We start from the raw sequence: 55482 nt of genomic DNA, 5'->3' as shown, positions 1-55482 counted from the left end.
CGGCAGCGCCGGGAGGTACATGTCCATGGACAGCGGGGTGAGCGCGCTGAGCCCGCCGAGGATGAAGGTGACGAGCAGTCCCGTCCGGCGGGCGGCCGTGAGGGGAGGTGCGGTGAGAGGGGAGGGAGTCGTGGGTGACGAGTCCTTCGAGGGCGCTGTCGCGTGGCCTCGTTCCGGCATACGGAACTCCAGTCTTCTTATCGTGTCTTCACACCCCCTGATGGTCCATGTTCTCAGCAATCGGAACGTCCCGGGGCCGATCTTCCGTGTGACGTAGCCTGCGGCCCCATGAACGCACGTGTGAAGAAGACCGCCGTAGTGACCGGAGCCGGTTCGGGAATCGGCCGTTCGGTGGCCCTGACCCTGGCCGCCGCCGGATGGTCGGTGGCGGTCGCGGGCCGCAGGCCCGAGCCGCTGGAGGAGACCGCGGGGGCCGCACGGGCGGCCGACGCCGAAGCCGACGTGCTCTGCGTCCGGGCCGACGTGAGCGATCCGGACGACGTGGCCGCGCTGTTCGAGACCGTACGGAAGCGCTACGGGCGGGTCGACCTGCTCTTCAACAACGCGGGCACCTTCGGCCCGGCCGGCGTCCCGCTGGAGGACATCACCTACGAGGCCTGGCGCTCGGTGGTCGACGTCAACCTCACCGGCTCCTTCCTCTGCGCGCAGGCGGCCTTCCGGGTGATGAAGGCCCAGGACCCGCAAGGCGGCCGCATCATCAACAACGGCTCCATCTCCGCGCACGTGCCCCGGCCCAACTCGATCGCCTACACCGCGACCAAGCACGCCATGACCGGCCTGACGAAGTCCCTGTCGCTGGACGGACGCCCCTACTCGATCGCCTGCGGGCAGATCGACATCGGCAACGCGGCCACCGAGATGACCGAGCGGATGCAGAGCGGGATCATGCAGGCCAACGGACAGCTCGCGGTGGAACCCGTCATGGACGCGGCCGACGTGGCGCGCACCGTGCTGCACATGGCGGAGCTCCCGCTGGGGGCCAACGTGCAGTTCGCGACGGTGATGGCGACCGCGATGCCGTACATCGGGCGCGGCTGATCCGGGAATGCCCGCCGGGAGGCCGGGGTTGTGGCGATCATGACTATCGAAGTGCTGCGCTACACCGCCTTCTCCGCCGATCCGGAGGGCGGGAACCCGGCCGGGGTCGTGCTCGACGCGAGCGGTCTGGACGAGGCGGCCATGCTGGAGATCGCCGCCGAGGCGGGCTACAGCGAGACGGCCTTCCTCACCGCCCCGCCCGAGGGTCTCGGCGGGCAGCCGGGCAGGGCCTTCTCCGTGCGCTACTTCAGCCCGAAGGTGGAGGTCCCGTTCTGCGGGCACGCCACCGTGGCCACCGCCGTCGCGCTCGGCGAGCGGGTCGGCCCCGGCGAGCTGCTGTTCGCGACCCGGGCGGGCACCGTGCCGGTGTCGGTGACCCGGGAGGACGGCGGGCTGCGCGCCACCCTGACCAGCGTCGAACCGCACACCGAGGAGCTGGACCCGGCCGACCTCGCCGAGGCCCTGGCCGCGCTGGACTGGCCGGCCGCCGACCTGGATCCGCGGTTCCCGCCGCGGATCGCCTACGCCGGTGCCCGCCACCTGGTGCTCGGCGCCGCCACCCGGGCCCGGCTCGCGGACCTGAACTACGACTTCGCCCGGCTGGAGGCGCTGATGCGGCGCCTCGACCTGGTCACCGCGCAGCTCGTGTACCGGGCGGGCCCGGCGGAATTCCACGTGCGCAACCCCTTCCCGGTCGGCGGCGTCGTGGAGGACCCGGCGACCGGCGCGGCCGCGGCCGCCTTCGGCGCGTACGCCCGCGAGGCCGGCCTGGTCCCCGCCGACGCCGTCCTCACCCTCCACCAGGGCGAGGACATGGGCCGCCCCGGCGTCCTGACGGTGGAGCTCCGGTCCGGTGACCCCCGGGTCCGGGTGGGCGGCGCGGGGGCGCTGATCCCGTAGTGCGGACCGAGGGGACCATCGAGGAGTACGACGTCCTGCCCGCCGGGCTCGCCGAGCAGGTGGCGGCCCTGGAGGCGCAGGCGTGGCCCGGGTCTTCCCCCGGGCACGACCCGGCGCTCGCCCCGCGCGCGGTGCTGCTCCTGGACGCCGACGGGCGGGTCGCCGCCTGCCTGGCGCTCCTCCACAAGCAGGTCCGGCTCGCGGACGGGCGTACGTACGACGCGGCCGGGCTGAGCGGCGTGGTCACCCGGGCCGACCTCCGGGGCCGCGGGTACGGGGGCCGGCTGGTGGCGGCGGTCCGCGCGGGGCTCGCCGCCGATCCGGGGGTGGACCTGGCGCTGTTCAGCTGCGACCGGGAACTGGTCCCGTTCTACGAGGCGGCCGGCTTCGAGGTGCTGCCCGGCACGGTCCTGGTCGGCGGCACCCCCGCGGAACCGCTCGCCACGGACGCCCCGGGCCTCGACAAGACGGTGCTCGGGGCGTTCCCCGCCGGCGCCGCACACGACGAAGGCCGCGCGGACGAGGTCCGCGCGGCCTTCACCGGCATCCGTGTCCCCCTCTACCCGGGGACGGTCGACAGGCTCTGGTGAGAGCGGGTCAGGAGCTGCTCGGTTCCGACTCCGACTCCGACTCCGGCTTCGGCGCCGGCGCCGGCTTGGTGCGCCGGATCAGCGACGGGGCCAGGAACAGGGCGAGCACCGGGACCAGGTACAGGGCCCACACGACGACCTGCAGCACGGTCGGGTCCGGCTGGAAGTTGAGGGTGCCCTTCAGCAGGGTCCCGTACCAGCTGTCCGGCGGGATCGTCCCGCTGATGTCGAAGGCCTTGGCGTTCAGCCCCGGAACGAAGTCGGCCTCCTGGAGGTCGTGGACCCCGTACGCGAGCACGCCCGCGGCGACCACGACCAGCATGCCGCCGGTCCACGTGAAGAACTTCGACAGGTTGATCTTCAGCGCGCCCCGGTAGAACAGCCAGCCCAGGACGATCGAGGACCCGATGCCGAGCAGGACGCCGGTCAGCGGACCCGCGCCGTCCCCGGCCGCGTGCACCGAACGCCACACGAACAGCGAGGTTTCCAGGCCCTCCCGGCCGACGGCCAGGAACGCCGTCGCCACCAGGGCGCCGGTACCCATCGCGAGCGCCGCGTCGAGCTTGCCCTGGAGCTCGGCCTTCAGGTGCCGCGCGGTGCGCTTCATCCAGAAGACCATCCAGGTGACCAGGCCGACCGCGACGATCGACAGGGTGCCGCCGATGGCCTCCTGCGCCTTGAAGGTCAGTTCCTGCGTGCCGAATTCGAGGCCCGCGCCGAAGGCCAGGGACAGGGCGGCGGCCAGGCCGACGCCCAGCCACAGCGGCGCCAGCTTGTCCTTGTTCCCGGTCTTCACCAGGTACGCGATGAGGATGCAGACGACGAGGCTGGCTTCCAGCCCCTCGCGCAGTCCGATCAGATAGTTGCTGAACACTTCGGTTCTCCCCGTCCCCTACGCGAACAGCGTCCGGCCCCACCAGTCGTCCTTGTCGCGGACGCCCGGCGGGACGGCGAAGACGGCCGAACCCACGTGCTGGATGTATTCGTTGAGGACGTCGGACTTCGCCAGCTTGCGCTGGATCGGTACGAAGCCGGTGCGCACGTCGCGCTGGTAGGCGAGGAAGAACAGGCCCGCGTCGAGGCGGCCCAGTCCGTCCGTGCCGTCGGTGAAGGAGTAGCCGCGGCGCAGGATCGTCGCACCGTTGTTGGTGTCCGGGTGCGCGAGGCGGACGTGCGCCTCCGGCTTCATCGCCTTCAGGAACGGCTCGTCGCGCTCCTTGGACTTGCCGACCGGGGCACCCTCGCCCTTGTCGCGGCCGAAGATGTCCTCCTGCTCGCCCAGGGGCGTGCGGTCCCACGTCTCGATGTTCATCCGGATCCGGCGCGCCACGAGGTACGAGCCACCGGTCAGCCAGTCGCTTCCGTCGCCGGCGCCGACCCACACGTGCTTGTCCAGGGCCGCCTTGTCGGTGCCCGAGATGTTCCGGGTGCCGTCCTTGAAGCCCATCATGTTGCGCGGGGTCTGCTCGTCGGGCGTGGTCGACGACGTCTTGCCGAAGCCCAGCTGGGACCAGCGCACCGCCGTCTTGCCGAAGCCGATGCGGGCGAGCTGGCGGATGGCGTGCACGGCGACCTGCGGGTCGTCGGCGCAGGCCTGCACGCACAGGTCGCCGCCCGAGCGGGCCGGGTCGAGGTTGTCGCCGGGGAAGAGCTCCAGGTCGATCAGGGCGCCGGGGCGCTTGCCCTCCAGCCCGAAGCGGCCCTTGGCGAACAGACCCGGCCCGAAACCGATGGTCAGGGTGAGGCGGGAGGCCTTCAGTCCCAGCGCCTCACCCGTGTCGTCCGGCGGGGCCTCCGGGAGGCCGCCGTAGCCGCCTTCCCCGACGGGCTGACCGGCCGTCATCAGGCGGGCCGCCTCGGTCCAGTCCTTGAGGAGCTGGACCAGCTCGCCGCGGTCCTTCGTCTTCACGTCGAAGGCCGCGAAGTGCAGACGGTCCTGGACGGCACTGGCGATGCCGGCCTGGTGCTCCCCGTGGAACGGCACGGCCGCGCCGGCCGAAGCCGCCGAGACCATGTCGGGGTCCGAGTTCAGGGCGATGGCCGTACCGCCGGCCGCCGCCGCGCCGAGCGCGAGGCCCGCGCCGCCCCAGCCCAGGACGGCCCGGCGCGAGGGCGCACCCGTGCCCGGGGCCGTCTGCTCCGTGGCGCCGCCGTGCGGACCGTCCGCTGCGGACTCCTGCTCGGACACCGACTCGCTCATGTGAGGATCTCCCGCCTGCTCTGCTGTTCCGGAGTTACTTCGCGACCGCGGCGGCCAGCTTCGAGAGCGGCTCGGCCAGCGCGTTGACGCCGTCGGAGAGCTCCTTGCGCTCGGGCTCGCCGACCTTGTCGTACGAGGTGAACTCGTACGCGGCCTTGTTCGGGCGGTACTTCTCCAGCAGGTTGTTCAGGGCCGCGAACTGCTTGTCCAGCTCGGCGGTGAGCGCGGGGTCGGTCTTCGAGGTGACCGGCTTGAGCAGCTCGTACGCCTTCTCCGCGCCCTCGACGTTGGCCTTGAAGTCGACCAGGTCGGTGTGGCTGTAGCGCTCTTCCTCACCCGTCACCTTGCCGGTGGCGACCTCGTCGAGGAGCTCCTTGGCGCCGTTCGCCATCGAGGTGGGGGTGATCTCCGCCTGGCCGACCTTCTTCTGCCACACGGCCAGGTCGGCCATCAGGGTCTCGGCGAGCTTCTTGTCGGCGTCGTCGATCTTGTTGCCTTCGAAGAGGGACTTCTCCAGCTTGTGCCAGCCGGTCCACTCCTGGTTGGGCTCCAGGCCGTCCTCGCGGACGTCGACCTTCGGGTCGATGTCACCGAAGGACTCGGCGACCGGCTCGGTGCGCTCCCAGCCGATGCGCGAGGGGGCGTACGCCTTCTTCGCGGCCTCGACGTCGCCGGCCTTGACCGCGTCCGCGAAGGCCTGCGCCTTGGGGATGGTCTCGTCGGCCTGCTCCTGCACGTACTTGCGGTACGCGGCGACCGCGGCGTCGGCCTCGGGGCTGCGCTTCTCGGCGGTGCCCGAGCCGGTGGCCTTGACCGGCTGGCGGATGCCGTCGCCCTTCATGCCGGGCTTGCAGGCGATCTCGTAGTCGCCCGCCTTGAGCTCGGCGGTGATGGTGGCCTTGGTGCCGGGGCCGATGTTCTCGCGCTCGGTGACGATGCGGTCGTCGGGGAACAGGACGTAGAGCTCGGTGACCTTGGAGCCCTTGTTCTCGACCTCGATGGTGACCTTGCCCGCCGGGAACTCCTTCGCGGAGACCTCGCAGGCCGAGTCGGAGGCCGCCACCTTGATGACGCCGTCGCCGGACGCGTCGCTCTTCTCGGAGCAGCCGGTGACCGCGGTCAGGGCGGCCACGACGGCTGCCGCGGTGACGACGGTGAGGCGGGCGGGGCGCATAGGGGGCTCCTGGCAGTCTGGCGTTCGGCAGACGACCGCCCCGATCGGGTGGGGGCGGCCGGTGAGGCGGACCTAACTTAACCGAGGCTTACCTGACCCATACCCGTACGTCCAGTGATTCAGCCCACACATTCGAGGGCCGGACACGGGGCCGTCACGGGTGCCCCACGCCGGCCCCATGCCGAGGTCAAGCGGAGGTCAAGCCCAGGTGGCCGTTCCGTACGCCGGAACGCTCCGCTCCGGGCTTCCCCGGCTCGCCGTCCCTCACGGGGACCACCAGCGGTGCCCCGGTGCGCGGGTGCGGGAGGACCTCCACCGGCTGGCGGTAGACCCGGCTCAGCAGCTCGTCCTCGAACGCCTCCGCGGGCGGGCCGTCCGCCGCGATCCGGCCGTCGTGCAGGACGGCGACCCGGTCCGCGTAGGCCGCCGCCAGGCCCAGGTCGTGCAGGACCACCACGACCCCGTCCCCGGACGCCGCCCGCTCCCGGCAGATCCGCAGCACCAGCTCCTGGTGGCGCAGGTCCAGTGCCGCGGTCGGCTCGTCGAGCAGCAGCAACGGGGCCCGCTGGGCCAGTACGCGGGCCAGCGCGACCCGGGCCCGCTCGCCGCCCGAGAGCGCCGAGAACGGGCGGGCGGCGAAGCCCGTCACCTCGGTGGCGGCCATGGCGGCGGCCACCGCCTCCTCGTCGGAGCCGGCCTGCTCGGTGCCCGCCCAGGGGGCGCGGCCCATCCGTACGACGTCCTCCACCGGAAAAGGGAAGGCCAGTGCGGCCGACTGGGGGAGCACCGCCCGGCGCAGGGCCAGCTCGGGGGCCGGCCAGCCGCCCACCGGGCGCCCGTCGATCCGCACCTCCCCGGAGTCCGCCGGCAGGTCCGCGGACAGGGCCGCCAGCAGGGTGGACTTGCCCGCGCCGTTCGGCCCGACCAGGGCCAGCACCTCCCCGGCGCACACGGTCAGGTCGATGCCGGCGAGCACCTCGCGCCCGCCGAGCCGTACGCGCAGGTCCGTGACCTTGGCGAGCGGCGCGCCGGGGGCCGGCCGGGCGGGGACGGTGCGCTTGGTCCTGCGGAATGCGGCGAACAGGACGCTCATGCCCAGCCTCCTTGCTTGCGGCGGGTGCGGCGCAGCAGCCAGAAGAAGAACGGGCTGCCGAGCAGGGCGGTCAGGACGCCGAGCGGCAGCTCGGCGGGCTGGGCGAGGGTCCGCGCGGCCAGGTCCCCGGCGACCAGCACCACGGCTCCGGCGAGCGCGCTGCCGGGCACCAGGAACCGGTGGCCCGGACCGTTGGCCATGCGCAGCAGGTGCGGCACGAGCAGCCCGACGAAGCTGATGATCCCGGCCACGGCGACGGCAGCCGCCGTGAGCAGCGCGACGAGCAGGATCAGCGCGAGCCGCAGCCGCTCCACGTCGACGCCGAGGTGGCGGGCGGGGCGCTCGCCGAGGGACAGCAGGTCCAGCTTGCGGGAGTAGAAGGGGGCGATGGCCAGGCCTGCCAGTGCGCAGGGCAGGACGGCGAGGACCTTGGGCCAGGTGGCCTGGGCGAGGGAGCCGAGCTGCCAGAAGGTGATCTGGTTCACCTGGCCGCTGTCCGCGAAGAAGATGAACAGGCCGATCAGGGCGCCCGCGAAGGCGTTGACGGCGATGCCGGTCAGGATGAGGGTGACGACCTCCGTCTTCCCGCCGTTGCGCGAGAGCAGGTAGACGGCGCCGACGGTGATCAGCCCCGCGACGAAGGCGCAGGCGGTGATGGTCCAGTTGCCGAGGAAGGTCAGGCCCAGCCCGATCGCGGCGACCGCGCCGACGGCGGCGCCCGCCGAGATCCCGATGACCCCGGGCTCGGCGAGGGGATTGCCGAACACCCCCTGCATCAGCGCCCCGGCGCAGCCGAGGCTCGACCCGACGAGCAGGGCGAGCACCACGCGGGGCAGCCGTACGTTCCACAGCACGCTCTCCCCGACCCGGTCGAGGGCGGCGCCCCCGAGCCCGAGGCGGTGCTGCACCGACCCGGTCACCTCCCCGAGCGGGATCTCGTAGGCCCCCACCCCGGCGGAGACCAGCGCGAGCAGCACGAGGACGGCGGCCAGGACGCCGGTGAGCCAGGCGGAACCCCACCGCCGCCGGGGCGGTGCGCCGGCGGCGGTGGGGGCGTCCCGGGACGCCACCCGCTCGGGAGCGGGAAGGGGGCCCGCTCCGGGCGGCGTCCCGGGGGTTTCGTAGGAGAGGGGCACGTCAGGAGGCCTTGCCGTAGAGCTGGGTGATGAGGGAGGTCAGGACCTGGTCGGTGCGCGGACCGTAGTTGAGCAGGACCCCGTCGTCGACGGCGATCACCCGCCGGTCCATGCCGGCCGGGGTCTGGGCCACGCCCGGGATCTTGACCAGCCCGTCCACGCCGCCGACGGACTCCAGGCCCTTGGACATGACGAGGATCGCGTCGGGCGCGGCCGCGGCCAGCGCCTCGCTGGTGATCGGGGTGAAGTCCTTGCCGAGCCCCGACTCCGGACCCGTGTCCAGCGCGCCGGCCGCCTCCAGCAGCGAACCGGCGCCGGAGTCGGAGCCGCCCATCAGGTACACGGAGGCCGTGCCGCGCAGGTAGAGGAAGGCCACGCGCGGCTTCTTGCCCGCGGCGGGCAGGGCCTTGCGGGCGGCGGCGATGCGGTCGGCGGTGCGCCGGTTCAGTTGCGCGCCGGCCTCCTTGACGCCCAGTGCGGCGGCCACCGCGTCGGTGCGCTTGGCCACGTCCTGAAGGGACTTGGCCGGGGCCACCACCAGGAGGGGGACGCCCGCGTCGCGGATCTGCCGGAGAGCCTCGGCGGGGCCGGAGGTGGTCTCGGCCAGCACCAGGGTCGGACGCAGCGACAGCACGCTCTCGGCGGAGACCTCGTGGCCCCGCGTCACCACCGGGAGCTCCGCCGCCTGTTCGAAGGTGGCGGTGATGTCCTTGGCGACGACCTTGGGGCCCAGTCCGAGGGTGTACACGATCTCGCTGAGGCCGCCGGTCAGCGGGATCACCCGGTTCGCCGAGGTGACGGTGACCCGGACGCCGTCCGCGGAGGCCACGGTCGCCGGCAGCGCGGGCACGGGCGCCTGGGCGAGCGGTTCCACCCGGTCCGGGAGGGCCGGGGCGCCGGCTCCGGTGGCGGGGGAGGGGGCGGCCGTACCTCCGCAGGCGCTCACGCCGAGGGCCAGGACCGCGGAGGTCAGGGCGACGGCGAAGCGGGACATGCGGGTTGACGCGGCGGGCGTAGGCACGAAGGCACCGTCCTGATCGTCCGACTGGGGTGGGGGACCCGGTTCGCTGGGGGGTGGGGACCCGGTTCGAGGTTCCGGGTGCCAGGGGGTTTCACACCCGGCCGAACGTAGCTTAGGTTAGCCTAACCTCGCTCGCTAGACCCTGGAGGGGACATTCATGTCCGCTGGACCCACCCGTGCGTCCGCCGTCGCCCTGCTGGCGACCCTGGCGGCTCTGGGAGCCGCCCTGCTCCCGGCGACCGCCGCCCAGGCGGCGGGCCGCACCGTGGAGGGCGGCCGACTCGACTGGGGCATCAAGTCCTCCTTCCAGAGCTACGTCACCGGGCCGGTGGCAAAAGGCGGGTTCAAGCTCAAGGGCGGAGCCGCCACCGCCGGCGGCAGCCTGTTCCGCTTCCACTCCGCGAACGGCTCCTACGACCCGGACAGCGGCTCCCTGGAGGCCTCCTTCAGCGGCGGCGTCACCTTCCAGGGCCACCAGAAGCCGGACGGCGCCTACGAACTGGACATGAGCATCAGCCGCCCCACCGTCAAGATCAGCGGCGGCAGCGGCACCCTCTACGTGGACGTCTCCAGCAAGGCCAAGGACGGCGGAGCGGTCACCACCGCCTCCCAAGTGCCCTTCGCCAAGCTGGGCCTGGGCGGGGTGAACATGAAGGGCGGCGGCAGTCCGGTCGCCCTCGCCGACATCCCGGCCACCCTCACCGACCAGGGAGCCAAGGCCTTCGCCGGCTACTACGCGGCGGGCGCGCAGCTCGACCCGGTCTCGCTCTCCGTGGACGTCAAGGCCGCGGCGGCCGAGCAGCCCGCCTCGCAGGCGCCGGGCACCCCGGCCGCGCAGACCCCGCAGGCCGCCGGGCAGTTCACCGACGCCGCCGTGGACTGGGGGGTGCGGCGCACCTTCCGCGAGTACGTCTCCGGCTCCATCGGCCAGGGCAAGTGGGAGCTGGCCGACGGAGCCCAGGACGGCGGAGCGCTGTTCCGCTTCCCGCGGGGCAGGGGCGCCTACGACGGCGCGAAGGGCACCCTCGACGCCGCCTTCGCCGGGTCCGTGCACTTCACCGGGGCCCACCTCGACCTGAAGCTCGCGAAGCTCACGGCCAGGGTGGAGAACGGCAAGGGCGTGCTCTCCGCCGACGTCACCACCGGCACGGACACCAAGACCGCCGTCCCGCTCGTCGAGTTCGACGCCAAGGGCCTCAAGGCCGAGGGCGGCCTTGCCACCCTCACCGAAGCCCCGGCCACCCTCACCGAGGGCGGCGCCCAGGCCTTCAACTCCATGTACAAGCCGGGCACCGAGATGGACCCCGTCTCCCTCGCGGTCGCCCTCGACGGAGCCGCGAAGCTCCCGGCCCTCCCGAACCTCGGCTCGACGGCCACCCCCGCCGCCCCGCCGGCTCCGGCCGCGACCCCGGCCACCGCCGCGAAGGCGGACGAGTCCTCGAACACCGGCCTGTACGCCGCCCTCGGGGTTGCCGTCCTCGTCCTCGCGGGCGGAGCGGTCTTCCTGGTCCTGCGCAACCGGACGAGGAAGCCGACGACAACCCCCGAGCGGGTCGCCGAGCCCCCGGCTTCGGCTCCGACGCCGGGTGCCGAGCCCCTGACCCCGGCTCCGACGCCGGGCGCCGAGCCCCCGGCCTCGGCCCCGGCCCTGGGCGCTGAGACTCCGGCCCCGGCTCCGGTTTCGGGCGCCGAGCCCCCGGCCTCGGCTCCGGGCGCCGAAGCCCCGGCTGCCCCGGACCCCGGCTCCTCCGGCTCCCCGGGTCCCTCCGGGGCCGACGGGGCCGCCGGGGCCGCACCCCGCGGCTGACCGCGGGCCGCCCGAAGCCGTACCGCCCCGGCGGACCGTCCGCCGGGCCCCGCACCACCCCGCTGTGCGGGCCGGGCGCACCCGGAGCGCCCGGCCCGCAAGCCCCGTACCGCACTCACCCGCAAGCCCCGCAGGGACCCGTAGGGCCCCGTACCGCCAGGGCTCGGCTTCGCCGTGCCTTCGCACGCCCCGCATGCACCGCACCGCACCCCGTCGCCTCCTCCACCCCCGTTCCAGGAGACCCCGCCATGTCATCGATCCGCCGTCCCATCGCCCTCGCAGCCGCCGTGGCCACCGCCGCCGCGGTGGCCGCCACCGTGTTCGTCCTGCCCGCCACCGCGGCCGGCACCGCTCCGGCCGCCTCCGCGGCGCAGGGCGCCCCCGCGGCGATCCCCGTCGTCGGCGGCACCCTCGACTGGGGCGTCCTGGAGAGCTACCGCACCTACGTCACGACCATCGCCCAGGGCGAGATCACCGTCGCGAACGGCGCGAAGAAGACCGCCAAGGGCTTCACCTTCGGCTCGGCCACCGGCCAGTACGACCCGGCCACCCACCTCGTGACCGCCGCCTTCAAGGGCAGCGTCACCTTCAAGTCGGCCGCGCACCGCTTCGAGGTGAAGCTCGCGAACCTGCGCATCGACACCGGCAAGAAGCTGCTGATCATCGACGTCACCCGGGACGGTGTGCTCGCGAAGGGCGTCCCCTTCGCGAAGGTCGCCTTCGGAGGGCAGTCGATGGCCAACCTGGGCACCACGCTGACCGCCGACGCCGCGAAGCTCCTCGGCTCGGACGGCTACAAGGGCAAGGCGGGCGACCCGCTGACGGCCGTACTGAAGTTCCCGCCGCCGCCCACCCAGAGCCCGTCCCCCTCCGCGAGCCCGACCAAGTCCCCGACCAAGCCGCCGACCAAGCCGCCGACGTCCTCCCCGTCGAAGCCGGCCTCCCCCTCGCCCTCCGCCTCGACCGGCAGGCCGGCGCCCGGCGGCCCGCAGAAGATCCTCGGCGGCAAGCTGGCCTGGGGCGTCAAGGAGTCCTTCCGCAAGTACGTCCAGAGCGCGGGCGGCACCGTCACCCCGGCGGCCGGCGCGGTCGCGAACGGCGACAGCTTCGCCTTCGGCGGCGGCAAGGGCACCCTCGACACCAAGACGCGGAAGCTGAACGCCACCTTCGCGGGCAACCTCCGCTTCCAGTACCCGGCCCACGGCATCGACGTGACCTTCGGCAACGTCCGCATCAACGCCGAGGGCGGCAAGGGAACCCTGGTCCTGGACGTGAAGACGGCCGCCGGGGTCAAGACGAACATCCCCTTCGCCACGCTCGACCTCTCGAAGGCCGACTACAAGACCAAGAACGGCGTCCTCACCCTGAACGCCGTGCGCACCGCGCTCACGGCCGAGGGCTCCGCGGCGTTCGCCAACGACACCACCGGCTCCATGTACCCGGTGGGGACCCGCGGCGACGACGTCAACCTGACCGTCTCCGTGGACAAGGACGCCGTCCTGCCCCCGGCCGGCACCGGTACCGCGGGCGCCACCGGTACCGCGGGCGCCGCCGGTGCCGCCGGAGGCGGCGGCACCGTCGGGGGCGTCGGCCTCGCCGCGACCGGCGCCGAGATCCCGGCCGGCGCACTGCTCGGTTCCTCCGCCGGCGTCATCGCGGCGGGCGCGGGCGCGGTGTTCGTCGCGCGCAGGCGCCGCACGGCCCGGAACTGACCCGTGCTTCAATGCCCGCGTGAACGATCTCGACGTCCTGAGGGTCTTCTGCGCGGGTGACGGCAGCCACGGCAACGTGCTGGGCGTCGTACGCGACGGCCGGTCCTGCCCCGACGACGCGTCGCGGCAGGCGCTGGCCGCCGAACTCGGCTACAGCGAGACGGTGTTCGTCGACGATCCCGAGCGCGGGATCGTCGACATCCGTACCCCCGGCACCCGGATGCCCTTCGCCGGGCACCCGCTGGTCGGCGTCGCGTGGCTGCTCGACATCGAGGAGCTCCAGCCCCCGGCGGGCGCCGTATGGGCGCGCGACGACGGGGAGTTCACCTGGATCACCGCCCGCCCCGAGTGGGTCGAGGGCAAGCGCACCGAGCAGTACGCCGACGCGGCCGCGGTCGAGGCGCTGCCCGGTCCGCCGCCGGGCGAGGGCTGGCTGTACGCCTGGGCGTGGGAGGACGAGGCCGCGGGCCGGATCCGGGCCCGCGGTTTTCCGCGCCGCCCCGATGGCGTGATCGTGGAGGACGAGGCCACCGGCTCGGCGGCGGTAGTCCTGACGGCCGAGCTGAACAGGGCCCTGAACATCACCCAGGGCAGGGGTTCGCAGATCCTCACGGCCCCGGCCCCGGACGGCACCGTGGAAATCGGCGGCCGCGTCCGCTTCGCCGAATCCAGGCTCGCCGGGGGCGCCTCCCAGCGGTAGCCGGGGGATTTCGAGGCGCGGGGTCCGGGGCGGAACCCCGGGACCTGGCGGGACGCAGTCCGCGCGCCACGGGCCGTCGTGTGCCCCGGGGGCGGAGCCCGAAAGGGGGGTGGGCCCAACGGGCCCACCCCCCTTCCCCGTTCAGCCCGCCGAAGGCGCTACGCGCTCAGCGGGAACTGCTCGCCCAGCTCGCGGAAGACCGCGCCGTTGAAGTCGAAGGCGCGCTTGCACTCGTCGATGATGCGCTGCTTCTCCAGGTCGTCCGCGGCGATCGCGTCCAGCAGCTCGCGGTAGGTCCGCTTGAACGCGGCCGGGTTGGAGATGTCCGCGAAGACGTAGAAGCGGACGCCGTCGCCCTTGCGCTCGAAGCCCCAGGTCCGCTCCGCCTTGTCGCGGATGATCTGGCCGCCGGAGAGGTCGCCCAGGTAGCGGGTGTAGTGGTGGGCCACGTACCCGCCCGGCCAGGAGGCGGCGCACTCGGCCACGCGGGCCGCGTAGGCCTCGGTGGCGGGCAGCGCGACCAGGGTCTCGCGCCAGCCGGGACCCCGCAGGTGGGCCAGGTCCCGCTCGATCTCGGCGAGGCGCATCAGCTCGGGCTGTATGAACGGCCCGGCGACGGCGTCGTCACGGAGGGCCTCCGCGGCGTCCTCGAGGGCCTTGTACACGAACCACAGCTGCTCGGTGTAGCGGGTGTAGGCGTCCACGCCGAGACGTCCGCCCAGCAGGTCGCTCATGAAGGTCGAGGTCTCCGCCTCGGTGTGCTGCTCGTGCGAGGCGACACGGATGACGGTCGAGAAGGCGTCCAAGACGGACCTCCGAGGAATCGGAAGAAAGGGAGAGCAGGTGTGGCGGCAGTGCCGCCACACCCGATCCTCCTTCTTAGGCTTACCTAAGTCAATGTGTTCCCGACGCCTTGTCGGTAAAAACCTCCACGAGGCGGTTCTCCCGGATCAGGGCAGCGTAAGGATCTCCGCTCCGGTGTCCGTGACCACCAGCGTGTGCTCGAACTGCGCGGTCCGCTTGCGGTCCTTCGTGACCACCGTCCAGCCGTCCTCCCACATGTCGTACTCGTGGGTGCCCAGCGTCAGCATCGGCTCGATGGTGAAAGTCATCCCGGGCTCGATGACGGTGGTGGCGTGCGGGCTGTCGTAGTGCGGGACGATCAGGCCGGAGTGGAAGGACGAGTTGATCCCGTGGCCCGTGAAGTCCCGGACGACGCCGTAGCCGAAGCGCTTCGCGTACGACTCGATGACCCGGCCGATGATGTTGATCTGCCGGCCCGGCCTGACGGCCTTGATGGCCCGGTTCAGGGCCTCGCGGGTGCGCTCCACGAGCAGCCGCGACTCCTCGTCCACGTCCCCGCACAGGTACGTGGCGTTGTTGTCGCCGTGCACCCCGCCGATGTAAGCGGTCACGTCGAGGTTGACGATGTCGCCGTCCCGCAGGACGGTCGAGTCGGGGATCCCGTGGCAGATCACCTCGTTGAGCGAGGAACACAGGGACTTCGGGAAACCGCGGTAGCCCAGCGTCGAGGGGTAGGCGCCGTGATCGCACATGAACTCGTGGGCGACCCGGTCGAGCTCGTCGGTGGTCACCCCCGGCGCGATCAGCTTGGCGGCCTCTTCCATCGCCTGGGCGGCGATCCGGCCGGCGATGCGCATGGCCGCGATGGTCTCGGCCGTCTGCACCTCCGGTCCGGTGTACGGAGTGGGCGCGGGCTTGCCCACGTACTCGGGCCGGCGGATGTTTCCGGGAACGGAACGGACGGGAGTGAGCTCGCCTGGTACGAGCAGCGACTGGCCAGACATACGAGCGAGTGTATCGAGCGGGTATGGGGCAGCATGGCGACAGAGAGAGGAGCCTGACGATGGCCCTGTTCAAGAAGCGCCAGGTGGGCAAGCCCGGCGAGTGGTACTACTGCCTGGTCCACAAGAAGGTCGAGGAAGGCCCCGAGTGCCCGGCGAAGGACCGTTTCGGTCCCTACGCGACACCCGAAGAGGCGAACCACGCCATGGAGACGGCGCAGGAGCGCAATCTCGAATGGCAGAACGACCCCAAATGGAACGACAAGACCCGAGAGGCTGAGGAAGGCACGGACACGTCCACCCCGTAGCCCGGCTACGGCCTCGGCTACCAGCGGCTGGGCGGCGGCGCGGCCAACTGGTCGGCCAGCCGCGCCAGCCGGTCCCGGAACCGCCTCGGCCCGCGCTGCACCGGCAGGCTGTTCTCCCCGGCCGCCGCGCTGACCAGGTGCTGCACGGTATCCAGGTCCAGCTCGGCGACCCCGTCCGGTACGGACAACACCTCGTGCGCGAGCGTCCCGAGATCCGCGTCCCCGCCGTCCATCGACAGTACGGTCGCCCCCGCGCGCCGGGCGTCGTGCACCCGCTCCAGCAGCCCGTCCCCGGGCCGCTCCGGAGCCACCACCAGCAGCGTGTGACCGCGCCGGGCCGCCTCCAGCCGGCTCAGCCCGACCGACAGGTGCGGGGCGTCACCGGGCAGCACCCGGTGGCGTACGAGCGTGGGCGCCAGCTCCGGCAGCCCCGACCACGCGGCCTCGTCGACCAGGTGCGCCGCCAGGTGCCAGGGCTCGTACGCCTCGGTCCCGACCAGCAGCAGGTTCCCGCCGGCCGGCACGACCGACCGCCGCAGCGTCCCGGCGAACCGGCGCGCGGCACCGGGCCACTCCGTACCGGCGAGCACTTCGCGCAGCAGCGCGACTCTCACGGCGTCCATACCGGCATCCTGCCGCATGGAAGGGACAAAGGGGAGCTGTTCCCCCATCTCCGCCCCACCCCCACCTCCCGAGGCATCTCCCACCTCCCCCAGCCCTCGCCCTCCCCTCCCGGGCATCTCACACGGTCCGTGCATTCGACTCTGACGATCTCGCGGCTACCCTCGCCCCCATGACCTCCACAGACAGCACGCAGCAGCCCGCGCAGGCCCCCGCGCAGGCCCCCGCGAAGGCCCCCGCCAAGGACCCGTGGGACCTTCCCGACGTCTCCGGCCTCGTCGTAGGCGTCCTCGGCGGCACCGGCGACCAGGGCCGGGGCCTCGCCTACCGGCTCGCCCGCGCCGGCCAGAAGGTGATCATCGGCTCCCGGGCCGCCGACCGCGCGCGGACCGCAGCCGACGAGCTCGGCCTCGGGGTGGAGGGCGCGGACAATGCCGAGTGCGCGCGCCGCAGCGACATCGTGATCATCGCCGTGCCGTGGGAGGGCCACGCCAAAACTCTGGAATCGCTGCGCGAGGACCTCGCCGGCAAGCTCGTGGTCGACTGCGTCAACCCCCTCGGCTTCGACAAGCAGGGCGCGTACGCCCTCCAGGTCGAAGAGGGCAGCGCGGCCCAGCAGGCCGCCGCCCTCCTCCCGGACTCCCGCGTCACGGCCGCCTTCCACCACCTCTCGGCGGTGCTCCTCCAGGACGAGTCCATCGAGGAGATCGACACCGACGTGATGGTCCTCGGCGAGGTCCGCGCCGACACTGACATCGTCCAGGCGCTCGCCGGCCGCATCCCGGGCATGCGAGGCGTCTTCGCGGGCCGCCTGCGCAACGCCCACCAGGTCGAATCCCTGGTGGCCAACCTCATCTCCACCAACCGCCGCTACAAGGCCCACGCAGGACTGCGCATCACGGACGTCTGACCCACCCGGCCCAGGGGGGCCGCCCGGCCCGCCCGCCCCTTCCGGGGGCCGACGGGCCGGGCGGCCCCACGTCCCGTCCCCTCAGCAGCGCCGCCCGCCGCGCCCCTCGACCGGGCCCAGGTGCGTCACCACACCGTGGTAGAAGCGCTCCACGGCCTCGTCCACGCTGCGGATGAATCCGGACTCCGCGTTCCCCCGCGTGCTTCCCATCCCCTTCAGCAGCGACAGCCGGAAACCCACGACGACCGAACCGTCCACGGGCAGCAGATCGCCCGGCTCGGGACGCAGCCGCTCCAGCGTGCCGCGCGGCCCGCTGCCCGGCCCCGCCCCGGCGCCCGGTCCCGCATCGAGGAGGCTCTCCACGTGCAGGTCCGCCGGGGCCTCGGCGAGCAGCTTCAGCAGCCGCTTCACCATGACCAGCGGGTACGCGCCGTCCGGGGCCGGCACGTCGACGGTCGTCCGCACCTTGGAGGTCCTGAGGTCGGCACTCACCGCGATGACACTGCTGGTCCCGTCGACGCGAAGCTCCGCGGAGAGCTTCCCGTCCGCGCACAGACAGTCCGCCGCGGCGGACCGCCGGGCCTGCGGATCACTGCCCCGCCGGGCCCGCTGCACCGGCAGCGCCTTCTGCCCGAGCTCCCCGCCGAGCCGCAGGCAGACCTGCCGGATCAGCCGCTCCCAGCTCTCCACGACCTCCACGGTCCGGGCGTCCCCGAGGCCGAGCGTCTCGTCCTCGATGCCCTTGCGTACGGGCACCCAGGCGGCGCCCATGTTCTGGAACCCGTGGCAGCCGGACTGCTCGTGCCGGAGGTACTCCAGGAGTTCCTGGAGGAGCCAGGCGTGCGCGGCGTTGCCCACGCCCTCGTGGCGGATCAGCATCTGCGCCTGGTGGGCGACCTCGGCCCAGGACAGGTGCCAGAGGCTGACCTTGTGCTTGCGCCGGCCGTCGACCTTCACCTCCACCATGGGGCGGCCCTCGAGGGCCACGTCGTTGGAGAGGGTGATGACGGCCTCGTAGCCGCGGCGTGCGGCGATGTCCATGTACGCCTGCACCTGCTCCGCCTTGAGCGGGTTGCCGTTCGTCTTCGTCTCCACGAGGGCCGTCCACAGCTTGCCCGCGCGCTCCACCCGGATCACCCCGTCCGGGCGCCGCGGTGTGTCCCCGTGGGGGAGGGAGACCTCCGTGAAGGTCTGCATCCGCCCGGCGGGCGCGCCGAAGCCGGCGGTGAGGCGGCGGCCGAACTCCGGCACCTGCGCCATGACCGACAGCAGTACCGAGGTGGCGCGCACCTCCCGCTCCCTGTCGCTCTTGAGGGAGGGGACGGGGAACAGCCGGGCCTGGCTCCAGGACTCGTTCTCGGCGAGGGACTTCTTGGCCACCTTGGGCAGGGTGACCTTCTTCCTGGTCGTACGGGGACTCCGGCCGCGGGTCTGCGCCGGTACGGCGACGGGTGCGGCCGCCTCGGCGGGCGCAGCCACAGGCTCGGGCCGGGAAACGGGCCCGGCGGCCGGTTCGCCAACGGGTGCGGCGGCCCTCGACTCCGCCGGGGCAGCGGCTTCCACGGGCTTCACCTCACCCGCGAGCCCCGCCTCCTTCGCTTCCCCTGCGTCTTCGGAGTCCTCGGAGTCCTCCAGCACGGGGATGCCGAAGTCCGTGGCCAGTCCGGCGAGGCCGGTCTCGTACCCCTGGCCGACCGCGCGGAACTTCCACTCCTCGCCCCGCCGGTACAGCTCGCCGAAGATGAAGGCGGTCTCCACGCCCGCATCGTCGATGGAGTAGCCGACCAGAGGTTCCCCGGAGCGGTCCGCGACCGTCATCCGCAGGTCGTCGAGGTCTCCGAAGCGCGCGCCGGCGTACCGGCTGGCCGCCACGACGATCCGCGCGACACCGTCCGGGACCGCCGTCAGGTCCACGCTGATGCGGTCCTCGTCGCCGTTGTCGGTCGGCACCTTGCCCAGGAGCTGAACGCTTCCGTCGGCGGCCGCCGGGTTGTTGTAGAAGTAGAAGTCGTTCTCGCCGCGGACCTTGCCGTTCTCGTCCAGCAGCAGCACCGAGACGTCGGCGTCGCCCGCCCCCGAAGCGCTGCTCCAGCCCAAGCTCACGACGACCGCCCCGGCATCCTCACTGAGGGCGGTCAGGCTGACGTTCGCGCCCTTCGGGATCTCCTGCATGTCTTCCCCCCGGTCCTTCCGCACCGCCCGTGCGTGGTGCGTCTCGGGCGAACCGTAGCGGCGGGACGGGGAAAAGATCACGGGATGTCGGAAATCGGTCGGACGGGAGCACGCCGGGGCATGGGGGACACTGGAGGGGCTTGAACCGCTTCAGTGTCTTCGAGGAGCCCCCACCATGCCCCGCCTTGCCGTGTTCGCCGTCGTTCTCTGCGTCCTCGCCACTGCCGCCGCCGTGGTCTCCTTCGTCGAGGGCAGCCTGCTCGGGATCGCGTGGGTGCTGATGGCGGGCATCACCTCGAACATGGCGTGGTTCTACGTGCGCAAGGCGAAGATCGAGAAGGCCGCCGCGGCGGCCCGCGCCGCGGGCTAGGACGCCTGGCAGAAACCGCTGGTGTCCTGCCAGAACTGGTAGAGGTCGCGGCCGCAGTACGCCTCCAGCTCGCTCACGCCCAGCGCCGACAGGACGCCGTACACCGCGTCGAAGAAGTACGCGTTGACCTCCGGGATCCACAGCAGCGCGAAGACGGCCAGCAGGCCGAACGGCGCCAGCGGGGCCACCTCGCGGCGGATCCGGTGGGAGAGCCAGGGCTCGATGATGCCGTAGCCGTCCAGACCCGGGACCGGCAGGAAGTTCAGGATCGCCGCCGAGACCTGGAGCAGGGCCAGGAAGCCGAGCGCGAAGCGGAACGCCATCGGGACCCCGTCCAGGGCGTTCAGCCAGAACGGGGCCGTGCAGACCGCCGCGAAGGCGACGTTGGTCAGCGGGCCGGCCGCCGAGATGAGGCTGTGCCGCCAGCGGCCCTCGATCCGGTCGCGCTCGATGTACACCGCGCCGCCGGGGAGACCCAGGCCACCCATGATCACGAAGAGGACGGGAAGGATGATGCTGAGCAGCGCGTGCGTGTACTTGAGGGGGTTCAGCGTCAGGTAGCCCTTCGCGCCGACGCTGAGGTCGCCGCTGTGCAGGGCGGTGCGGGCGTGCGCGTACTCGTGCAGGCACAAGGACACGATCCAGGCCGCCGTGACGAAGAGGAAAACGGCCAGCCCGGTGCTGGTCGAGTACCCCGTCCACACGGCCCACCCCGTCACCGCCATGATGGCGAAGATGCCGAGGAACACGGGACTGATCTTCCGGTCGCCGCGGTCGTGCGTGTGGTGATGGCTACGGTTCTGACTGCCCTGGGGACCCATACGGCGAACCTATCCCGCAGGCGGCGCCCGAGGGGGCCCGGGGCCGGAGACAATGGGCCCGTGCGTTACGCGATGCTCGGCACCACCCAGGTCATCCGCGACGACGGGAGCACCGTACCCGTCGGCGGAGCGCGGCTGCGCGCGCTCCTGACGGCGCTCGCGCTGCGGCCGGGGCGGGCGGTGCCTGCGGCCTCGCTCATCGAAGAGGTGTGGGACGGCGACCCGCCCGCGGACGGCCCCGCGGCGCTCCAGGCGCTGGTGGGACGGCTGCGGAGGGCGCTGGGGCGCGAGGCGGTGGGGTCCGGGGAGGGCGGCTACTGGCTCGTCGCCGACCGGGACGACATCGACCTGTACCGCTTCGAGCGGCTCGCGCGGGCGGCGGCGCAGGCCTCCCCGGCGGAGGCGGCCGCCCTGTACGACGAGGCCCTCGCCCTGTGGCGGGGCGAGCCGCTGAGCTCCCTGCCGGGTTCCGGGCCGGAGGCCGCCCGCTGGGAGGCGCTACGGCTGGACGCGCGCCGGGGCCGCCTGCACGCGGCGCTGGCGCTGGGGGAGGCCGAGCGGGTCCTCCCGGAGCTGACCGCGCTGTGCGCGGGGCTGCCGCTGGACGAGTCCCTGCAGGCCCTGCGCATCCGCGCGCTGCGCGACGCGGGCCGCCCGGCGGAGGCGCTGGCCGCCTACGAGGAAGTCCGCCGCGACCTGGCCGACCGCCTGGGCACCACTCCGGGCCCCGCCCTCCGCGCCCTCCACAGGGTCCTGCTGACCGACCCGACGGCGGCGCCGGGGCGTTCCGTCCCGCCGGCCGGACCCGGGCCGCTCCCCCCGGAGCAGAAGGCAGGGGCCGACCGGACCGACCGGATGGAGCGGGGCCAGGCCGGGCCCGGGTCCGGCGTGACCGCCGGGGCCGCCGGGGCCGCACAGGGCTCCTCCGCCGCCCCGGCCGGACCCGGCACGCCCGGCACCGCGGCCGAGCCGTACCGGTCCTCCTCCGCGCCGTCCGGTACCACCGCCACCACGGCGTCGTCCGGGCCCGACCGGGCGGACTCCTCCGACCGGGCGGACCCCGGCTCCACCGACGGGCCGGGTCCGTCCGCCCCGGGTGGGCCGGGGAGCGGGGACCTTCTCGGAGCCGGAGCCGGAGCCGGAGCCGGGCCCGTACCGCCCGGGCCGGGCGCGGGCAACCTGCGGATGCGGCTGACCACCTTCGTCGGGCGGGAGGAGGACATCCGGGTCATCGGGGACGACCTCGCCCGGTCGCGGCTGGTCACCCTGCTCGGACCCGGCGGCGCCGGCAAGACCCGGCTGTCGCAGGAGGCCGCCGAGGCGCACGCCCGCGCCGGCCGCGGCACACCGGACGCACGCCCCGCCACCCCGGAGCAGCCGTCGGCCGACCGCGTCCCCAGCCGGGGCGGGCCCGGCCCCGCCCCCGCCTGGGCCGACGGCGTGTGGTTCGTGGAGTTGGCTCCCGTGGACGATCCGGAGGACGTCGCCGAGGCCGTGCTCGTCGCGCTCGGGGCCCGGGAGACCAAACTGCGCGGCCCCGCCGCCGAGGAGATGCGGGTGCTGACCGAGCGCGGGGACCGGCCCCTCGACCGCCTCGTGGAGCATTGCGCGCGGCGCCGGATGCTGGTGATCCTCGACAACTGCGAGCACGTCGTCGACGCCGCCGCCCGCCTCGCCGAGGAAGTGCTGGCGCGCTGCCCCGGCGTGCAGATCCTGGCCACCAGCCGCGAACCGCTCGGTGTGCCGGGGGAGACCCTGCGCCCGGTGGACCCGCTGCCCGACCCCGTCGCGCTGCGGCTGCTCGACGACCGCGGGGCCGCCGCCCGGGCGGGGTTCAGCGTCGACGACGACCCGGCCGCCGCCGTCGAGATCTGCCGCCGCCTCGACGGGATGCCGCTCGCCATCGAGCTGGCCGCCGCCCGGCTGCGGCTGCTCACCCCCCGCCAGATCGCCGACCGGCTGGACGACCGTTTCAGGCTGCTGACCGGCGGCTCGCGCACCCACCTGCCCCGCCAGCAGACCCTGCGGGCGGTGGTCGACTGGTCCTGGGACCTGCTCGACGAGCCCGAACGGGCCGTGCTGCGCCGGTTGTCCGTCTTCGCCGGCGGCTGCGACCTCGACGCCGCCGAGGCCGTCTGCACCGACGCCGCCGAGGACCTCGACGCCGCCGACCTCCTCGGATCCCTCGTCGACAAGTCCCTCGTCGTCGCCGCTCCCGACAGCACCGGCGGCGGCATGCGCTACCGGCTCCTCGAGACCGTCGCCGAGTACGCCTCCGAGCGGCTCGCCGCGGCCGGCGACGACCGCGGCGCCACCGAGCGGCGCCACCTCACCCACTACCGCGAACTCGCCCGCACCACCGAGCCGCTGCTCCGCGGCCACGACCAGCGGGCGGCCGCCGACCGGATCGTCACCGAGTACGAGAACCTCCGTACGGCCATCCGCCGGGCCGTGGCCGTCCAAGACGTCGGTGAAGTGCTCTGCCTGCTGCACTCCCTCGTCTGGTACTGGCAGATGCACGACCTGCGCACCGAGCTCCGCCACTGGTCGGCGGCCGCGGCGGCCCTGGGGCCCGACCCCTTCGCCGAGCCCGTCGTTCCCGCCGAGCCCGTCTACGGGCGGGTCGTCGACACGCCCCCGCCGTACGAGGGCGAGCTGCTCACCGAGGCCTGGCGCGGCATCCGGATCATGTGCCTGGCCGCTCAGGACCAGACCGATGCCAGCTGGTCCAGCCCGGCGGTCCGCACCCAGGTCGACGGCATGCTCGCCGCCTACCGCCCTGGCCTGCCGCAGACCTGCGTGGCCCCCGGAGTTCTGTGGATCTACGCCGTGATGATCGCGGGGGACCCGGTCCTGCTCCGCGAAGCCATCGAGGAGACCGTCGAGACCGCCCGCGGGCTCGGCTACCGCTGGGAGCTCGCCTCCGCCCTCCAGCTGCGCGCCAACGTGCTGGCCAACCGCGCCGACTGGGCCGGCGACGCCGCCCGCGACGCCGAGGAGAGCCTGGCCGTGTTCCGCGAGCTCGGCGACGACTGGGGCTGCGCCGAGGCGCTCTCCGCCCGCGCCGAGGCCCGGGAGAAGCACGGCGAGTACGGCCTGGCAGCCGAGGACTTCCGCGCCGCCATCGAGCACGCCCGGCGGCTCGGCGCGAAGGCCCAGGTCACGGTCCTGCAGGTGCGGATGGCCGGGACCCTGGTCGAGGACGGCCACGTCGAGGAGGCGGAGAGGCTGCTCACCGAACTGCTCCCCACGATCCAGCACGTGGGCAACGAGGCCAGACCCGCGGCCCGGATGTTCCTCGCCGGGGTGTACGGCCGCACCGGCCGCACGGAGGAGGCCCGTGCGCAGCTCCAGTCCCTGCGCGAGGAGTTCTCCTTCGGCGCGTACGCCGTCTTCGACGGGTTCGTGCTCGGCACGATGGCCTGGCTCGACAACCAGGAGGGCAAGTACGAGAACGCGCTCGTGCTGATCCGGCAGGCCATGGAGGCCGTCCTGGACCCCCTGGCCCTGCTGATGGCCCCCCAGCTCCCGGCCGTCTACCTGCTCACCGCGGCCCTCTCCCACGCCGGACTCGGCGGCCCCCAGCAGGCGTACGAGGCCGCGCGGCTGATCGGTGCCTACCGCGCCCAGCTGCCGCCCCGGCACTTCCCGGTCACCACCGAGCGGGCGGACCTGGAGCAGGCCGAGGGCCTGGCCCGGGCCGCACTCGGCGACGCGGCGTACCAGGCGGCGTACGCCGAAGGCGGCGGCCTCACCCTGGAGGAGGCCACCGCCCTCGTCTGACCCGTGCGGGGTCCGCCCGGGACGCGATCCGGACCGGACCGGTCCGCCGATCAGGTCTTCTGGCGGAACTTCCGCACGGCGAGCGGCATGGTCACCAGCGTGATGCCGACCGACCAGGCCAGCGTGATCCACACGGAGTTGCCGAGCGGGGTCCCGTTGATCAGAGCGCGGGCCGCGTCGGCCAGGTTGGACAGCGGGTTGACGTCGGTGAAGCTCTGCAGCCAGCCGGGCATCGTCGTCGGCGGGGCGAAGATCGAGCTGCCGAACTGCAGCGGCATCAGGACCAGCATCGCCATGCCCTGGACCGCCTGGGGGGTCTTCATGGTGAGACCCAGCAGGATGAAGATCCACATCAGCGAGGAACCGAAGACCGCCGACAGCCCGATGGACAGGAACAGGTCCAGTACCGAGCCCTTGATGGACAGGCCGAGCAGGAAGCCCATGCCGAGCAGGATGGCGATGGCCACCATCATCCGGCCGAGCTCGACCACGATCTTGGCGATGAGCACCGAGGAGCGGGCGATGGGCATGGACCGGAAGCGGTCCATCACGCCCTTCTTGAAGTCGTCGTTGACCCCGGTGCCCACACCCATGGCGATGTTCATGCCCATCATCGCCATCAGGCCCGGGACCACGTAGTTGACGTACTCGCCCTGGTTGCCCTTGCCGGAGATCGCGCCGCCGAAGACGAAGACGAACAGCAGCGTGAAGATGATCGGCATGAACAGGACGTCGAACATCGACTCGGGGTCCTGCTTGATCTGCAGGACGTTGCGCCGGGCCAGGGCGCCGATGTGACGCAGGTTGCCCCGCAGACCGATCCGGCCCTCGTCCGTGAGGACGGGCCCGCCGGCCGGGGCGGCCGCGGTGGGGCTGGGCTTCGTCGTGGTTACGGTGCTCATGCCGCGACCTCCTCGGTCTGCTGGTTGGGGATGGAGTCCGAGACGGTGGGCTTCTGCCCGGTGATGGACAGGAACACCTCGTCCAGGCTGGGCAGGTAGGTGCTGATGTCGGAGATGCCGTACCCGCGGGCCGCCAGCAGGCCCACGACGGCGGTCAGCTGCTCGTCGGCCAGGATCGGCACCAGCAGGGTGCCCTCGTCCGGGACGGCCTGGGAACCGGCCACCCCGTCCAGACCGGCTTCCGCCAGGGAGCGGGCCATGCCCGGCAGGTCGGCCGGGTCGGTGGGGCGGATCCGCAGGGTCCGGCCGCCGACGCGGGCCTTCAGCTCGTCGACCTTGCCGTTGGCGATGACCTTGCCCTTGTCGATGACCGTCAGCTCGCTGGCGAGCTGCTCGGCCTCCTCCATGTACTGGGTGGTGAGCAGGACGGTGGCCCCCTCGGCGACCATCCGCTGCACCTCGTCCCAGACCTCGTTGCGGGTACGGGGGTCCAGGCCGGTGGTCGGCTCGTCCAGGTACAGCACGGCCGGGCTGCCGATCATCGAGGCGGCCAGGTCGAGCCGGCGCCGCATGCCGCCGGAGTAGGTCATCACGGCCTTCTTGGCGGCGTCCGTGAGGGAGAACCGCTCCAGCAGCTCGTCGGCGCGGCTCCGGGAGTCCTTGCGGGACAGGTCCAGCAGCCGGCCGATCATGTAGAGGTTCTCCCAGCCGGAGAGCTTCTCGTCGACCGAGGCGTACTGGCCGGTCAGGCCTATGGTCCGGCGCAGCTGCCGCGGCTGGCGGACCACGTCGAAGCCCGCGACCCGGGCGGTGCCGGCGTCGGGGGTGATCAGGGTGGAGAGGATGCGGACCAGGGTGGTCTTGCCCGCGCCGTTGGGGCCGAGGACCCCGAGGACGGTTCCCTCGCGGACATCGAGGTCCACACCGTCGAGGGCTTTGGTCTCGCCGTAGTGCTTGACCAGCCCCCGGACCTCTACGGCGTGCGAGCCGTTCAGGGGATTCTTGTCGTTTCGCGTCATGTCCACCATGGGACCAGACGGCACTGACAAACCGCCGACAGGCCGCCGACAGGCCGCCGACGGGCGGTCGACGGCCCGCCCACGGAGCACCGACGGAACACCGGTGGGATCCGCAGGCGGGCCGTCGGCCGGCGATCCGTCTAGTGGAAGGCGTGCTCCGGCTGCGGGAACGTTCCGCCGACCACGTCCTCGGCGAAGGCCTTGGCCGCGTCGCCCATGGTCGCGCGGAGGTTCGCGTACTGCTTGACGAACTTCGGCATCTTGCCGCCGGTCAGCCCCATCATGTCCGTCCACACCAGCACCTGCGCGTCGCACTCCGAGCCCGCGCCGATCCCGACCGTCGGAATGTGCAGGGACCGGGTGACCTCCGCGGCCAGCTCGGCCGGGACCAGCTCCAGGACCACGCCGAAGGCGCCCGCGTCCTGCGCCGCCTTCGCGTCGCGCAGCAGCTGGTGCGCGGCCTCGTCGCCGCGGCCCTGTACCCGGTAGCCCATCGCGTTCACGGACTGCGGGGTCAGGCCCAGGTGGGACATGACCGGGATGCCGGACTGCACGATCAGCTCGGTCTGGCGCAGCGAGCGCTCGCCGCCCTCCAGCTTCACCGCTCCGACCCCGGCCTCCTTGACGAGCCGGGTGGCGCTGCGCAGCGCCTGTACGGGGCCCTCCTGGTAGGAACCGAAGGGCAGGTCGCCGATGATCAGGGCCCGGCTGGTGCCGCGTACGACGGCCGCCGACAGCATGGTCATCTCGTCCATCGTCACCGGGACGGTGGTCTCGTAGCCGAGGTGACAGTTGCCCATCGAGTCGCCGACGAGCATGACCGGGATGCCGGCCTCGTCGAACACGGACGCCGTCATGGCGTCGTAGGCGGTGAGCATGGGCCACTTCTCGCCGCGTTCCTTGGCGAGGGTGAGGTCGCGGACGGTGATGCGCCGGGTGCCCGAGCCTCCGTACAGGGTGGGGGAGGAGGCTTCGCGGGCAGGCGAAACGGCATGCGTCATTGCAACTGCTCCTTGGTCTTCATCTCGAGGCGCCCTTACGGCGTCCCCGGACTCACCACCATGGTGGCACTCTCCGGGCCGCGGCGGGAAGTGGCACGAGGTCCGGTTCGTCACGCCGCCCGGGGCCGCGGGGCAATGTGCGCGTTTGGTGACAAGCGGAACCCCGGCCGCTGGACTGTTCGTCCTCCCGGACGTACGGCCGAGACAATCGGCGCGGAACGCTCCGCACATCGCCTAGGGTCAAGAGGCGGGGACGGAGCGCGAGCACGGCAGTGAGGGCAGTGGCATGGCACAGGCGTACATGACGGAGACGGGGAGCGACGGCTCGGATCCCGAGCCCTCCCGAACGGGTCTCCGGCGCCGGCTGGCCGCACTGCGGCGGGATCCGGGCATCTGGCGGCGCGGGATCGTGCTCGCCGCGCTGGCCGTGCTGATCGCGCTCGTCATGATCTTCCACGCCGAGCTGCCCAACGACATCGGCAACCTCGGCAGCCTCACCGAGACCTTCCTGCCCTGGCTGGGCCTGGCCGTCCCGCTGCTGTTCGCCGCCGCCCTCTTCCGCAAGTCCGCGACCGCGCTGATCGCGATACTGCTGACCGCCGCGGTCTGGGTGAACCTCTTCGGCGGCCTGGTCACCGACAAGGCGCACGCCGGCGGCAACCTCACGGTCGCCACCCACAACGTCGACGCCGACAACGCGGACCCCGCCGGCACCGCCGACTCGGTCGCCAAGGCCGGTGCCGACGTGCTGGCCCTGACCGAGCTCAAGGGCAGCGTCGTCCCCGTCTACGAGAAGGCCCTCGCAGGTACGTACAAGTACCACTCCGTCGAAGGCACCGTCGGGCTCTGGAGCAAGTACCCGCTGGTCTCCAGCAAGCCCGTCGACATCAAGATGGGCTGGACCCGGGCCATGCGCGCCACCGTCAAGACCCCCCACGGAGAGGTGGCCGCCTTCGTGGCCCACCTCCCCTCGGTCCGCGTCAAGCTCAACGCCGGCTTCACCGCCAACCAGCGCGACAACAGCGCCGACGCCCTCGGCGCCGCGCTCGCCGCCGAACCGCTGCACCGGGTCATCCTGCTCGGCGACCTCAACGGAACCGTCAACGACCGGGCCCTGTCCGAGGTCACCTCGCAGCTGCGTTCCACCCAGGGCGCGTCCGGCGACGGCTTCGGATTCAGCTGGCCCGCGCCGTTCCCGATGGCCCGCATCGACCAGATCCTGGTCCGCGGGGTCACCCCCGAGGCCTCCTGGACCCTGCCCCGCACGGGCAGCGACCACCTGCCGATCGCCGCCCGCGTCACCGTGAAGCCGTAGCGGGCCGGGGCCCGCTCCGCCTGCTCGGCCCGGAGCGCCCGCTACGCGCCTGCTCGCGTCAGAGCCGGCTACGCCTGCTCGCGCCAGCCGTTCGTGATGGGCAGCCGGCGGTCCTTGCCGAAGCCCTTCGCGGAGATCTTGGTGCCCGGCGGGTACTGCCGGCGCTTGTACTCGGCGGTGTCCACCATCCGCAGGGTCTTCGCGACCAGCTCGGGGTCGTAGCCCGCCGCGACGATCGCCTCCAGGCCTTGGTCGCGGTCCACGTACAGCGCCAGGATTCCGTCCAGCACGGGGTAGTCCGGCAGCGAGTCCGTGTCCACCTGCCCCGGGCGCAGCTCGGCGCTCGGCGGCTTGACGATGGAGTTCTCCGGGATCGGCGGGGTCTCGCCGCGCTCGGCCGCCGCACGGTTGCGGTACTCGGCGAGGCGGAAGACGTCCGTCTTGTAGACGTCCTTGATCGGGCCGTAGGCGCCCACCGAGTCCCCGTACAGGGTGGAGTAGCCGACGGCCAGCTCCGACTTGTTGCCCGGAGCCAGCACGATGTGGCCCTCCTGGTTGGAGAGCGCCATCAGCAGGGTGCCGCGCAGCCGGGACTGGAGGTTCTCCTCGGCGAGCCCGGTCAGGCCCAGCGCACCCATGTACGCGTCGAACATCGGCTCGATCGACACGGTCCGGAAGTTCAGGCCGGTCCGTGTCGCCAGGTCGGCCGCGTCGCCCCGGGAGTGCTCCGAGGAGTACTTGGAGGGCATCGAGACGCCGTACACGTTCTGCGCGCCGATCGCGTCGCAGGCCACGGCGGCGACGAGCGCGGAGTCGATGCCGCCGGAGAGGCCGATCAGGACCGACCGGAAGCCGTTCTTCCGTACGTATGCGCGCAGGCCCACGACCAGCGCGTCGTAGATCTCCTCGTCGTCGTCGAGCCGGTCGGCGTAGCCGCCCGTCACGACCGGTTCGTACGGTTCCACGGGCTCCTCGGTGAGGATCACGCGGTCGATGCGCAGACCGTCGTCGACGGTGCCCTCGACGGGGGTGGCCGAGGCGGCCGGCAGGTCCAGGTCGACCAGGACGCAGCCCTCGGAGAACTGCGGGGCGCGGGCGATGACCTCGCCCGCGGAGTCGACGACGATCGAGTCCCCGTCGAAGACGAGCTCGTCCTGACCGCCGATCATCGCCAGGTAGGCGAGGGTGCAGCCGGCCTCCTGGGCGCGCTTGCGCACCAGCTCCAGGCGGAGGTCGTCCTTGTTGCGCTCGTACGGGGAGGCGTTGATCGAGATCAGCAGCCCGGCCCCGGCGGAGCGGGTGGCGGGGACGCGCCCGCCCTCCTGCCAGAGGTCCTCGCAGATGGCCAGGGCCACGTCCACGCCGCGCACCCGGATCACCGGCTGGGTGTCGCCCGGCACGAAGTACCGGAACTCGTCGAAGACTCCGTAGTTGGGGAGGTGGTGCTTGCCGAAGCGCAGGACGACCTGCCCGCCGTACAGCACGGCGGCCGCGTTCTCCGGGGAGCCCGCCGGGCGGCCGAGCCGGGGCGCGGCCTTCTCCGTACGGTCGAGGTAGCCGACGACGACCGGGAGCTCCCCGAAGCCCTCGTCCGCCAGGCGCCGCGCGAGGTCCTGCAGCGCCCGGCGGGACGCTTCGACGAAGGAGCCGCGCAGGGCGAGGTCCTCGACGGGGTACCCGGTCAGCACCATTTCCGGAAACGCCACCAGGTGGGCGCCCTGTTCGGCGGAGTGCCGGGTCCAGTGGACGACCGAGTCGGCATTGGCGGCGATGTTGCCGACCTGCGAGTCGATCTGATTCAGAGCGAGGCGTAGTTGAGGCACGCGGCCCAGTCTAATCGTCTTTCTGACGCGATGTCCTGGGAGTTGCCGCAGTCGCCGTGTCCGGAGGGGCGGTGGCGGCCGCCGGAGCCGCCGGCTCAGCCGATCGGGCCGCTCCAGATCGCGTCGTCGTACTCGGTGCCGGGCGAGATCTCGAAGTGCAGGCTCTTGGTGCCTTCGGGTACGACGAAGGCGAAGGTGCCGGTCATCGACTCGCCGGGCATGACCGAGCCCTTGAACATCTTCGGCACGGTGCCGTCGAAGGCCATCTCGGCCTCGGTGCCCTGGTCGTCGCGGGCGTGCGGCAGGGCCAGGCTGACGTCGAGCGCGGACCCCGAGTTGTTGACGATCTTCACCGTCACCTTGACCGCGTTGCCGTTGCGGGCCTCGGGCGGGTAGGCCGTCGAGGACGGCTTGTACGAGACCGCGCGCTGCACGGTGACCTGGACGCCGTCCTCGTAGGCGTAGGGCGCGCCCCAGGCCAGGGCCGAGGTCTTGCCCGGGATGTCGGAGGGCGAGGGCTTGGGAGCCGGACTCGCCGGGGCGCCGGGGGTGGCGGAGCCGTCGTAGTCGTCGTCGTAGCCGTCGTCGTAGTCGTATTCGTAGCCGCCGAGCGGGCGGTCGTCGACCTCCCTGTCGATCCTCTCGATGACCTTCACGGTGATGAACCAGCCACCCACGGAAGCGCCGAGGCCGAGGAGGCTGAGGACGGTGCCGATCGCGGCCAGCGTGGCGCGGGGGGCGCCGCGGCGGGCCTTCAGGACGGCCGCGATGCCGATGCCGGTGCCGGTGAGGGCGAGGAGGGCGCCCGCCCAGAAGAAGAAGGGGACGAGGCCGACGAAGATGCCGAACAGGCCGAGGAGCAGGGCGGCGAGGGCCAGGCCGTTCGAGGCGGCCGGGGGCGGCGGGAAGCCGGGCCCCTGGGGTCCGCCGGGGTATCCGCCGGCGTAGCCGCCGTGGGGCGCGGCCCAGGGGTTGCCGGGTGCGGGGGCGCCCGGGGCGCCGGGGGCGCCGTACGGGGCTCCCCAGGCGGGCGCCGCAGGAACGGCGGCGGCCACCGGGGCGGGCGTGACCGGAGCGAAGGACCCGGCGGCGGCGGGGGCCGGGGCGGTGGGCTGCGGCCCGGGGGCGGCCTCCGGGACCGCGGCGGGGGCATCTGCTCCGACGCCGGCCGGGGTTGCGTCCGAGGGCTGCGGCGGGGCCGCGTCGGTGGGCTCGGTGCCCGCGGGCTGCGCAGGGGAGGGGTCGGCGGGCTCGGTATGGGTGGCTGCCGGTGCCGGTGCCGGTGCCGGTGCCGGTGTCGCGTCCGTGGGCTGCGCGGGGATCGCTGCGGGTGTGTCTGCTGCGACGCCTGCCGGTGTCGCGTCCGCGGGCTGTGCCGGGGCCTTGTCGAGGGACAGGGGCTGCGCGGGCGCCGGTATGGGGGCCGCCTCGGGTATGGAGGTGCCCGCGGGCTCCGTCGGCGGGCCGGACGGGGTGCTGGGCGGATTCGGCGGGGTGCTCATACCGGCGGGAAGTCCTTCAAGTCGCAATCGGCGCGTGACGATCACAGCCTGTCATGGAATTCGGCCTCCCCGCCGGGCATTTCGGGCCCCCCGGGACCCGCGCGACCGCCCGGGACCGCGCCGCGGCCGGGCCGGCGGCGCGCGGAGGAAGGCGCGTCGCCGGCCCCGTCGGGGGCGGGATCCGGTCAGCGGAGGTAGCCGAGCACGGTCATCATCCCGGCCTCCGCGTGGAAGACGTTGTGGCAATGCACCATCCACAGACCGGGATTGTCGGCGTCGAAGTCCACCGTCAGCCTCCCGCTCGGAAGTACCACCGCCGTGTCCTTGCGGGCCCCGCCCGGCCCGCCGCCGAGGGCGAAGGTGTGCCCGTGCAGGTGGAGCGGGTGCCACATCGTCGTGGAGTTCTCGAACTCCAGCCGGACCCGTTCCCCGGCCTTCACCGGGTGCCGCTGGTCCGGGGCGTACGGCTTGCCGTCGAAGGCCCAGTCGTACTTCGCCATCCCGCCGGTCAGCTTGATCCGCACCGTGCGGTCGGGTTCGCGCGCGGCCAGCGCCACCGGCTCCGCCGCCTTCAGGGTGTCCGCCGTCAGCGGCCGCCCGGTCAGTTCGGCGGGCCGGGTCGAGGCGGTGGGCGCCGCCCCCGCCCCGGTGCGGAGCACCGCGAGCGCCGACGCGGAGTCCCCCTTGCCCTCGGCGAGCGCGGTCAGCGGGAACACCCCGTCGCCCGCCGTCACCAGGACGTCGTAGCGCTCGCCCATGCCCAGCAGCAGCGAGCGGGCGGTGGCGTGCCGGACGGGGAAGCCGTCCGTGTGGGTGACCGTGAAGGCGTGGCCGCCCAGGGCGATCCGGAAGGCGGTGTCCCCGCCCGCGTTGATGATCCGGATCCGGATCCGGTCCCCGGGGCGGGCGGTGAAGACCGAAGGGTCCTCGGGGGTGCGGCCGTTGACCAGGTAGTACGGGTACGCGACATCGCCCGGGTCCTTGCCGAGGACCTCGCTGGCTCCGCCCATGAGGACCCGGGACGGGCCGCCGCTCGCGGCGGGCGCGGGAGTGCCCATGGAGCCGGAGCCGGAGCCGGAGCCGTGGCCCGCATGGCCGCCGCCGCTCGAGCTCATGTCCATGCCCTTGCGGAGTTCGGCGAGTACGGCGTCGGGGGTGGAGCCGTCCACCCCGTCGAGCCAGTCGTCGAGTACGACCACCCACTCCTTGTCGTAGGAGAGGGGCTCCTTCGGGTCCTCGACGATCAGCGGTGCGTACAGCCCGCGGTCCTGCTGGACCCCGGAGTGCGGGTGGAACCAGTACGTCCCGGGGTGCGGGACGGCGAACTCGTACGTGAACGAGCCGCCCGGGGCGATGTCCCGCTGGGTCAGCCCCGGTACCCCGTCCATGTCGTTGCGCAGCGCCAGGCCGTGCCAGTGCAGGGAGGTGGCCTCGGGGAGGTTGTTGGCCAGGGTCAGGGCGAGGGTGCCGCCCGCGGTGGCCCGTACCTCCTTGCCCGGGAGCTCGTCCCCGTACGCCCACGAGCGGACGGATCGGCCGGCGCCGATGTCGAGCGGGGTGGCGGTGGCCGTCAGCCGCACCTCGGTGAGCGGGCCGGTGGCCTTGCGGGCGGCCTCGGCGGCCCGCACCTCGGCGCCGGCCGGGTCCACGTAGCCGCCGGGGGCGGGGGAGGCGGCCCCCTTGCCCGTGGAGCCCGCGCCGTGGTCCATGCCGGCCATGCCGGAGCCCGAGCAGGCGGCTAGCAGCCCGGAGCCGGCGAGGGCGGCGCCGGCGCCGAGGAGGGCGCGGCGGGAGGGCGAGGAGGGCGAAGAGGAGGGGGAAGAGGAGGGCGAAGCGGGGGGAACGGAAGAGCGCATGGTGGAACACCTCGTGATGGTGTGAGGCAGGCAGGTGGGCACCGTCTGCCGCCGCCCCGCAGGCATGCGGGGGCGACGACGGAGCCCGGCCTATACGCGCAGCACCGTCAGCAGGGTGAGGAGTTCGCGGGGTGGTGGCGGGTCCGGGCCGCCGGACCGGCCCGGCGCGCGTGCCGCGCCCCCGAGCGGCGCGGCACGGCGCGGGCCGGCCAGTCCGGCTCCGAGGATCAACAGGGTGAGGGCGCCGAGCACGGCGAGACACACGGACATGGGGTCCATGCCGGTGTGCTGCGGGCGCGGGGCCTCGACGACGACGGCCGCGGTCGTGGTGACCGGTGTCGTGGTGACCGGTGTCGTGGTGACCGGTGTCGTGGTGGCGGCAGCGGCCGCCAGGTCCGACGGGGTCGCCGGGTCCGACCGGGGTGCCGCCTCCGGCGCGTCGACCGGTCGGCCGCCGTGTGCCGCCCCGGACGGCGTATGGCCGCCCCGGGGAACGAAACGGACCGACGGCACGTCCTCCATGGCGTGGGCCGGAGTCGGATGGCCCAGCGTGTGCATGCCCGCGATGCCCAGCAGCAGCGCGGCGAACAGCAGCAGCCGGTGCCACCGGACTGCTGGTCGCTGCGTGCGCGAAGCCGGGCGGGTCATGGCGGGAACCCTACCCGGGGTGGGTATCCGATCGGAGGACCGGGCCCGGCCACGTTTAGGATTAGTCGCATTATGTCCACAAAAGACCCGCCGTTCTCGTCGCTCCCACCGCACTCGCCGCCGGGTCCCCGGAACCCGGGTGACCCCCTCGAACACGTGAAGCCCGTCGAGTCCCGGAGATCCTGGAAGTCCGTGAACAGCCCCTCCGCCGCGACGGGTCCCGCCGCCACGGCCACGGCCCGCTCCGTGGCCCTCCTCGTCGGGCTCGGCGCCGCCGCCTACACCGCGTGGGTCCTCGAGGTCGTCCTGTCCACGGGCCTCAACCCCGTCGAGACGTACGTCAGCGAGCTCGCGGCCCAGGACCAGCCCCTCGGCGGCCTGTTCCGGGCGACCGACTTCACCGCCGGCCTCCTCGTCTTCCTCGGCGGCCTCCTGGCCCTGGTCCGCCTCGTCAGACGCGTCGAACCCAGCCGCCCCTGGTCCGTCGCCGGCTGGTCCGGGATCACCCTCTTCGGCGCCTCCACCGCCGCGGACGCCTGGCTGCCGCTGAGCTGCACGCCGACCGTGGACCCCGAATGCGCGGCGCGGGAGACCGCCGGGCTGGTCCCCGCCACCCATCAGGCGCACGCCGTGAGCAGCAGTCTGGCCATGACGGGAGCGCTCGTCGGGATCGTGGCCCTCACGCTCGCCGCCCGCCGCTACGGCCGCCTCGCCCCGCTCGCGCGGTTCGGGCCCGTATTGGTCCTCCTGGAACTGCTCGCCACCGTCTGGACGCTGGTCTCCATCGCCCTGTTCACCGCCGGGCACGGCACCTGGGCGCTCGGCGCCGGGCAGCGGCTCCAGGTCCTGTTCGTGGCGGTCTGGCTGGGCCTGCTCGCGTACTCCGTCCACCGGGAACGCCGTACGTGAGCGGCCCCGGGGCCGGGGCTGCCCCCGGGAGGTTCGTACGCCCCTCCGCAGGCTCCGCGGGCCCCGCCGGCCGTGTCGCTGACGGGGTGCCGCTGCACGTCCTCGTGGAGGGCTCCGGCCCTCCCGTCGTCCTCAGCGCCGGGCTCGCCATGGCCTGGTTCGACTGGGACCCCGTGGCGGAGCTGCTCGTCGCCGCGGGCCGTACCGTCGTCCGCTTCGACCGTCCCGGTCACGGGCTGAGCGCCCCCGCCGTACGCCCACCGTCCGCAGCCGGGGAAGCACACCGGATCGCCGGGCTGCTGGACGCGCTGGGCCTGGGCGCCGAGCGCGTCACCGTGGCCGGGCACTCCATCGCCGGGTTCCACGCCGAAGCCTTCGCCCGGCTGTACCCCGGACGCACCGCCGCCCTGGTGCTGGTCGACGGCAGCGTGGAGGAGCGGCCCCGTACGGCCCTGCCCGCCGGGCTGCGCACCGGCGCCGCCCGGCTGCTCGGCCGGGCCGTGACCGCCGCAGGGCTGCCGGCCGCGCTGGGCCCCCGGGCCCGGCGGATCGCCGTACGGGCATCCCGCGCGGGCGGCGGGGACCCGGCCGACCCGGACCTCGTACGCCGCTGCTACCGGACCGGCCGGGTCTGGTGCGGAGCCCTGCTGGAGAACTCCCGCTACCCCGACACGGCCGCCGAGGTGCTGGCGCTGCGCGCGGAGCTGCCGCTGACCGTGCCCGCCACCGTCCTGGCCGGCCACGACCCCGGCGCGCGCCGCCCGGACCCGGGCTGGCTGGGCCGCCAGGCGGCGCTGGCCGATGCGCTGGGCGCCCGGTTCGAGGTGGCGGAGCCGGCCGGACACCTGGTCATGCTGGACCGCCCGCACCATGTGGCGCGGGCGGTCCTGTACGCGGCGCGACCGGAGGCGCCGTCGGCTCCGTCGACCCCGGGAGCGGTCTAGCTCCGGGCGTAGACCTTCTCCGCCCAGCCGGCTATCTGCTCGTCCGACAGGTGCTTGGCCAGGTCGGCCTCGCTGATCATCCCGACCAGCCGCTTGTTGTCGATGACGGGAAGCCGGCGGATCTGGTGGCTCTGCATCTCCTCCAGCACCTCGGAGACGTCCGCGCCCGCGTCGATCCAGCGCGGGGTGCCCTGGGCCATGTCGCCGGCCGTGATCTTCGACGGGTCGTGCCCCTTGGCCACACAGCCGATGACGATGTCGCGGTCGGTCAGGATGCCGCAGAGGCGTTCGTTGGAGTCGCTGATGGGCAGCGCGCCCACATTGAGCCGGCTCATCAGCTGAGCGGCCCGGTCCAGGGTTTCGGTGGCGGGGATCCACTGGGCCCCGGGGTGCATGATCTCTCCGGCGGTGGTCATCGCGTAAACCTCCTGAGCACGCCGTAGCGGCCGGGCGCGGGTGCGCCCGCCTCGGCGTCCTCATCCTCATTCGCCCGTTCGGACCACGCGACCCGGCAGGGGCGGGAGGGGGCCGTACGGGTGACCCCGGGGCGGGCGCGGCAGGGCGGGGGCCCTGCGGGGCGGAGTCCCGGACCCTTCCCCCGGACTCCGTCCGGGGGCCCCGGTTCGCCCGTTCCCCGGGCTCCGCCCCGGATCGCCCGGGGCGGAGACCCAAGGCGGCGGAGCCGCACCCCGGCAGCGGGTCACCCCGTGGCCGGCGGCTCCGCTCCGCGCTGCTTCAGCATGTCCGCCATCAGCTGGAGCTCCGACTGCTGGGCTTCGACCATGCCCTGGGCCAACGCCCGCTCGGCCGGGTTCCCGCACGCGTCCGCACACCCCTGGGCCATCGCGACGCCGCCCTTGTGGTGGTCGGTCATCAGCCGCAGGTAGAGCACCTCGGCGTCCCGGCCCCCGGCGGAGCCGAGTTGTGCCAGCTCCTCCTTGGTGGCCATGCCGGGCATCAGGGCGCCGGGCTTGGTGACGGCCCCGCCCATGGCGTGGCCCGTCATGCCGTGCCCGGAGCCGTCGGTCTCCATCCAGGACATCGGCGGCTCGTCGGCCACCACCTTCGGCAGGCCCCACATGTCCAGCCAGCCCAGCAGCATGCCGCGCTGGTTGGCCTGGGTGTTGGCGATGTCGTAGGCGAGGGTGCGCACCGGCTCGTCCTTCGTGCGGTCGCGCACGATGAAGGACATCTCCACCGCCTGCTGGTGGTGCACCGCCATGTCCCGGGCGAAGCCCGCATCGGCGGAGTAGAGCCCCGGCGTACGGGAGGACGCGGGTGCGGAATCGGTTCCCCCCGCGGTGGCGACCGTGGCCCCCACCGCGAAGAGCAGCGCCAGGCCCACGGCCGAGCCCGCGGCCCAGTACGTACGGGCCACGGAGCCGCGGCCGGACGTCCGGGTCACTTGTCGGCCAGCCCGTTCGTGCAGGCCGCGCCCGGCTCGGGGGTCTGCGCGCCCTGCACGTACTTGGTGAGGAACGCCGCCACCCGGGCGTCGTCCGCCTTGTCCACGGTCAGCTGCTTGCCCCACGCGCTGAGCATGATCGCGCCGGACTGCTCCTTGACGGGGCTCATCAGCGTGTACGGGCGCTTGGACACCGTGGCGGCGAGCTTCTCCACGTCGGCCGGGGCGGCCTTCTCGTTGTACGTCACCCAGACGGCGCCGTGCTCCAGCGAGTGGACGGCGTTGATCTCGGGGATCGGGTTCTTGTAGACGTCGCCGTCGCAGTTCATCCAGCGGGGGTTGTGGTCCCCGCCGACCGGCGGGTTCATCTCGTACTTCACCGGGGTCTCGACGTGCTTGCGGCCGAGCTTCTTGGCGTCCCAGGTCTGCTCGCCGGCGACGGGCGCCTTGGCGAGGGCCTCCCTGGCTTCCTTGTCGTTCTGCTGGTCGATCATCACCCACGCGCCGAAGCCGATGAGCGCGGTGACGATGGCGGCCGACGCGGTGATCGCGATGGCCTTGTTGCGCCGGTCGCGCGAACGGTCGGCGCGGCGCATCTCGGCTATCCGCGCCTGGCGGGAGTTGTTGGTTTCGGACTTCCTGCTGGCCATGGCCCTGAATCCTTTTTGCTGAGGGGGGTGGGGTGGAGAACGCGCTGCCTGAGCGCCGCCGAACCGGGACCGGTCAGGTCCGCAGCACTTGGAGGGCGTACAGGTCGGGGCCGCGCGCGAGCGCCGAGGGGGGCCGGATCCACGCCGCGGGCGCGGGACCCGCGGCGGGTACGGGCGTCCCGCCGGCCGCCAGGGCCGCGGGCGGCGCCTGGGGCAGCAGTCCGGGGAGAACGTGCGAGAGCGGGGAGCAGCCGGGCCCGTCGTGCGGCGCCACGCAGACGACGCGCTGCGCACCGGACCCGTGGGCGGTGTGCCCGGCCCGCGACACCGTCCCCGCGGCGGCCGGGTGCTCGGCTCCGGCCGGCCAGCACAGGAACGCCGCGCCGGCCAGCACCCCGAAGGCCATCAGGAGGACGGCATGCCGGAGCCGCGGACGTCTCCGACGTCCCTGCTCGTCCTGCGCATGGCCCCCCATGGGCGCCGATGGTAATGCTCATGACCGGCCCAAGGTCAGTGCGGGGGTGCCACCGGCTTTCCGGGGTGCGTAATCTGGCGGAAACCACCGCTGGCGATACTGGGCCGGCCCGACTGTGCCCCTGCCCTCGCGGCAGTGGTGCACAGGCCGCCTGAACTGCGAGGATGAAGCCATGGACAAGCAGCAGGAATTCGTCCTCCGGACGCTCGAGGAGCGCGACATCCGCTTCGTGCGCCTGTGGTTCACCGACGTACTGGGCTTCCTGAAGTCCGTAGCGGTCGCGCCGGCGGAGCTGGAGCAGGCCTTTGACGAGGGCATCGGATTCGACGGCTCGGCGATCGAGGGGTTCGCGCGGGTCTACGAATCCGACATGATCGCCAAGCCGGACCCGAGCACCTTCCAGATACTGCCGTGGCGCGCGGAGGCCCCCGGAACGGCGCGGATGTTCTGCGACATCCTGATGCCCGACGGTTCGCCCTCCTACGCGGACCCGCGGTACGTCCTCAAGCGCATCCTGAACAAGACCTCCGACCTGGGCTTCACCTTCTACACCCACCCGGAGATCGAGTTCTTCCTGCTGAAGGACAAGCCGCTCGACGGCACCCGGCCCACCCCGGCCGACAACTCGGGCTATTTCGACCACACCCCGCAGAACGTCGGCATGGACTTCCGCCGCCAGGCGATCACGATGCTCGAATCCATGGGCATCTCGGTCGAGTTCAGCCACCACGAGGGCGCCCCCGGCCAGCAGGAGATCGACCTGCGCTACGCCGACGCCCTCTCGACGGCCGACAACATCATGACCTTCCGCCTGGTCATGAAGCAGGTCGCCCTGGAACAGGGCGTCCAGGCCACCTTCATGCCGAAGCCGTTCTCGGAGTACCCCGGTTCGGGCATGCACACCCACCTCTCCCTCTTCGAGGGCGACCGCAACGCCTTCTACGAGTCGGGCGCCGAGTACCAGCTCTCCAAGGTCGGCCGCTCCTTCATCGCGGGCCTGCTCAAGCACGCGGCGGAAACGGCCGCCGTGACCAACCAGTGGGTCAACTCCTACAAGCGCATCTGGGGCGGCTCCTCGCGCACCGCCGGCTCCGGCGGCGAGGCCCCCTCGTACATCTGCTGGGGCCACAACAACCGCTCGGCCCTGATCCGCGTCCCGATGTACAAGCCGGGCAAGACGGGCTCCTCCCGCGTGGAGGTCCGCTCGATCGACTCGGGCGCCAACCCGTACCTCACGTACGCCGTCCTCCTGGCGGCGGGCCTCAAGGGCATCGAGGAGGGCTACGAACTCCCGGCCGGCGCCGACGACGACGTCTGGGCCCTCTCCGACGCGGAACGCCGCGCGATGGGCATCGAGCCCCTCCCGCAGAACCTCGGCGAGGCCATCTCCCTGATGGAGCGCAGCGAACTGGTCGCCGAAACCCTCGGCGAGCACGTCTTCGACTTCTTCCTGCGCAACAAGAAGCAGGAGTGGGAGGAGTACCGCAGCGAGGTCACGGCCTTCGAGCTCCGCAAGATGATGCCGGTGCTGTAGCCCCGGGGCGCATACGCCGACGGCCGGCCCCCTCGGTCATGAGGGGGCCGGCCGTACGACGGGGCGGTGTACGTCAGCCGCGCAGCACGCGGCCCTGCTTGTCGGTGCGGTCGTCCTTCACCAGGAACAGGATGCCGTCGATCAGGGCCCAGAAGCCGAGGCCGCCGCAGGTGACCAGCTGGGCGATGGCCATGCCGGTGTGGCCGGTGTAGAAACGGCCGATGCCGAAGCCGCCGAGGAAGATCTGCAGCAGACCGGCCGTCAGCTTGGACTTGTCGGAGTACTGCTGACCGTTCGGGGCGATGTTCTGAGACATGCAAAAGCTCCTGGTGAACTGCTATCGGTGGGGACGTGTGCTGCGACTGCGAGTCGTAGCGGAACTACTGACACGCGACGGCCGTCCACGGTTGTCCTGCTGCCCGCAACGTGATCAACCCGTGATCAACCGGCTGCGTTCCGGACGACCGTCCAGGTCAGGGCCACCCCGACGATGGCCGCTTGTCCCCGGATTCCGATCGCCGATCGGTACTTCCGCCCGCGCAGGCCCTCGGAGACCCAGCGGCCGTAGAGGAAGAGGGTGAGCGGCAGCCCCAGCAGGAACAGCACCGCGTTGTCGTGGAAGGCCGCGACGAAGTCGCCGTGCAGGATGTCGTAACACATCCGGCTGGCACCGCAGGCCGGGCAGAGCAGACCCGTCAGCCAGTTGAAGGGGCAGCGGGGAAGCCAGTGGCCGGGCTCGTGCGGATTGGTGCCCCAGAGGTACGCGGCTCCCGCGCCCAGCGAGGCGAGCGAGGCGAGCGCGGCCGCCGCCGGCCGGCGGAGCAGCGGCGTGTGCGGCTCGGGCCCGCCGCGGGCGCTCTGATCCCGTCCGCAGGTGTCCGGCAGGTCGGCCGACATGGGTGCTCCCTCCTCGGCGTGCCCGTACGTGGTCGCACGTGGTCGTGCGTGGTCGTGCGCGGGCAACCGGAGGGTCATCTTCGCACCGGGGGGCCGCCCGGCGTCGGGCCGGTGGTCACCGGCCGTTGGTTCCGAGGTTTGACGGGGCCGCTACTCGGGTGGCGGCTGCTCTCCCGTAGGCGCCCCGGGCGGGTCGTGGCCCGGGGGGTCGTCGACGGCCGGCAGTCTGCCCCGGCGCGGACCATGTCCACTTGGGCGCGCACCATGTCCGCCCCGCGCCTTCCCCCGGAATGCACCTCCGGCATGGCGGGATCCCGTCGGAACCTTGCCACGAGCGGTTCGATCCACGTCAGGCGGGCGGCCGTTGTCCTGAGCGCGGTCCGCTCCGCCTCGTGTGCGGACGCGGCCTCCGCCTCACGCGCGGGGTACCGCGCGATGCCAGGTGATGCGGGTGGGGGTGGCGAGGGAGGTGGCCACGTGGAGTTCGGCGTCCAGGCCCAGGACCGTCGCCGTCAAGGCGCCGCCCGATTCCTGGATGCCCGCCGGGGCGCCCGCGTAGAGCATCCCGGACTCCGTCCACGCGGGCGGGCCGCCGAGGCCCGTCGTGCTCACCGTGCCCGAGTCGGCGCGGCCGGTTATGAGGCGGCCCGCCACGCCCACCGCGCCGTAGCCCGCCCGGCCGCCGGCCTCCGTGACGCTGGACACCGACGGCTTCGCGGCGCCGGCCGCGGCCGTGACCACGGCGGTGCGCACGACCCCCGAATCGGGGCGCCGGAAGTAGAGCCGGACGCCCGCCGCTTCCGGGGCGGCGGTGAGGGGGACGGTGGTGGCCGGGAGCCCGGTCGGGAAGGGGCCGGCCAGCGGGGCGCCCGGGGAGGGCTGGATCCAGGCCACCACCGAATGGGTGGTGGCGGCGTAGACGTGGCGCCGCCCGGCGGAGTCGGTCACCACCACCGGGTCGGACTGGAGGTCGGCGCCCCCCAGGTGCTGCCAGCCGCCGAAGACCCCCGAGGGCTCCTGGGTACGGGCGAGCAGGGTGCGCTTGGAGTCGCGGAGGTACACCGTCAGCCGCCCGGCCGGGTCGGAGACGGCCGAGGGCACGCTGATCGAAGAGGTGCCGGGCCCGTCCCCGATCTCCGGGGTGCCGAGCGAGACCCAGGCCCCGAACGGACCGCCGGGCACGGACTGGGCGGCGTAGACCATCTCGCGCCGGTAGTCCGCGGGCCGGTCGCCGAAGACGGTACGGGTGGCGAGGACGGCGACGCGTCCGTCGGGGAGGCGGGCGGTGGTCGCGCCCGGGTCGATGCCGGTGCCCGGCAGCAGTACCGGGCCCTGCCAGGCGGCGCCGGGGCCGGTGCCGGCGCCGCGGCTCCAGACGGCCATCTGGCCGTCGAGGACGGCGAAGGCGTACAGCCGGCCGGTGGTGCCCTGCACCAGCCAGGAGGAGTGGTCGCCGCGCGCGTACCGCAGCGACTGGGCCCAGTTGCCGCCGCTCGGGTTCCCCGCCACCTTGCGGTCGCCGCAGCCGGAGGGCGAGCCGCAGTAGTTCTGCTTGTCGTGCCAGCCGTACGTCTTCAGGTAGCCGATCTTCGTCGCGGCCGTCTGCGGGTCCAGCGAGTGCGGCAGCGTGCCGTTGAGGTAGCCCAGGTAGCTCTGGACCGTGAAGCGCGGCCGCTGCCCGACCGGGACCCGCGCGGCGTACGAAGCGGCCCCGGCCTGCGCGAACCGCGCCCCGTACATGTGGTCCTGATGGTCGGTGAGCTTGCCGGAGCCGACGAACCGGCCCGGCGTCGGGTCCTGCATGCGTATCGTCGTCGGCTTGTACCGCTCGAGGATCCCCGATATGGCCGCTATCACCTGGTCCTTGGTGTAGGTGAACGGCTGCCTGACCGGAGTGCCGGCGGTGAGTTGCGGGACGAGCGCAGGTATCCGGCCGTTCCACAGGCCGCGCATGCTGTGCGGGCTGTCGAAGACGGCGGCGCGGGCCTCGCGCATCTGCAGCCAGACCAGGTTGATGTGCGGCTTCGCCAGCAGGACGTCGAGCTCGGCGTGGCCGCCGCCCGCGGTGGGTATGGACGTACGGCGCCACGGGCTGGTGCGGTCGCCGGTGGCCATCTGCGCGTAGGCGGAGCGTATGCCGTTCTGGCGGGCTTCCGCGTAGTGGCCGCGGTCGCTGGGCTGCTGCGGGTCCTTGACCCCGGGGCCCTTGGCCTGGTTGAGGCCGTCGGCCTCGCCGGAGGTGAGGTACAGGGTGGTGAGCGGCGTACCGGCCGCGAGGGAGCGGCTGACGTCCGGGTTCATGAAGAACAGGTCGTCGTCCGGGTGGGCGACGATCTGGACGACCGCACCGGCGGTGGCGCTCACCGGGAGGACGGCCTGGGAGCCGGTTCCCGGGACGGAGTCGGCCGCGGTCTGCTGGCCGGAGGCGACGGCGAGCGCACCGGTGACCCCGATGGTCAGCATCGGGACCACGGTCGCGAGGAGGAAGCGTCGGCGGGATACGGGCATCGGCTACGCCTTGAGGTCGTTCCGGCAGGAAGAACCGCGTGAAACTGTCGGTCGGTCAGTGAGAGCTCATTCCGGTCAAGTTGGTTCACCCGGAGCGCCGATGACTTCCGATTCGTGGAAATTGCCGCCTGGGCGCGGCGCGTGTGGGTGTTTCGTACGTGTCCGCGGTCACGGTGTGCTCGAGCTGTTCGGAGAACCCGCCGGCCGCCACGGCGGGACCGCCGCACGGGTCTGCGCACGGGTCTGCGTCCGGGCCTCGGTCCGGGTCTGCGTCCGGGACCGCCGCACGGGTCTGCGTCCGGGTCTGCGTCCGGGCCTCCGTCCGGGCCGCGCTCCGGGCCTCGGTCCCGCCCGCCCGGCGGGGCGCGGGCTCCCTCCTGCCGCACGGCTGCCGGGAATCCGGCAATCCGCCCCCTCGCGCATGCGGTGAGTCGAACGCCTGCTCCGGCTAGGCTCTCCCCGGGCGGAAGCGCGGACGCTGCCACCGGCGACACCCGCCGAAGGCGACACCCCCGCAACCGCCCGGCCAGGGCAGAGGCAGGCCGACGTACGCGGGAGGCGGCGGGATGACAGTCCCGGGACGCAGGAGCAGTACCTTCAGCCGGCTGCTGCGCAGCGGGTTCACCGACCCCTCGGCCGCCGCCCGGCTGCTCGACACCGACGCGCTGGCGGCCGTACGCGCCGATCCGGTGCTCCTCGACGCCCTCGGAGCCACCGCCGATCCCGACCTCGCCCTCCTCGGCCTGGTCAGGCTCGCCGAGGCGCAGACCCCCGCGGAGCTGCCCGGCCTCCTCGACACCCTCGTCAGCGCGAAACCCCTGCGCGACCGCCTCCTCGGCGTGCTCGGCGCCTCGGAGGCCCTCGGCGACCACCTCGCCCGCCACCCCCGGGACTGGCAGGCCCTCGTCACCTACGAGGCCGCCGATCTGCACCCCGGACTGCCCGAATTCGAGAACGGACTGGCCGGCGCCGACGACCCCGTCACCCTGCGCGTCGCCTACCGCCGCTGCCTGCTCTCCATCGCCGCCCGCGACGTGTGCGGGACCATAGACGTAGCCCAGACCGCAGCCGAACTCGCCGACCTGGCCACCGCCACCCTCCGCGCGGCCCTGCGCATCGCGACCGCCGCCGCCCCCGAGGACGCGGCCGCCTGCCGGCTCGCCGTCATCGCCATGGGCAAGTGCGGCGGCAACGAGCTGAACTACGTCTCCGACGTCGACGTCATCTTCGTCGGCGACGCGGCCCCCGGCGCGGACGAGGGCAAGGCCGTCCAGGCCGCCGCCCGGCTCGCCTCCCACCTCATGCGGATCTGCTCCGAGACCACCGTCGAAGGCACCATCTGGCCCGTCGACGCCAACCTCCGTCCCGAGGGCAGAAACGGTCCGCTCGTCCGCACCCTCGCCTCCCACCTCGCCTACTACCAGCGCTGGGCCAAGACCTGGGAGTTCCAGGCCCTCCTCAAGGCCCGAGCCGTCGCCGGCGACGAGGTGCTCGGTGCCGAGTACATCGCCGCCATAACTCCCCTCGTCTGGCAGGCAGCCGAGCGCGAGAACTTCGTCCCCGACGTCCAGAAGATGCGCCGCCGCGTCGTCGACAACATCCCCGCCGCCCAGGTCGAGCGCGAGCTGAAACTCGGCCCCGGGGGCCTGCGCGACGTCGAGTTCGCCGTCCAGCTCCTCCAGCTCGTGCACGGCCGCTCCGACGCCACCCTGCACTCCGGCACCACCCTCGACGCGCTGACGGCCCTCGCCGCCGGCGGCTACGTCGGGCGCACCGACGCCGCCCAACTGCACGACGCGTACCGCTTCCTGCGGGCCATGGAACACCGCATCCAGCTCTACCGGCTGCGCCGCACCCACCTCGTCCCCGAGGACGAGGCCGACCTGCGCCGCCTGGGCCGCTCGCTCGGCCTGCGCACCGAACCGGTCGCCGAACTCAACAAGGCCTGGCGCCGGCACGCCTCCGTGGTCCGCCGCCTGCACGAGAAGATCTTCTACCGGCCGCTCCTCGACGCCGTGGCCCAGCTCGCCCCCGGCGAGACCCGGCTCTCCCCGCGCGCCGCAGGCCAGCGCCTCGAAGCCCTCGGGTACGCGGATCCGGCCGCGGCCCTGCGCCACCTCGAAGCCCTGGCCTCCGGCGTCACCCGCGCCGCCGCCATCCAGCGCACCCTGCTGCCCGTGCTCCTCGGCTGGTTCGCCGACTCCGCCGACCCGGACGCGGGCCTGCTGGGCTTCCGCAAGGTCTCCGACGCCCTCGGACGCACCCCCTGGTACCTGCGCCTCCTGCGCGACGAGGGCGCCGCCGCGGAAAACCTCGCCCGGGTGCTCTCCGCCGGGCGCCTCGCCCCCGACCTCCTCATGCGCGCCCCCGAGGCGGTGGCCCTGCTGGGCGACCCCGAAGGCCTGGTTCCCCGTACCCACGAGGCACTGGAACAGGAGGTGCTCGCCGCCGTCGGCCGTGCCGAGAACCCGGAAGCCGGGGTGGCCGCGGCCCGCGGAGTCCGCCGCCGCGAGCTGTTCCGCACCACCGCCGCCGACATCATCGGCTCCTACGGCACGGAGGACAACCCGGCCGAGGAGGACCACGGAGCCCTGGTCGACCGGGTCGGCCGCGCCGTCTCCGAACTCACCGCCGCCACCGTCGCCGGAGCCCTGCGCGCCGCCGTCCAGGGCCACTGGGGAGACACCCTGCCCACCCGGTTCGCCGTCATCGGCGTCGGCCGCTTCGGCGGGCACGAGCTCGGCTACGGCTCCGACGCCGATGTCCTGTTCGTCCACGAGCCGCGCGAGGGCGTCGACGAACAGGAAGCCGCCAAGGCCGCCCAGCACGTCGTCTCCGAAATGCGCAGGCTCCTCCAACTCCCCACCGCGGACCCGCCGCTGCTCATCGACGCCGACCTGCGGCCCGAAGGCCGCTCCGGCCCCCTGGTCCGCACCCTGCCCTCCTACGCCGCCTACTACCGCCGCTGGTCCCTGACCTGGGAATCCCAGGCCCTGTTGCGGGCCGAACCGGTGGCCGGGGACCTCGAGCTCGGCCGGCGCTTCATCGACCTGATCGACCCGCTGCGCTACCCGATGGAAGGCCTCGGCGAGGACGCCGTCCGCGAGATCCGGCGTCTGAAGGCGCGGATGGAATCCGAACGCCTGCCCAGGGGCGCCGACCCGACCCTGCACACCAAACTCGGCCGCGGCGGCCTCAGCGACGTCGAGTGGACCGTCCAGCTGATCCAGATGCGGCACGCCTGGGCGGAACCGGGCCTGCGCACCACCCGGACCCGCGAAGCCCTGGCCGCGGCGCACGCGGCCGGCCTGATCCCGACCGAGGAGGCGCAGATCCTGGACGAGGCCTGGGTACTGGCCACCCGGGTCCGCAACGCCGTGATGCTGGTCCGCGGCCGCGCGGGCGACACCTTCCCCTCGGAAGCCCGCGAACTGGCGGCCGTCGGCCGCTACCTCGGCTACGCGGAGGGAACGGTCGGCGACATGCTGGAGGACTACCGCCGCATCACCCGCCGCGCGCGGGGCGTGGTCGACGAGCTGTTCTACGGGGCGTAGCCGCGCTACGGGACCCCGCCGCCGACCCCTGTGCGGCGGCGGGGTCCCGTAGCGCGGAACTCGGGACTCCGGAACTCCGGAGCTGCGGGACTCCCGGCTACGGGAGGGACTTCTCGTACGCCTTGTCCTGGTCGGAGTCGTAGACCTGCTTGCCCTGGGCGTCGAAGCCCTTGACCCGCGGGGCCTTGGTGACGGACCGGTCGAGGATGCCGGTGGCGGCGAACCAGCCGTGGTCCAGGGCGGCTTCGACGGGTGTTCCGCCGTAGCTGACGGTGACCCGGGCGACGCCGGGGTCGACGGTGCCGATGCTGCCCCAGCGGTAGGGCAGCTTCCAGGGACCCTCCGAGCTCAGCTTCTGCAGGTAGAGCTTGCCCCCGTTGATGTCGGGGCGGACGGGTCCGCCCTCGGGGTCCGAACCGCCGCCGAGCGAGGTGTTGAGACCGGAGGCCCGGCCGTCCTTGACGAGGCAGATGAGCCGGGTCTGCCTCGGGGCCTCCTTGACGGCGACGATGTACCGGCCGTCCCCGGGGGAGTTGTCGTTGCCGGTGCTGCGGTGCGCGAGCAGGATCCGGTAGTCGGAGGCCTTGCCCAGGTCCTCCTGGCCGAAGCCCGACCGGGAGTTCTGCCGGTCGTACGCGAGGCACAGTTCGAGCCCGGTGGCCGCCGCCTGGAGGGTGATCCCGTCGGCGAGCTGTCCGGGGGTCGCGGGTGCGGCCGGTCCCGGGGGCAGCCGGGGCGAAGGCGGCGGTGCGCTCGGCTTCGGGCCGCCGTCCGCCGCGGCCACGGCCGCCGGACCGCCGCCGGTGCCGTGGCCGTTGCCGGTGAGGTCCAGGGTGGTGACCGGTACGACGGCCAGCGCGACCAGGGCGGCTCCCGCCGCCGCCAGCCTGCGGTTGCGCCGCTCCGCGCGGCCCTGGCGGACGATCTCCGGGTACGGCACGGCGGCGGGCCGGACGGCCTCGGCACCCCGGGCCATCCAGTCCCTCAGGTCCAGCTCGAACTCGTCGGCGTCGTCCCGTCGGGCAGCGCCCTGCCCGTGGCCCTGGCCGTCGCCTTGCCTGTCGCCCTGCCCGTTCACAGGACCGCCCCCTCGTTCATCGCCGCGATCCGGCCCAGCCCGGGCCAGGCGCGCAGTTTCGCCAGCGCCTTGGAGGCCTGGCTCTTGACGGTGCCCTGGGAGCACCCCAGGACATCGGCGGTCTCGGCCTCGGAGAGGTCTTCCCAGTACCGCATCACCACCACCGCCCGCTGACGGGCGGGCAGTTGGGCCAGCGCCTCCATCAGGGCGCCGCGCTCGTCGGCCCACGCCGCGGCCTGGTCGCCCACCGACGTGTCCGGCACGCTGGCCGTCAGGCGCTCCGCGACCCGGCGCTTGCGGAACCGGTCGCTGTTGCAGGTGACCAGCATCCGGCGGACGTACGCCTCCGGGCTGTCCATGCGCGCCACGCGCCGCCACGACCGGTACGCCTTCGCGAGCGCGGCCTGGGTCACGTCCTCCGCATCGTGCGGATCACCCGTCAACAGGTAGGCCGTGCGCACCAGATGGTTCCAGCGCGCGGCGACGAACGACTGGAACTGAGCTTCTTCCTCGGCCTGCATCGGCACCTCCTCGCCCCCTTGACCACCGACCGGCCCGATTCGGTTGCCCGGACGGGTGATCGAATTTTCGCGGGTGGTCGGATCGGGTCCGAAGGGCTCAGTCGTCCTCGGGCGGGGCCGCCCCGGACAGGGACCGCGCGAGGAGCTGCTCCTCGCTGAGGCCGCGCCGCCAGTGGCCGCCGAACGTCACGGCCCGGCGGTCGAGCCCCCGTTCCAGGATCGCCGCCGGCGCGGGCAGAGCCGTCCCGGGCGCCGCTCGCGGACCGTGTGGGTCGAAGAACGGGAAGGGGTCGGTGGCCATCGGGACCGCCTTACGGTCCGGGCGGTCCACGGGTGCGCCGGCCTAAGGCCTGTCGTCAAACTCCCGTCGTCGCCCGAAGGGCGGCCTCGCGGCGTCTGGTGCGTGCTCTCGGCGTGCCGGGCGGAAGCCCGTGTACTGGACGTACTTGGCTGCCGTCCGGTGCGGCGAGAGCGCGTGCCAGGCGTCGCGAGGCAGACGGGAGTTTGACGACAGGCCCTAAGCTTGCCGTTTAAGGTCCGCTGTCGAACGGGGCTCGAACTTGTTCGGTGTTTCCCCAGTTCACCTGATGCGTGAGGGGCCGCGGGCCGATCCTGTGCTGAGCAACAGCGCAGTACGGAGGCCGGGATCGTGGGGCTGGTCGAGCATGAGGTTCAACGAGACGCGTTGACGGTGGTGGCGGAGTTCCGCTCGGAGTTATACGCGTGCCTGACCGCACGGAGCGATGCCCTGTTCGAGTTGTGCGACGCGTTGCTGTGCACCGACGGTCCGGTCCGCACCCTCGTGGACCTGGCGCTCGCTCCCGAGCATCGGCGCGGGCACGGGGCCTTGTACTCCGGGATCAACCACGGTCGGATCGACGTCGCCCGGCTGCGGCGGGCACTGACCGGTGTCCCGCTTCCCCGGGCCGGCGACGGTCGGCTGGTGCTGGCGGTAGACGTCTCCCCTTGGTTGCGTCCGGACGCCGACACTTCCTCAGACCGCTCCTTCTGCCACACCTTCGGCCGGGGCCTGGGCAAGCACCAGATGGTGCCCGGCTGGCCGTACTCGATCGTCGCCGCGCTGGAGACCGGCCGGACCTCGTGGACCGCGCTGCTGGACGCGATCCGGCTGGAGCCCGGCGCCGACTTGGCCGCGGTCACCGCCGACCAGGTCAGAGACGTCGTCCAACGTCTCGTGGACGCCGGCCAGTGGCGCGACGGGGACCCGAAGGTCCTGGTCGTGCTGGACGCGGGTTACGACGGGCCCCGCATCGCCCACCTCCTGGCCGACCTGCCCGTGGAGGTGCTGGGCCGGCTCCGCTCGGACCGGGTGATGCGCAAGCCCGTTCCGGTGCCGTGGATCTGCCCGCCGCAGGGCGGCCGCCCGCCCAAGCATGGCGGTGAGTTCGTCTTCGGCCGAGCCGAGACCTGGGGTGATCCGGACGAGGTCACCCTCACGGACACCGACAGGTATGGGACCGCGACGGCGCAAGCGTGGGACCGGCTGCATCCCCGGCTCACCCGCCGGGCGGCATGGGGCGATCACGAAGGGCCGCTGCCGATCGTCGAGGGCACCGTGATCCGCCTGTCGGTCGAGAAACTGCCCAGCGGCGGTGTGAACAAGCCCGTCTGGCTGTGGTGGTCGGGCGCCGGCGCCGATCCCCAGGACGTCGACCGCTGCTGGCAGGCGTTCCTTCGCCGGTTCGACGTGGAGCACACCTTCCGCCTGCTCAAGCAGACTCTCGGCTGGACCCGGCCCAAACTGCGGGACTCGCAGGCCGCCGACCGCTGGACATGGCTCGTCCTGGCCGCACACGCTCAGCTCCGCCTCGCCCGCCCGCTCACGCGGGATCTGCGCCGGCCGTGGGAGCGGCCAGCGGAACCGAACAGACTCACCCCGGCCCGGGTCCGTCGGGGGTTCAGGAACCTGCGCGCGAAGACGGGCACGCCAGCCGGTGCACCAAAACCCACCCGCCCCGGCCCCGGCCGCCCGCTCGGCTCGAAGAACCAGCGGCCCGCCACCCGTCATGACGTGGGCCGGATCCTTGCGACCGGCGAGGCATACAGACGGCCCGCCCATCACAAGGTCGGCACCAAACCCCGACGCGTCACGCCAGCTGCGAGCTGATGGGAGGCCGCCCATGCCCTTGCCCTCGTGCCGTCAAGCAGGATGGCAGCATGGACGCGAACGGAAGCCGGCCCCTTGAAGACCTCGTGCACTGGAACGGTGAGCTCTCCGAACTCATCGGAGACACACGGCACTGCGAACCAACATCAACTGTCACCTTTCGCCGTGGCCACGCCGTATCTGCAGTTGAGCGGGTCACGGCAGGACTCGCGAGCCCAGGCCAGCTCGTCGACTGGGCACAGGCCCTGCACTTCGAGGAACGGGTCAACGTCGAGGAAGCACACCAAGACCTGCTGACCCAGTTCATCGTCGAAATCTCGACTCCCGAGCTGTTCGAACCGGTCACCCGCGCAGTCTGCCAACGATGGCTACGCGTCCTTCAGACACCGATGGCCTCCGATGCCGAAGCGGCCGGACGTTAAACGTCAAGCTAAGGCCCGTTTGTGGTGCTGACCGACTGGAACTGTGGTTCCCCGTCCAGGAGTTCCAGCCGGTGACCGCCGAACGCCGCGCGGAAGCGGTGGTCGTGGGAGACCGCGACCACCGCTCCCGGGTAGCCGGCGAGCGCCTGCTCCACCTCCTCGACCAGCGCGAGGGACACGTGGTTGGTCGGCTCGTCCAGCACGAGGACGTCGGCGGGCCGGGTCACCAGGCGGGCCAGTTCGAGGCGCCGCCGCTGCCCGGCGGACAGCGCCGCGACCGGTACCGGCAGGTCCTCCTCGCGGAACAGCCCGAGCGCCAGCAGTTCCTCCGCGTGCTCCTCGGGCGGCCCGGGGAGCCCCGCCGCGAAGGCGGAGAGCAGCGGGAGCCGGGCGGGGGAGTGGGGCAACTCCTGTGCCAGGTAGCCGAGTCGTACGTGCCCCGCACGGCGGACCGTGCCCGTGTCGGGGGTCAGGTCGCCGGCCAGGACCCGGAGCAGGGTGGTCTTCCCGGCCCCGTTCGGCCCCGAGACCAGCAGTCGCTGCCCCGGCCGCACGGTGAGGGTGGGCAGGCGGAGCCGGTCGCCGACCCGGATCCCGGAGAGCTCGAGGAGCGGCCCTTCGAGGAGCGGCCCCTCGGGGGTGGCTTCGGGGGCGGCGATCCCGGCCACGAAGCGCAGCGGCACCGGCGGTGGCGCCACCGGCTCGGCGCGCAGCCGTTCGAGGTGCTTGCGGGCCGCCCTGACCTGCCCGGACAGCTTCGCCTCGGAGGAGCGGCGGTGCTTGCCGAAGCCCTGCCCGGGGTCCTTGCCGGTGCGGTCCAGCCGCTGCGCCGCCGCCGCGACCAGGGCCTCGGTGCGCACCAGGTCCTCCCGCCACTCCGCGTGCCGCTGGGCCCACCGGCCGCGCGCGGCGGCCTTCGCCGTGAGGTATCCCGTCCAGCCGTCCCCGTACCGCACGACCGTGCGCAGGTCCCGGTCGACCTCCAGGACCGTGTTGGTGATCCGTTCCAGGAAGTCCCGGTCGTGGGTGACGACGACGAGCGTGCCCCGGTGGGCGCGCAGCCGCTCCGCGAGCCAGTCGACGGCCCGCCGGTCCAGGTGGTTGGTCGGCTCGTCCAGGAGCAGCAGTTCGGGCGCGGCGGCCAGGACGCATGCCAGCGCCAGCCGGGAGCACTCGCCGCCGGAGAGCGAGCCGAGGGTGCGGTCGCGGGTGAGGTGGGCGAGGCCGAGGCCGTGCAGCGCGGCGTCGGTGCGGGCTTCGGCCCGGTATCCGCCGCGTTCCTCGTAGGCGCTCAGGAGTTCGCCGTACGCGTCGAGGGCGGCGGGATCCGGATCGCCGCCGGAGCCGAGGGCGCTCTCGGCGGCACGGATCCGGTCGGCCAGTTCCCGCAGGTCGGCGAGGGCGAGGTCGACGGCGTCCTGGACGGTCCGCCCGGGCGCGAGGCCGAGGGTCTGGGCGAGGTGTCCGGTGCCGCCGGGGAAGACGGCGGTGACCTCGCCGCCGTCCGGTTCCTCGACCCCGGCGAGCAGCCGGAGCAGGGTGGACTTGCCGGAGCCGTTCTCGCCGATGACGGCGGCCTTCTCGCCGGGCCGGACGGTCAGCGACACCTGGTCGAGCACGACCCGGTCGCCGTAGGCCTTGGTGACCTCGGACAGCGTGAGCTGGGACTGCTGATGGGCGCGTGAGCGCATGGGGGATCCCCTCGGGGTACTCGGATTTCTGCCACGTTCTCCTTCTGGGTGCGGGCAGCGCGGGCACGCGGCGGAGGGGCGAAGCCCTCACGCCGCGTCCGCGCCGCCGATCAGCGGAAGAAGTAGTACGAGTACGAACCCATGGGGCCAGGGTACTGCGAGGCGAGTCGTTTCGTCTCGCGGATTTCAGCCGGCGCTGCGTGCCGGGGTCACGGCCTGCGTGACCGTCACCGCCAGCGGCGTCGTGGGGCGGCCGATCAGGCGGGACAGGTCGCCGGAGGTGCCGGCCAGCCGGCCGCGCTCGATGGCGAGGTCCACGTCGACCAGGATCGCGGCGAACGGCGCCGGGACTCCCGCGCCGGTGAGGACGGCGTGGTGGGCCTCGGGGGTCACGGCGTTGTACGCGATCTCCCGCCCCGCGGCCTCCGCCACCGCCGCCGCGTACTCCGCGAAGGACCAGGCCACGTCGCCGCTCAGCTCGTACGCCCGGCCGAGGTGGCCCTCCCCGGTCAGCACGGCCGCGGCCGCCGCCGCGTAGTCGGCCCGCGCCGCCGAGGCCACCCGGCCCTCGCCCGCGTTGGAGAGGACCGCACCGTGCGCGAGCACCGGTGCCAGGTTGCCCGTGTAGTTCTCGGTGTACCAGCCGTTGCGCAGGAAGGTGTACGGCAGGCCCGAGGCGAGGATCAGCTCCTCGGTCGCCCGGTGCTCGGCGGCCAGGTCGAAGTCCGCGTCGGGCCCGCCCAGGATGCCGGTGTACGCGAACTGCGCCACCCCGGCCGCCTTCGCCGCGTCGATCACGGCGGAGTGCTGGGCCACCCGCTGCCCGACCTCGCTGCCGGAGATCATCAGGACCCGGTCGCCGGACCGGAAGGCTCCGGCGAGGGTCCCGGGAGCGTTGTAGTCGGCGATGCGCAGCTCGACGCCCAGGGCGGTGAGCGGGGCGGCCTTCTCCTTGTCGCGGACGACGGCGGCGATCTCGGCGGCGGGGACGCCCCGGGCGAGCAGTTCGTCGATGACGAGACGGCCGAGGGCTCCGGTGGCTCCGGTGACGACGATGCTCATGGCGGGTTCACTCCTGATCTGGGCCTTGCTCCCCGTTTCCGGGCTGTGCACTCACCGTACGGCGGGCACTATCGAAACGGCAGTACCCACTTTGAAGTAAGGTACTGGCATGGCAGTAAGTGAGAAGTGGACCGTGGCCGAAGGCATGTGCCCGCACCGGCTCGTACTGGAGCACGTCACCAGCCGCTGGGGCGTCCTCGTACTGGACGCCCTGCTCGACCGCTCGTACCGGTTCAGCGAACTGCGCCGGCAGATCGGAACGCTCGCCAAGGTCAGCGAGAAGATGCTGACCCAGACCCTCCAGACGCTGGAGCGCGACGGCTTCGTGCACCGCGACGCCAAGCCCGTCATCCCGCCCCGCGTCGACTACTCGCTCACCCCGCTGGGCCGCGAGGCCGCCGAGCGGGTCCGCGCCCTCGCGCAGTGGACCGGTGTGCGCATGGAAGAGGTGCAGCGGGCGCGCGAGGCCTACGACGAGTCGAAGCGCGAGGCCGCGGCCCCCAACCAGGTCCTGGCCTAGGCCGGTCCGGCGGGACCTCACGCGCCGATGCGCACCAGCGCGAGCGTGATGTTGTCCGGCCCCCCGGCCTCGATGGCGGCCCGCCACAGCTCGAACGCGGCCTTGCCGTCGTCGTGCGCGCGCAGCACCTCGTCGATGGCCTCGTCGGGCACCGGGTCGGTCAGCCCGTCGGTGCACACCAGGTAGCGGTCGCCCGTGGACAGCGGGAAGGTCGCCACGTGCGGGGTCAGGACGTGCTCGGCGCGGCTCCCGCCGAGGGTCTGCGTGACGGCCGAGGTCGTGCGGTGCCCCGGCAGGGGCGGCGGGCTGTCGTCCACGCTGACCTGGTGCAGTCCGTCCGAGGTCACGCGGAACACCTTGCTGTCACCGACGTTGAACGACAGCAGCGAATCCGCCATGACCAGGGTCCCCGCGACGGTGGTCCCCATCGAGGTCAGCTCCGGACGGCCTTCGGCGGCGGAGTGCACCGCGCGATTGCAGAGGTTGAGCGCGTCCTCGACCGCCTCCGCGCCGTCCATCGTGGGGCCGAGCAGCGCGAGTTCCCGGACGGCCAGCTCGCTGGCGACCTCGCCGGCCGGCTGCCCGCCGAGTCCGTCGGCGACCGCCACCACGAGCGGTCTGCCGAGGGGGAACAGCAGCGTCTGGGGGCTGCGGGTCGTGGTCCCGCACAGCGTCCACGGCCCGATGACCAGGCTGTCCTCGTTGTGCTCGCGGACCAGCCCGACATGGCTCAGAGCGGTCACGGCTATGTACTCCACCACGAGGTCCCGCCTCTCGGCGACGGCAGACGCGTCCTTTCCTCCTCGCCACCATTGTCCCGCCGCCGGGGGCGCGGCGCGTGTCCGGCGGCCACTGCGGGGGCAGTGCTGCGTCAGTACCGGGTCCCCCCGGCCGTGAACGGGCCGGCCGCGGGGGCCACGCACTTGTCCAGGACGG

The 55482-nt window shown here is 73.1% G+C and carries 51 protein-coding genes (2 of these 51 running past the window's edge); 18 read left to right on the top strand and 33 right to left on the bottom strand.

Features of this window, described 5'->3' with window-relative positions:
* Window positions 1-180, bottom strand: partial view of a Bcr/CflA family multidrug efflux MFS transporter gene (locus tag ACFYM0_RS29090; protein WP_388506493.1) — the beginning only. The gene continues 1152 nt to the left of window position 1, outside the view; 180 of the gene's 1332 nt are visible here — the first part of the coding sequence; its start codon is at window positions 178-180; its stop codon lies beyond the left edge, outside the window.
* A gap of 108 nt (window positions 181-288) precedes the next feature.
* Here ACFYM0_RS29090 and ACFYM0_RS29085 point away from each other — a divergent pair, with 108 nt between their 5' ends.
* The 3 genes from ACFYM0_RS29085 to ACFYM0_RS29075 are packed head-to-tail and all read left to right on the top strand — an operon-like array spanning window position 289 to window position 2549.
* Window positions 289-1059, top strand: a complete 771-nt coding sequence (locus tag ACFYM0_RS29085) for an SDR family oxidoreductase (protein WP_388506491.1) — start codon at window positions 289-291, stop codon at window positions 1057-1059.
* A 39-nt stretch (window positions 1060-1098) separates the two neighbouring features.
* The gene (locus ACFYM0_RS29080; protein ID WP_388506489.1) at window positions 1099-1959 is read left to right on the top strand and encodes a PhzF family phenazine biosynthesis protein; all 861 of its coding nucleotides are present in this window, start codon (window positions 1099-1101) and stop codon (window positions 1957-1959) included.
* Window positions 1959-2549 carry a GNAT family N-acetyltransferase gene (locus ACFYM0_RS29075; protein WP_388506487.1) on the top strand — a complete coding sequence of 197 codons (591 nt, stop codon included), beginning with the start codon at window positions 1959-1961 and terminating at the stop codon, window positions 2547-2549. Before ACFYM0_RS29080 ends, ACFYM0_RS29075 begins: the two co-directional genes overlap by 1 nt.
* A 7-nt stretch (window positions 2550-2556) precedes the next feature.
* On the opposite strand, the gene efeU is transcribed toward ACFYM0_RS29075, so the two are convergent.
* The 6 genes from efeU to ACFYM0_RS29045 all read right to left on the bottom strand — a co-directional run bounded on the left by efeU (window position 2557) and on the right by ACFYM0_RS29045 (window position 9146).
* Window positions 2557-3423 carry an iron uptake transporter permease EfeU gene (gene efeU / locus ACFYM0_RS29070; protein ID WP_388506485.1) on the bottom strand — a complete coding sequence of 289 codons (867 nt, stop codon included), beginning with the start codon at window positions 3421-3423 and terminating at the stop codon, window positions 2557-2559.
* A gap of 18 nt (window positions 3424-3441) precedes the next feature.
* Window positions 3442-4749: an iron uptake transporter deferrochelatase/peroxidase subunit gene (gene efeB, locus ACFYM0_RS29065; protein WP_388506483.1), complete on the bottom strand. Its 1308-nt coding sequence runs from the start codon at window positions 4747-4749 to the stop codon at window positions 3442-3444.
* Window positions 4750-4783: 34 nt separating this feature from the next.
* Window positions 4784-5923: an iron uptake system protein EfeO gene (gene efeO / locus ACFYM0_RS29060; protein ID WP_388506481.1), complete on the bottom strand. Its 1140-nt coding sequence runs from the start codon at window positions 5921-5923 to the stop codon at window positions 4784-4786.
* Window positions 5924-6110: 187 nt separating this feature from the next.
* On the bottom strand, window positions 6111-7016 hold the full coding sequence (locus tag ACFYM0_RS29055) for a heme ABC transporter ATP-binding protein (RefSeq protein WP_388506479.1): 906 nt from the start codon (window positions 7014-7016) through the stop codon (window positions 6111-6113).
* Entirely contained in the window at window positions 7013-8152 is a 1140-nt protein-coding gene (locus ACFYM0_RS29050) for a FecCD family ABC transporter permease (RefSeq protein WP_388506477.1), read from the bottom strand. The genes ACFYM0_RS29055 and ACFYM0_RS29050 overlap by 4 nt, the downstream gene beginning before the upstream one ends.
* 1 nt (window position 8153) lies before the next feature.
* On the bottom strand, window positions 8154-9146 hold the full coding sequence (locus tag ACFYM0_RS29045; protein ID WP_388506475.1) for a hemin ABC transporter substrate-binding protein: 993 nt from the start codon (window positions 9144-9146) through the stop codon (window positions 8154-8156).
* A gap of 184 nt (window positions 9147-9330) precedes the next feature.
* Between ACFYM0_RS29045 and ACFYM0_RS29040 the strand changes: the two genes are divergently transcribed.
* From ACFYM0_RS29040 to ACFYM0_RS29030, 3 genes are all read left to right on the top strand, one after another.
* Window positions 9331-10980, top strand: coding sequence for an HtaA domain-containing protein (locus ACFYM0_RS29040; RefSeq protein ID WP_388506473.1), 1650 nt, complete (start codon window positions 9331-9333; stop codon window positions 10978-10980).
* A 248-nt stretch (window positions 10981-11228) separates the two neighbouring features.
* Entirely contained in the window at window positions 11229-12692 is a 1464-nt protein-coding gene (locus ACFYM0_RS29035) for an HtaA domain-containing protein (protein WP_388506471.1), read from the top strand.
* Window positions 12693-12711: 19 nt separating this feature from the next.
* Window positions 12712-13392 carry a PhzF family phenazine biosynthesis protein gene (locus tag ACFYM0_RS29030; protein ID WP_388506469.1) on the top strand — a complete coding sequence of 227 codons (681 nt, stop codon included), beginning with the start codon at window positions 12712-12714 and terminating at the stop codon, window positions 13390-13392.
* Between the two features lie 158 nt (window positions 13393-13550).
* Here the strand turns inward: ACFYM0_RS29030 and ACFYM0_RS29025 are convergent, their stop codons facing one another.
* Both ACFYM0_RS29025 and map read right to left on the bottom strand, forming a co-directional pair.
* Window positions 13551-14198, bottom strand: a complete 648-nt coding sequence (locus ACFYM0_RS29025; RefSeq protein ID WP_388506467.1) for a heme oxygenase (biliverdin-producing) — start codon at window positions 14196-14198, stop codon at window positions 13551-13553.
* A 144-nt stretch (window positions 14199-14342) separates the two neighbouring features.
* Complete coding sequence (gene map, locus ACFYM0_RS29020) at window positions 14343-15200, bottom strand: type I methionyl aminopeptidase (RefSeq protein ID WP_388506465.1); 858 nt, start codon at window positions 15198-15200, stop codon at window positions 14343-14345.
* 59 nt (window positions 15201-15259) lie between these two features.
* Here map and ACFYM0_RS29015 point away from each other — a divergent pair, with 59 nt between their 5' ends.
* Entirely contained in the window at window positions 15260-15505 is a 246-nt protein-coding gene (locus ACFYM0_RS29015) for a hypothetical protein (RefSeq protein WP_388506463.1), read from the top strand.
* Window positions 15506-15522: 17 nt separating this feature from the next.
* Here ACFYM0_RS29015 and ACFYM0_RS29010 read toward each other — a convergent pair whose 3' ends face one another.
* Complete coding sequence (locus tag ACFYM0_RS29010; protein WP_388506461.1) at window positions 15523-16128, bottom strand: hypothetical protein; 606 nt, start codon at window positions 16126-16128, stop codon at window positions 15523-15525.
* A 170-nt stretch (window positions 16129-16298) separates the two neighbouring features.
* Between ACFYM0_RS29010 and npdG the strand changes: the two genes are divergently transcribed.
* Window positions 16299-17036, top strand: coding sequence for an NADPH-dependent F420 reductase (gene npdG / locus ACFYM0_RS29005; RefSeq protein WP_388506460.1), 738 nt, complete (start codon window positions 16299-16301; stop codon window positions 17034-17036).
* 81 nt (window positions 17037-17117) lie between these two features.
* Here the strand turns inward: npdG and ACFYM0_RS29000 are convergent, their stop codons facing one another.
* Window positions 17118-19208, bottom strand: a complete 2091-nt coding sequence (locus ACFYM0_RS29000; RefSeq protein WP_388506458.1) for a TerD family protein — start codon at window positions 19206-19208, stop codon at window positions 17118-17120.
* Window positions 19209-19383: 175 nt separating this feature from the next.
* Between ACFYM0_RS29000 and ACFYM0_RS28995 the strand changes: the two genes are divergently transcribed.
* A complete protein-coding gene (locus ACFYM0_RS28995) occupies window positions 19384-19578 on the top strand; it encodes a hypothetical protein (RefSeq protein WP_327252466.1) in 195 nt (64 codons plus the stop codon).
* Here ACFYM0_RS28995 and ACFYM0_RS28990 read toward each other — a convergent pair.
* Window positions 19575-20399: a site-2 protease family protein gene (locus ACFYM0_RS28990; protein WP_388506456.1), complete on the bottom strand. Its 825-nt coding sequence runs from the start codon at window positions 20397-20399 to the stop codon at window positions 19575-19577. The two genes, ACFYM0_RS28995 and ACFYM0_RS28990, sit on opposite strands and share 4 nt — an antisense overlap.
* A gap of 72 nt (window positions 20400-20471) precedes the next feature.
* Here ACFYM0_RS28990 and ACFYM0_RS28985 point away from each other — a divergent pair, with 72 nt between their 5' ends.
* On the top strand, window positions 20472-24182 hold the full coding sequence (locus ACFYM0_RS28985; RefSeq protein ID WP_388506552.1) for a BTAD domain-containing putative transcriptional regulator: 3711 nt from the start codon (window positions 20472-20474) through the stop codon (window positions 24180-24182).
* A 50-nt stretch (window positions 24183-24232) separates the two neighbouring features.
* Here the strand turns inward: ACFYM0_RS28985 and ACFYM0_RS28980 are convergent, their stop codons facing one another.
* The 3 genes from ACFYM0_RS28980 to panB all read right to left on the bottom strand — a co-directional run bounded on the left by ACFYM0_RS28980 (window position 24233) and on the right by panB (window position 27104).
* Window positions 24233-25084 carry an ABC transporter permease gene (locus ACFYM0_RS28980; protein WP_388506454.1) on the bottom strand — a complete coding sequence of 284 codons (852 nt, stop codon included), beginning with the start codon at window positions 25082-25084 and terminating at the stop codon, window positions 24233-24235.
* A complete protein-coding gene (locus ACFYM0_RS28975; protein WP_388506452.1) occupies window positions 25081-26112 on the bottom strand; it encodes an ATP-binding cassette domain-containing protein in 1032 nt (343 codons plus the stop codon). The genes ACFYM0_RS28980 and ACFYM0_RS28975 overlap by 4 nt, the downstream gene beginning before the upstream one ends.
* 131 nt (window positions 26113-26243) lie before the next feature.
* Window positions 26244-27104 carry a 3-methyl-2-oxobutanoate hydroxymethyltransferase gene (panB, locus tag ACFYM0_RS28970; protein ID WP_388506450.1) on the bottom strand — a complete coding sequence of 287 codons (861 nt, stop codon included), beginning with the start codon at window positions 27102-27104 and terminating at the stop codon, window positions 26244-26246.
* 286 nt (window positions 27105-27390) lie between these two features.
* Here panB and ACFYM0_RS28965 point away from each other — a divergent pair, with 286 nt between their 5' ends.
* Window positions 27391-28419, top strand: coding sequence for an endonuclease/exonuclease/phosphatase family protein (locus ACFYM0_RS28965; protein WP_388506448.1), 1029 nt, complete (start codon window positions 27391-27393; stop codon window positions 28417-28419).
* A gap of 68 nt (window positions 28420-28487) precedes the next feature.
* On the opposite strand, the gene ACFYM0_RS28960 is transcribed toward ACFYM0_RS28965, so the two are convergent.
* The 4 genes from ACFYM0_RS28960 to ACFYM0_RS28945 all read right to left on the bottom strand — a co-directional run bounded on the left by ACFYM0_RS28960 (window position 28488) and on the right by ACFYM0_RS28945 (window position 34248).
* Complete coding sequence (locus ACFYM0_RS28960) at window positions 28488-30242, bottom strand: NAD+ synthase (RefSeq protein ID WP_388506446.1); 1755 nt, start codon at window positions 30240-30242, stop codon at window positions 28488-28490.
* A gap of 95 nt (window positions 30243-30337) precedes the next feature.
* Window positions 30338-31744 (bottom strand): DUF4352 domain-containing protein, encoded by a 1407-nt coding sequence (locus ACFYM0_RS28955; RefSeq protein ID WP_388506444.1) that lies wholly within the window; start codon window positions 31742-31744, stop codon window positions 30338-30340.
* A 185-nt stretch (window positions 31745-31929) separates the two neighbouring features.
* Window positions 31930-33600 carry a multicopper oxidase family protein gene (locus tag ACFYM0_RS28950; protein ID WP_388506443.1) on the bottom strand — a complete coding sequence of 557 codons (1671 nt, stop codon included), beginning with the start codon at window positions 33598-33600 and terminating at the stop codon, window positions 31930-31932.
* A gap of 90 nt (window positions 33601-33690) precedes the next feature.
* Window positions 33691-34248 carry a hypothetical protein gene (locus tag ACFYM0_RS28945; protein ID WP_388506441.1) on the bottom strand — a complete coding sequence of 186 codons (558 nt, stop codon included), beginning with the start codon at window positions 34246-34248 and terminating at the stop codon, window positions 33691-33693.
* Window positions 34249-34440: 192 nt separating this feature from the next.
* On the opposite strand from ACFYM0_RS28945, the gene ACFYM0_RS28940 reads away from it, so the two are divergent.
* Window positions 34441-35157: a DUF998 domain-containing protein gene (locus tag ACFYM0_RS28940; protein ID WP_388506439.1), complete on the top strand. Its 717-nt coding sequence runs from the start codon at window positions 34441-34443 to the stop codon at window positions 35155-35157.
* Window positions 35158-35243: 86 nt separating this feature from the next.
* On the top strand, window positions 35244-36101 hold the full coding sequence (locus ACFYM0_RS28935) for an alpha/beta fold hydrolase (RefSeq protein WP_388506437.1): 858 nt from the start codon (window positions 35244-35246) through the stop codon (window positions 36099-36101).
* Here the strand turns inward: ACFYM0_RS28935 and ACFYM0_RS28930 are convergent.
* From ACFYM0_RS28930 to ACFYM0_RS28915, 4 genes are all read right to left on the bottom strand, one after another.
* Window positions 36098-36517, bottom strand: coding sequence for a CBS domain-containing protein (locus ACFYM0_RS28930; protein WP_388506435.1), 420 nt, complete (start codon window positions 36515-36517; stop codon window positions 36098-36100). The genes ACFYM0_RS28935 and ACFYM0_RS28930 overlap by 4 nt on opposite strands.
* Window positions 36518-36801: 284 nt before the next feature.
* Window positions 36802-37479: a DUF305 domain-containing protein gene (locus ACFYM0_RS28925; protein ID WP_388506550.1), complete on the bottom strand. Its 678-nt coding sequence runs from the start codon at window positions 37477-37479 to the stop codon at window positions 36802-36804.
* Between the two features lie 23 nt (window positions 37480-37502).
* Window positions 37503-38156: a DUF3105 domain-containing protein gene (locus ACFYM0_RS28920; protein ID WP_388506433.1), complete on the bottom strand. Its 654-nt coding sequence runs from the start codon at window positions 38154-38156 to the stop codon at window positions 37503-37505.
* Between the two features lie 73 nt (window positions 38157-38229).
* Window positions 38230-38562, bottom strand: coding sequence for a hypothetical protein (locus ACFYM0_RS28915; protein ID WP_388506432.1), 333 nt, complete (start codon window positions 38560-38562; stop codon window positions 38230-38232).
* Between the two features lie 241 nt (window positions 38563-38803).
* Between ACFYM0_RS28915 and glnA the strand changes: the two genes are divergently transcribed.
* Complete coding sequence (gene glnA / locus ACFYM0_RS28910) at window positions 38804-40165, top strand: type I glutamate--ammonia ligase (RefSeq protein ID WP_214952336.1); 1362 nt, start codon at window positions 38804-38806, stop codon at window positions 40163-40165.
* A gap of 73 nt (window positions 40166-40238) precedes the next feature.
* On the opposite strand, the gene ACFYM0_RS28905 is transcribed toward glnA, so the two are convergent.
* The 3 genes from ACFYM0_RS28905 to ACFYM0_RS28895 form a co-directional block, all read right to left on the bottom strand.
* Window positions 40239-40481 carry a TM2 domain-containing protein gene (locus ACFYM0_RS28905; protein ID WP_388506429.1) on the bottom strand — a complete coding sequence of 81 codons (243 nt, stop codon included), beginning with the start codon at window positions 40479-40481 and terminating at the stop codon, window positions 40239-40241.
* 125 nt (window positions 40482-40606) lie between these two features.
* Window positions 40607-41062 (bottom strand): DUF2752 domain-containing protein, encoded by a 456-nt coding sequence (locus ACFYM0_RS28900; RefSeq protein ID WP_388506427.1) that lies wholly within the window; start codon window positions 41060-41062, stop codon window positions 40607-40609.
* A 414-nt stretch (window positions 41063-41476) separates the two neighbouring features.
* Window positions 41477-43570: a PIG-L family deacetylase gene (locus ACFYM0_RS28895; RefSeq protein ID WP_388506426.1), complete on the bottom strand. Its 2094-nt coding sequence runs from the start codon at window positions 43568-43570 to the stop codon at window positions 41477-41479.
* Between the two features lie 566 nt (window positions 43571-44136).
* Here ACFYM0_RS28895 and ACFYM0_RS28890 point away from each other — a divergent pair.
* Window positions 44137-47124 carry a bifunctional [glutamine synthetase] adenylyltransferase/[glutamine synthetase]-adenylyl-L-tyrosine phosphorylase gene (locus ACFYM0_RS28890; RefSeq protein WP_388506424.1) on the top strand — a complete coding sequence of 996 codons (2988 nt, stop codon included), beginning with the start codon at window positions 44137-44139 and terminating at the stop codon, window positions 47122-47124.
* 97 nt (window positions 47125-47221) lie between these two features.
* Here the strand turns inward: ACFYM0_RS28890 and ACFYM0_RS28885 are convergent, their stop codons facing one another.
* From ACFYM0_RS28885 to ACFYM0_RS28875, 3 genes are all read right to left on the bottom strand, one after another.
* Complete coding sequence (locus ACFYM0_RS28885) at window positions 47222-48202, bottom strand: hypothetical protein (RefSeq protein WP_388506423.1); 981 nt, start codon at window positions 48200-48202, stop codon at window positions 47222-47224.
* A complete protein-coding gene (locus ACFYM0_RS28880; protein ID WP_388506421.1) occupies window positions 48199-48723 on the bottom strand; it encodes a SigE family RNA polymerase sigma factor in 525 nt (174 codons plus the stop codon). Before ACFYM0_RS28880 ends, ACFYM0_RS28885 begins: the two co-directional genes overlap by 4 nt.
* Window positions 48724-48820: 97 nt before the next feature.
* Window positions 48821-49024: a hypothetical protein gene (locus ACFYM0_RS28875; RefSeq protein WP_388506419.1), complete on the bottom strand. Its 204-nt coding sequence runs from the start codon at window positions 49022-49024 to the stop codon at window positions 48821-48823.
* A 348-nt stretch (window positions 49025-49372) separates the two neighbouring features.
* On the opposite strand from ACFYM0_RS28875, the gene ACFYM0_RS28870 reads away from it, so the two are divergent.
* A complete protein-coding gene (locus ACFYM0_RS28870; RefSeq protein WP_388506417.1) occupies window positions 49373-50851 on the top strand; it encodes an NF041680 family putative transposase in 1479 nt (492 codons plus the stop codon).
* 50 nt (window positions 50852-50901) lie between these two features.
* Window positions 50902-51273, top strand: coding sequence for a hypothetical protein (locus tag ACFYM0_RS28865; RefSeq protein WP_388506416.1), 372 nt, complete (start codon window positions 50902-50904; stop codon window positions 51271-51273).
* An 8-nt stretch (window positions 51274-51281) separates the two neighbouring features.
* Here the strand turns inward: ACFYM0_RS28865 and abc-f are convergent, their stop codons facing one another.
* Window positions 51282-52964 (bottom strand): ribosomal protection-like ABC-F family protein, encoded by a 1683-nt coding sequence (gene abc-f / locus ACFYM0_RS28860; RefSeq protein ID WP_388506414.1) that lies wholly within the window; start codon window positions 52962-52964, stop codon window positions 51282-51284.
* Window positions 52965-53150: 186 nt separating this feature from the next.
* Window positions 53151-54026, bottom strand: coding sequence for an SDR family oxidoreductase (locus tag ACFYM0_RS28855; RefSeq protein ID WP_388506412.1), 876 nt, complete (start codon window positions 54024-54026; stop codon window positions 53151-53153).
* A 109-nt stretch (window positions 54027-54135) separates the two neighbouring features.
* Here ACFYM0_RS28855 and ACFYM0_RS28850 point away from each other — a divergent pair, with 109 nt between their 5' ends.
* Entirely contained in the window at window positions 54136-54546 is a 411-nt protein-coding gene (locus ACFYM0_RS28850; protein WP_388506410.1) for a winged helix-turn-helix transcriptional regulator, read from the top strand.
* A 17-nt stretch (window positions 54547-54563) separates the two neighbouring features.
* Here ACFYM0_RS28850 and ACFYM0_RS28845 read toward each other — a convergent pair whose 3' ends face one another.
* Window positions 54564-55304: a PP2C family protein-serine/threonine phosphatase gene (locus ACFYM0_RS28845; RefSeq protein WP_388506548.1), complete on the bottom strand. Its 741-nt coding sequence runs from the start codon at window positions 55302-55304 to the stop codon at window positions 54564-54566.
* A gap of 113 nt (window positions 55305-55417) precedes the next feature.
* Window positions 55418-55482, bottom strand: partial view of a hypothetical protein gene (locus ACFYM0_RS28840; protein ID WP_388506408.1) — the end only. It continues 601 nt past the right edge of the window; the window shows 65 of its 666 coding nt (coding positions 602-666); its start codon lies beyond the right edge, outside the window; the stop codon is at window positions 55418-55420.

The organism is Streptomyces sp. NPDC006487, from assembly GCF_042870555.1.
Classification (GTDB): Bacteria; Actinomycetota; Actinomycetes; order Streptomycetales; family Streptomycetaceae; genus Streptomyces.
The sequence above is the reverse complement of the archived record's forward strand: the minus strand, read 5'-3'. Positions and strand labels throughout refer to the sequence as shown.

Bases quoted from the DNA above. Each gene is read 5' to 3' on its own strand.
- ACFYM0_RS29085 (WP_388506491.1), top strand. From the start codon at position 289: ATGAACGCACGTGTGAAGAAGACCGCCGTAGTGACCGGAGCCGGTTCG.
- ACFYM0_RS29080 (WP_388506489.1), top strand. From the start codon at position 1,099: ATGACTATCGAAGTGCTGCGCTACACCGCCTTCTCCGCCGATCCGGAG.
- efeB (WP_388506483.1), bottom strand. From the start codon at position 4,749: ATGAGCGAGTCGGTGTCCGAGCAGGAGTCCGCAGCGGACGGTCCGCAC.
- efeO (WP_388506481.1), bottom strand. From the start codon at position 5,923: ATGCGCCCCGCCCGCCTCACCGTCGTCACCGCGGCAGCCGTCGTGGCC.
- ACFYM0_RS29055 (WP_388506479.1), bottom strand. From the start codon at position 7,016: ATGAGCGTCCTGTTCGCCGCATTCCGCAGGACCAAGCGCACCGTCCCC.
- ACFYM0_RS29045 (WP_388506475.1), bottom strand. From the start codon at position 9,146: ATGTCCCGCTTCGCCGTCGCCCTGACCTCCGCGGTCCTGGCCCTCGGC.
- ACFYM0_RS29040 (WP_388506473.1), top strand. From the start codon at position 9,331: ATGTCCGCTGGACCCACCCGTGCGTCCGCCGTCGCCCTGCTGGCGACC.
- ACFYM0_RS29035 (WP_388506471.1), top strand. From the start codon at position 11,229: ATGTCATCGATCCGCCGTCCCATCGCCCTCGCAGCCGCCGTGGCCACC.
- map (WP_388506465.1), bottom strand. From the start codon at position 15,200: ATGTCTGGCCAGTCGCTGCTCGTACCAGGCGAGCTCACTCCCGTCCGT.
- ACFYM0_RS29015 (WP_388506463.1), top strand. From the start codon at position 15,260: ATGGCCCTGTTCAAGAAGCGCCAGGTGGGCAAGCCCGGCGAGTGGTAC.
- ACFYM0_RS29010 (WP_388506461.1), bottom strand. From the start codon at position 16,128: ATGGACGCCGTGAGAGTCGCGCTGCTGCGCGAAGTGCTCGCCGGTACG.
- npdG (WP_388506460.1), top strand. From the start codon at position 16,299: ATGACCTCCACAGACAGCACGCAGCAGCCCGCGCAGGCCCCCGCGCAG.
- ACFYM0_RS29000 (WP_388506458.1), bottom strand. From the start codon at position 19,208: ATGCAGGAGATCCCGAAGGGCGCGAACGTCAGCCTGACCGCCCTCAGT.
- ACFYM0_RS28995 (WP_327252466.1), top strand. From the start codon at position 19,384: ATGCCCCGCCTTGCCGTGTTCGCCGTCGTTCTCTGCGTCCTCGCCACT.
- ACFYM0_RS28990 (WP_388506456.1), bottom strand. From the start codon at position 20,399: ATGGGTCCCCAGGGCAGTCAGAACCGTAGCCATCACCACACGCACGAC.
- ACFYM0_RS28985 (WP_388506552.1), top strand. From the start codon at position 20,472: ATGCTCGGCACCACCCAGGTCATCCGCGACGACGGGAGCACCGTACCC.
- ACFYM0_RS28980 (WP_388506454.1), bottom strand. From the start codon at position 25,084: ATGAGCACCGTAACCACGACGAAGCCCAGCCCCACCGCGGCCGCCCCG.
- ACFYM0_RS28975 (WP_388506452.1), bottom strand. From the start codon at position 26,112: ATGGTGGACATGACGCGAAACGACAAGAATCCCCTGAACGGCTCGCAC.
- panB (WP_388506450.1), bottom strand. From the start codon at position 27,104: ATGACGCATGCCGTTTCGCCTGCCCGCGAAGCCTCCTCCCCCACCCTG.
- ACFYM0_RS28965 (WP_388506448.1), top strand. From the start codon at position 27,391: ATGGCACAGGCGTACATGACGGAGACGGGGAGCGACGGCTCGGATCCC.
- ACFYM0_RS28955 (WP_388506444.1), bottom strand. From the start codon at position 31,744: ATGAGCACCCCGCCGAATCCGCCCAGCACCCCGTCCGGCCCGCCGACG.
- ACFYM0_RS28950 (WP_388506443.1), bottom strand. From the start codon at position 33,600: ATGCGCTCTTCCGTTCCCCCCGCTTCGCCCTCCTCTTCCCCCTCCTCT.
- ACFYM0_RS28945 (WP_388506441.1), bottom strand. From the start codon at position 34,248: ATGACCCGCCCGGCTTCGCGCACGCAGCGACCAGCAGTCCGGTGGCAC.
- ACFYM0_RS28930 (WP_388506435.1), bottom strand. From the start codon at position 36,517: ATGACCACCGCCGGAGAGATCATGCACCCCGGGGCCCAGTGGATCCCC.
- ACFYM0_RS28920 (WP_388506433.1), bottom strand. From the start codon at position 38,156: ATGGCCAGCAGGAAGTCCGAAACCAACAACTCCCGCCAGGCGCGGATA.
- ACFYM0_RS28915 (WP_388506432.1), bottom strand. From the start codon at position 38,562: ATGGCCTTCGGGGTGCTGGCCGGCGCGGCGTTCCTGTGCTGGCCGGCC.
- glnA (WP_214952336.1), top strand. From the start codon at position 38,804: ATGGACAAGCAGCAGGAATTCGTCCTCCGGACGCTCGAGGAGCGCGAC.
- ACFYM0_RS28905 (WP_388506429.1), bottom strand. From the start codon at position 40,481: ATGTCTCAGAACATCGCCCCGAACGGTCAGCAGTACTCCGACAAGTCC.
- ACFYM0_RS28900 (WP_388506427.1), bottom strand. From the start codon at position 41,062: ATGTCGGCCGACCTGCCGGACACCTGCGGACGGGATCAGAGCGCCCGC.
- ACFYM0_RS28895 (WP_388506426.1), bottom strand. From the start codon at position 43,570: ATGCCCGTATCCCGCCGACGCTTCCTCCTCGCGACCGTGGTCCCGATG.
- ACFYM0_RS28890 (WP_388506424.1), top strand. From the start codon at position 44,137: ATGACAGTCCCGGGACGCAGGAGCAGTACCTTCAGCCGGCTGCTGCGC.
- ACFYM0_RS28880 (WP_388506421.1), bottom strand. From the start codon at position 48,723: ATGCAGGCCGAGGAAGAAGCTCAGTTCCAGTCGTTCGTCGCCGCGCGC.
- ACFYM0_RS28875 (WP_388506419.1), bottom strand. From the start codon at position 49,024: ATGGCCACCGACCCCTTCCCGTTCTTCGACCCACACGGTCCGCGAGCG.
- ACFYM0_RS28865 (WP_388506416.1), top strand. From the start codon at position 50,902: ATGGACGCGAACGGAAGCCGGCCCCTTGAAGACCTCGTGCACTGGAAC.
- abc-f (WP_388506414.1), bottom strand. From the start codon at position 52,964: ATGCGCTCACGCGCCCATCAGCAGTCCCAGCTCACGCTGTCCGAGGTC.
- ACFYM0_RS28855 (WP_388506412.1), bottom strand. From the start codon at position 54,026: ATGAGCATCGTCGTCACCGGAGCCACCGGAGCCCTCGGCCGTCTCGTC.
- ACFYM0_RS28850 (WP_388506410.1), top strand. From the start codon at position 54,136: ATGGCAGTAAGTGAGAAGTGGACCGTGGCCGAAGGCATGTGCCCGCAC.